Annotated in this window: 47 protein-coding genes, 1 tRNA gene and 2 pseudogenes; 29 read left to right on the plus strand and 21 right to left on the minus strand. The window is 68.1% G+C overall.

Going from position 1 to position 44,736, the window contains the following annotated elements; translation table 11 throughout:
- The 4 genes and pseudogenes from H0U68_RS15790 to H0U68_RS15805 all read left to right on the plus strand — a co-directional run.
- Positions 1-291, plus strand: a pseudogene (locus H0U68_RS15790) (hypothetical protein); the annotation flags it as partial.
- Positions 288-1,430, plus strand: coding sequence for a HupE/UreJ family protein (locus H0U68_RS15795; RefSeq protein ID WP_296357267.1), 1,143 nt, complete (start codon positions 288-290; stop codon positions 1,428-1,430). The pseudogene H0U68_RS15790 and the gene H0U68_RS15795, both read left to right, overlap by 4 nt.
- A gap of 34 nt (positions 1,431-1,464) precedes the next feature.
- The gene (locus H0U68_RS15800; protein WP_296357268.1) at positions 1,465-2,724 is read left to right on the plus strand and encodes an amidohydrolase family protein; all 1,260 of its coding nucleotides are present in this window, start codon (positions 1,465-1,467) and stop codon (positions 2,722-2,724) included.
- Positions 2,712-3,905: an MFS transporter gene (locus H0U68_RS15805; RefSeq protein WP_296357271.1), complete on the plus strand. Its 1,194-nt coding sequence runs from the start codon at positions 2,712-2,714 to the stop codon at positions 3,903-3,905. The genes H0U68_RS15800 and H0U68_RS15805 overlap by 13 nt, the downstream gene beginning before the upstream one ends.
- Before the next feature lie 43 nt (positions 3,906-3,948).
- Here H0U68_RS15805 and H0U68_RS15810 read toward each other — a convergent pair whose 3' ends face one another.
- Positions 3,949-5,541 carry a methyl-accepting chemotaxis protein gene (locus tag H0U68_RS15810; protein ID WP_296357273.1) on the minus strand — a complete coding sequence of 531 codons (1,593 nt, stop codon included), beginning with the start codon at positions 5,539-5,541 and terminating at the stop codon, positions 3,949-3,951.
- Positions 5,542-5,736: 195 nt separating this feature from the next.
- Between H0U68_RS15810 and glgC the strand changes: the two genes are divergently transcribed.
- The gene (glgC, locus tag H0U68_RS15815; protein ID WP_296357341.1) at positions 5,737-6,987 is read left to right on the plus strand and encodes a glucose-1-phosphate adenylyltransferase; all 1,251 of its coding nucleotides are present in this window, start codon (positions 5,737-5,739) and stop codon (positions 6,985-6,987) included.
- Here the strand turns inward: glgC and H0U68_RS15820 are convergent.
- Positions 6,984-7,901 carry a 2-dehydropantoate 2-reductase gene (locus H0U68_RS15820; RefSeq protein WP_296357343.1) on the minus strand — a complete coding sequence of 306 codons (918 nt, stop codon included), beginning with the start codon at positions 7,899-7,901 and terminating at the stop codon, positions 6,984-6,986. The genes glgC and H0U68_RS15820 overlap by 4 nt on opposite strands.
- A 71-nt stretch (positions 7,902-7,972) precedes the next feature.
- Here H0U68_RS15820 and H0U68_RS15825 point away from each other — a divergent pair, with 71 nt between their 5' ends.
- Entirely contained in the window at positions 7,973-8,428 is a 456-nt protein-coding gene (locus H0U68_RS15825; protein ID WP_296357275.1) for an EVE domain-containing protein, read from the plus strand.
- Between the two features lie 14 nt (positions 8,429-8,442).
- Here H0U68_RS15825 and H0U68_RS15830 read toward each other — a convergent pair whose 3' ends face one another.
- Genes H0U68_RS15830 through H0U68_RS15855 form a run of 6 tightly spaced genes read right to left on the minus strand, consistent with a single transcriptional unit; the run spans position 8,443 to position 15,141 of the window.
- Entirely contained in the window at positions 8,443-10,272 is a 1,830-nt protein-coding gene (locus H0U68_RS15830) for an AMP-binding protein (RefSeq protein ID WP_296357277.1), read from the minus strand.
- Positions 10,269-11,063, minus strand: coding sequence for an ABC transporter ATP-binding protein (locus tag H0U68_RS15835; protein WP_296357345.1), 795 nt, complete (start codon positions 11,061-11,063; stop codon positions 10,269-10,271). Before H0U68_RS15835 ends, H0U68_RS15830 begins: the two co-directional genes overlap by 4 nt.
- Positions 11,064-11,121: 58 nt before the next feature.
- Positions 11,122-12,315, minus strand: coding sequence for an ABC transporter substrate-binding protein (locus tag H0U68_RS15840; RefSeq protein ID WP_296357279.1), 1,194 nt, complete (start codon positions 12,313-12,315; stop codon positions 11,122-11,124).
- 13 nt (positions 12,316-12,328) lie between these two features.
- Positions 12,329-13,366, minus strand: coding sequence for a branched-chain amino acid ABC transporter permease (locus tag H0U68_RS15845; RefSeq protein ID WP_296357281.1), 1,038 nt, complete (start codon positions 13,364-13,366; stop codon positions 12,329-12,331).
- Positions 13,367-13,375: 9 nt separating this feature from the next.
- Positions 13,376-14,254, minus strand: a complete 879-nt coding sequence (locus tag H0U68_RS15850) for a branched-chain amino acid ABC transporter permease (protein ID WP_296357282.1) — start codon at positions 14,252-14,254, stop codon at positions 13,376-13,378.
- Positions 14,254-15,141 carry an ABC transporter ATP-binding protein gene (locus H0U68_RS15855; RefSeq protein ID WP_296357284.1) on the minus strand — a complete coding sequence of 296 codons (888 nt, stop codon included), beginning with the start codon at positions 15,139-15,141 and terminating at the stop codon, positions 14,254-14,256. Before H0U68_RS15855 ends, H0U68_RS15850 begins: the two co-directional genes overlap by 1 nt.
- A 133-nt stretch (positions 15,142-15,274) precedes the next feature.
- Here H0U68_RS15855 and H0U68_RS15860 point away from each other — a divergent pair, with 133 nt between their 5' ends.
- Positions 15,275-15,952 carry a TetR/AcrR family transcriptional regulator gene (locus tag H0U68_RS15860; protein WP_296357286.1) on the plus strand — a complete coding sequence of 226 codons (678 nt, stop codon included), beginning with the start codon at positions 15,275-15,277 and terminating at the stop codon, positions 15,950-15,952.
- Here H0U68_RS15860 and H0U68_RS15865 read toward each other — a convergent pair.
- Positions 15,909-16,862 carry a cysteine synthase family protein gene (locus H0U68_RS15865; RefSeq protein ID WP_296357288.1) on the minus strand — a complete coding sequence of 318 codons (954 nt, stop codon included), beginning with the start codon at positions 16,860-16,862 and terminating at the stop codon, positions 15,909-15,911. The genes H0U68_RS15860 and H0U68_RS15865 overlap by 44 nt on opposite strands.
- Positions 16,863-16,929: 67 nt before the next feature.
- Between H0U68_RS15865 and H0U68_RS15870 the strand changes: the two genes are divergently transcribed.
- A complete protein-coding gene (locus tag H0U68_RS15870; RefSeq protein ID WP_296357290.1) occupies positions 16,930-17,619 on the plus strand; it encodes a helix-turn-helix domain-containing protein in 690 nt (229 codons plus the stop codon).
- Positions 17,620-17,651: 32 nt separating this feature from the next.
- Here the strand turns inward: H0U68_RS15870 and clpA are convergent, their stop codons facing one another.
- Positions 17,652-19,997 carry an ATP-dependent Clp protease ATP-binding subunit ClpA gene (clpA, locus tag H0U68_RS15875; RefSeq protein WP_296357292.1) on the minus strand — a complete coding sequence of 782 codons (2,346 nt, stop codon included), beginning with the start codon at positions 19,995-19,997 and terminating at the stop codon, positions 17,652-17,654.
- 59 nt (positions 19,998-20,056) lie between these two features.
- Complete coding sequence (gene clpS, locus H0U68_RS15880) at positions 20,057-20,425, minus strand: ATP-dependent Clp protease adapter ClpS (protein ID WP_296357347.1); 369 nt, start codon at positions 20,423-20,425, stop codon at positions 20,057-20,059.
- Between the two features lie 247 nt (positions 20,426-20,672).
- Between clpS and H0U68_RS15885 the strand changes: the two genes are divergently transcribed.
- Positions 20,673-20,993: a cold-shock protein gene (locus H0U68_RS15885; RefSeq protein ID WP_296357294.1), complete on the plus strand. Its 321-nt coding sequence runs from the start codon at positions 20,673-20,675 to the stop codon at positions 20,991-20,993.
- A gap of 50 nt (positions 20,994-21,043) precedes the next feature.
- Here the strand turns inward: H0U68_RS15885 and H0U68_RS15890 are convergent, their stop codons facing one another.
- Positions 21,044-22,438, minus strand: coding sequence for a GNAT family N-acetyltransferase (locus H0U68_RS15890; protein WP_296357296.1), 1,395 nt, complete (start codon positions 22,436-22,438; stop codon positions 21,044-21,046).
- Positions 22,439-22,514: 76 nt separating this feature from the next.
- On the minus strand, positions 22,515-23,774 hold the full coding sequence (icd, locus tag H0U68_RS15895) for an NADP-dependent isocitrate dehydrogenase (RefSeq protein ID WP_296357349.1): 1,260 nt from the start codon (positions 23,772-23,774) through the stop codon (positions 22,515-22,517).
- Positions 23,775-23,996: 222 nt separating this feature from the next.
- On the opposite strand from icd, the gene H0U68_RS15900 reads away from it, so the two are divergent.
- Together H0U68_RS15900 and H0U68_RS15905 are read left to right on the plus strand one after the other, a co-directional pair.
- Positions 23,997-24,206, plus strand: a complete 210-nt coding sequence (locus tag H0U68_RS15900) for a hypothetical protein (protein WP_296357299.1) — start codon at positions 23,997-23,999, stop codon at positions 24,204-24,206.
- Between the two features lie 114 nt (positions 24,207-24,320).
- Positions 24,321-24,722 carry a DUF192 domain-containing protein gene (locus H0U68_RS15905; protein ID WP_296357350.1) on the plus strand — a complete coding sequence of 134 codons (402 nt, stop codon included), beginning with the start codon at positions 24,321-24,323 and terminating at the stop codon, positions 24,720-24,722.
- 3 nt (positions 24,723-24,725) lie between these two features.
- On the opposite strand, the gene H0U68_RS15910 is transcribed toward H0U68_RS15905, so the two are convergent.
- Positions 24,726-25,307, minus strand: coding sequence for a Fe-Mn family superoxide dismutase (locus H0U68_RS15910; protein ID WP_296357301.1), 582 nt, complete (start codon positions 25,305-25,307; stop codon positions 24,726-24,728).
- A 42-nt stretch (positions 25,308-25,349) separates the two neighbouring features.
- Entirely contained in the window at positions 25,350-26,648 is a 1,299-nt protein-coding gene (xseA, locus tag H0U68_RS15915) for an exodeoxyribonuclease VII large subunit (protein WP_296357303.1), read from the minus strand.
- A 328-nt stretch (positions 26,649-26,976) separates the two neighbouring features.
- Between xseA and H0U68_RS15920 the strand changes: the two genes are divergently transcribed.
- From H0U68_RS15920 to adk, 6 genes are all read left to right on the plus strand, one after another.
- Complete coding sequence (locus tag H0U68_RS15920; protein ID WP_296357305.1) at positions 26,977-27,606, plus strand: MotA/TolQ/ExbB proton channel family protein; 630 nt, start codon at positions 26,977-26,979, stop codon at positions 27,604-27,606.
- A 15-nt stretch (positions 27,607-27,621) separates the two neighbouring features.
- A complete protein-coding gene (locus H0U68_RS15925; RefSeq protein WP_296357306.1) occupies positions 27,622-28,050 on the plus strand; it encodes a biopolymer transporter ExbD in 429 nt (142 codons plus the stop codon).
- Between the two features lie 4 nt (positions 28,051-28,054).
- Positions 28,055-29,047 carry a tetraacyldisaccharide 4'-kinase gene (gene lpxK, locus H0U68_RS15930; protein WP_296357308.1) on the plus strand — a complete coding sequence of 331 codons (993 nt, stop codon included), beginning with the start codon at positions 28,055-28,057 and terminating at the stop codon, positions 29,045-29,047.
- Positions 29,028-29,234, plus strand: a complete 207-nt coding sequence (locus H0U68_RS15935) for a Trm112 family protein (protein ID WP_296357310.1) — start codon at positions 29,028-29,030, stop codon at positions 29,232-29,234. Before lpxK ends, H0U68_RS15935 begins: the two co-directional genes overlap by 20 nt.
- A gap of 13 nt (positions 29,235-29,247) precedes the next feature.
- Complete coding sequence (gene kdsB / locus H0U68_RS15940; protein ID WP_296357312.1) at positions 29,248-30,024, plus strand: 3-deoxy-manno-octulosonate cytidylyltransferase; 777 nt, start codon at positions 29,248-29,250, stop codon at positions 30,022-30,024.
- Positions 30,025-30,132: 108 nt separating this feature from the next.
- Positions 30,133-30,786 carry an adenylate kinase gene (gene adk, locus H0U68_RS15945; RefSeq protein ID WP_296357314.1) on the plus strand — a complete coding sequence of 218 codons (654 nt, stop codon included), beginning with the start codon at positions 30,133-30,135 and terminating at the stop codon, positions 30,784-30,786.
- Positions 30,787-30,804: 18 nt separating this feature from the next.
- Here the strand turns inward: adk and H0U68_RS15950 are convergent, their stop codons facing one another.
- Positions 30,805-31,746: an asparaginase gene (locus tag H0U68_RS15950; protein WP_296357316.1), complete on the minus strand. Its 942-nt coding sequence runs from the start codon at positions 31,744-31,746 to the stop codon at positions 30,805-30,807.
- 75 nt (positions 31,747-31,821) lie between these two features.
- Here H0U68_RS15950 and lexA point away from each other — a divergent pair, with 75 nt between their 5' ends.
- Complete coding sequence (gene lexA / locus H0U68_RS15955; protein WP_296357318.1) at positions 31,822-32,496, plus strand: transcriptional repressor LexA; 675 nt, start codon at positions 31,822-31,824, stop codon at positions 32,494-32,496.
- A 127-nt stretch (positions 32,497-32,623) separates the two neighbouring features.
- Positions 32,624-32,920 (plus strand): hypothetical protein, encoded by a 297-nt coding sequence (locus tag H0U68_RS15960; protein WP_296357320.1) that lies wholly within the window; start codon positions 32,624-32,626, stop codon positions 32,918-32,920.
- Positions 32,921-32,927: 7 nt separating this feature from the next.
- Here H0U68_RS15960 and H0U68_RS15965 read toward each other — a convergent pair whose 3' ends face one another.
- Positions 32,928-33,443: a DUF1993 domain-containing protein gene (locus H0U68_RS15965; protein WP_296357322.1), complete on the minus strand. Its 516-nt coding sequence runs from the start codon at positions 33,441-33,443 to the stop codon at positions 32,928-32,930.
- A 102-nt stretch (positions 33,444-33,545) separates the two neighbouring features.
- Here H0U68_RS15965 and H0U68_RS15970 point away from each other — a divergent pair, with 102 nt between their 5' ends.
- From H0U68_RS15970 to H0U68_RS16000, 8 genes are all read left to right on the plus strand, one after another.
- Positions 33,546-34,553 carry a D-2-hydroxyacid dehydrogenase family protein gene (locus tag H0U68_RS15970; RefSeq protein WP_296357323.1) on the plus strand — a complete coding sequence of 336 codons (1,008 nt, stop codon included), beginning with the start codon at positions 33,546-33,548 and terminating at the stop codon, positions 34,551-34,553.
- A gap of 37 nt (positions 34,554-34,590) precedes the next feature.
- The gene (locus tag H0U68_RS24400) at positions 34,591-35,157 is read left to right on the plus strand and encodes an MFS transporter (protein ID WP_365731870.1); all 567 of its coding nucleotides are present in this window, start codon (positions 34,591-34,593) and stop codon (positions 35,155-35,157) included.
- A gap of 6 nt (positions 35,158-35,163) precedes the next feature.
- Positions 35,164-35,781, plus strand: coding sequence for an MFS transporter (locus tag H0U68_RS24405; protein ID WP_365731872.1), 618 nt, complete (start codon positions 35,164-35,166; stop codon positions 35,779-35,781).
- Positions 35,782-35,788: 7 nt separating this feature from the next.
- Positions 35,789-37,309, plus strand: coding sequence for a 3-hydroxyacyl-CoA dehydrogenase (locus tag H0U68_RS15980; protein WP_296357325.1), 1,521 nt, complete (start codon positions 35,789-35,791; stop codon positions 37,307-37,309).
- A gap of 29 nt (positions 37,310-37,338) precedes the next feature.
- On the plus strand, positions 37,339-38,124 hold the full coding sequence (locus tag H0U68_RS15985) for an oxepin-CoA hydrolase, alternative type (protein WP_296357327.1): 786 nt from the start codon (positions 37,339-37,341) through the stop codon (positions 38,122-38,124).
- 82 nt (positions 38,125-38,206) lie between these two features.
- Positions 38,207-38,926 (plus strand): Crp/Fnr family transcriptional regulator, encoded by a 720-nt coding sequence (locus H0U68_RS15990; protein WP_296357329.1) that lies wholly within the window; start codon positions 38,207-38,209, stop codon positions 38,924-38,926.
- 12 nt (positions 38,927-38,938) lie between these two features.
- Complete coding sequence (locus H0U68_RS15995; RefSeq protein WP_296357330.1) at positions 38,939-40,042, plus strand: phosphotransferase; 1,104 nt, start codon at positions 38,939-38,941, stop codon at positions 40,040-40,042.
- A gap of 53 nt (positions 40,043-40,095) precedes the next feature.
- A complete protein-coding gene (locus tag H0U68_RS16000; protein ID WP_296357332.1) occupies positions 40,096-41,370 on the plus strand; it encodes an acyl-CoA dehydrogenase family protein in 1,275 nt (424 codons plus the stop codon).
- On the opposite strand, the gene H0U68_RS16005 is transcribed toward H0U68_RS16000, so the two are convergent.
- From H0U68_RS16005 to ftrA, 3 genes are all read right to left on the minus strand, one after another.
- Positions 41,354-41,866: a hypothetical protein gene (locus H0U68_RS16005; protein ID WP_296357334.1), complete on the minus strand. Its 513-nt coding sequence runs from the start codon at positions 41,864-41,866 to the stop codon at positions 41,354-41,356. The genes H0U68_RS16000 and H0U68_RS16005 overlap by 17 nt on opposite strands.
- On the minus strand, positions 41,770-42,051 hold the full coding sequence (locus H0U68_RS16010; protein ID WP_296357336.1) for a hypothetical protein: 282 nt from the start codon (positions 42,049-42,051) through the stop codon (positions 41,770-41,772). The genes H0U68_RS16005 and H0U68_RS16010 overlap by 97 nt, the downstream gene beginning before the upstream one ends.
- Before the next feature lie 70 nt (positions 42,052-42,121).
- Positions 42,122-43,087, minus strand: coding sequence for a transcriptional regulator FtrA (gene ftrA / locus H0U68_RS16015; protein WP_296357338.1), 966 nt, complete (start codon positions 43,085-43,087; stop codon positions 42,122-42,124).
- A 106-nt stretch (positions 43,088-43,193) separates the two neighbouring features.
- Between ftrA and H0U68_RS16020 the strand changes: the two genes are divergently transcribed.
- Positions 43,194-44,099, plus strand: coding sequence for a DMT family transporter (locus tag H0U68_RS16020; RefSeq protein WP_296357339.1), 906 nt, complete (start codon positions 43,194-43,196; stop codon positions 44,097-44,099).
- Positions 44,100-44,124: 25 nt separating this feature from the next.
- Here the strand turns inward: H0U68_RS16020 and H0U68_RS16025 are convergent.
- Positions 44,125-44,201, minus strand: a tRNA-Arg gene (locus H0U68_RS16025).
- 125 nt (positions 44,202-44,326) lie between these two features.
- On the opposite strand from H0U68_RS16025, the pseudogene H0U68_RS16030 reads away from it, so the two are divergent.
- A pseudogene (locus H0U68_RS16030) lies at positions 44,327-44,736 on the plus strand (hypothetical protein); the annotation flags it as partial.

Here is a 44,736-nt window from a genome sequence, read left to right on the forward strand (position 1 = left end):
CTGCGCGACCGCTTCGCCGCGGCGGCGCAGCGCGGCGACCGGCTGCACGAGCAGGAGGCAGCACGCTTCGCGCTCGACGTGGAAGGCGACACCGCCAAGGCGCTGGCACTCGCCAAGCGCAACTACGAGGTGCAAAAGGAGCCGCGCGACGCCGAGGTCCTGCTGCGCACCGCGCTGGCGGCCAAGCAGCCCAAGTCCGCGCAGCCCGCGCTGGACTGGCTGCAGGCCAGCCGCTACGAAGACCCGCGGCTCGCGCAGCTGGCGCAGCAGCTGCAGAGAGGCACGCGATGAAACGCCTGTGGACCGGCATCGCCGCCCTCTTCCTGTTTTTCCTGTGCATGGGCTCAGCCTGGGCGCACAAGCCCAGCGACAGCTACCTGAGCCTGCGCGCGCAGCAGGACCACATCGACATCCGCTGGGACATCGCGCTGCGCGACCTGGACTACGTGCTACAGCTGGACCGCGACGGCAACGGCGAGCTCACCTGGGGCGAGGTGCGCCAGCGCAACGACGACATCCTGCGCCTGGCCTTCGCGCACCTGCTGCTGGTGGGCGACGGCCAGACCTGTCCCATGCAGCCGACCGGGCCACTGATGCTGGACAAGCACAGCGACGGCACCTACGCGGTGCTGAGCCTGAAAGCCGGCTGCGCCGCACCACAGACCACGCTGAAAATGCGCTACTCGCTGCTGTTCGACGTGGACCCCACCCACCGCGGCCTGGTGCAATGGGTGCCGCCCGGCGGCACGGCCACGCAGGCGCTGGTGTTCAGCGGCGACAGCGCCGAGCAGAACCTGCAGGTGCGCGCGCCCAGCGCGCTGGAAACGCTGCGCCAGTACGTGGTGGAAGGCATCTGGCACATCTGGATCGGCTTCGACCACATCCTGTTCCTGCTGTCGCTGCTGCTGCCCGCCGTGCTGGTCCGGCGGCAGCGCCACTGGGAGCCGGCGCCCAGCCTGAAGAGCGCCCTGTTCAGCGTGCTGAAGGTGGTGACGGCGTTCACCGTGGCGCATTCGATCACCCTGAGCTTGGCGGTGCTGGGCTTCGTCAGCCTGCCCTCGCGCATCGTCGAATCGATCATCGCCGCGTCGGTGGTGGTCGCGGCGCTGAACAACCTGCGCGGCACCATCGAAAAGCGTCGCTGGGTGATGGCCTTCGTGTTCGGCCTGATCCACGGCTTCGGCTTCGCCTCGGCGCTGGCCGACCTGGGCCTCCCGCAGGGCGCGCTGGCGCTGGCGCTGGTGGGCTTCAACCTGGGCGTGGAGCTCGGGCAGCTGGCCATCGTGGTGGCCTTCGTGCCGGTGGCGTTCTGGCTGCGGCGCACCGTGTTCTACCGGGTGGGCGTGCTGACCTTCGGCTCGATCCTGGTGGCGATCGTGGCGTCGTACTGGTTCATCCAGCGCGCCTTCGATGTCCAGGGACCGTTTTGAGCGCTGATCAACCGTACCGGAAAGGCGAACGCCGATGCTCGACCTCCTCGTCACCAACGCCGCGCTGCCCGACGGCCGCACGAACATGTCCGTCGCCGTGCGAAACGGCAAGATCATCGACGTGGCCGAGGGCCTGCAGGCCGCGGCGCGCGACACCGTCGACGCCCGGGGCTACCTGCTCACCCCGCACTTCTGCGACCCGCATTTCCACATGGATTCGGTGCTGAGCTACGGCATGCCGCGCGTGAACGACAGCGGCACGCTGCTGGAAGGCATCCAGCTGTGGGGCGAACTCAAGCCGACGCTGGTGCAGGACGACATCGTGCGGCGCGCGCTGGCGTACTGCGACTGGGCGATCGCCAAAGGCCTGCTGGCCATCCGCAGCCACGTGGACACCAGCGACCCGCGCCTGCTGGCGGTGGACGCGCTGCTGGAGGTGAAGCGGCGCGTGGCGCCTTTCATCGACCTGCAGCTGGTCGCCTTTCCGCAGGACGGCGTGCTGCGCAGCCCCGGCGGCGTGGAGAACCTGAAGCGCGCCCTCGACAAGGGCGTGGACGTGGTCGGCGGCATTCCGCATTTCGAGCGCACCATGGGCGAAGGCGCGGCCAGCGTGAAGCTGCTGTGCGAAATCGCCGCCGAACGCGGCGCGCTGGTGGACATGCACTGCGACGAAACCGACGACCCGATGAGCCGCCACATCGAGACGCTGGCCTTCGAGGCGCAGCGCCTGGGCCTGCAGGGCCGCGTGGCCGGCAGCCACTGCACCTCCATGCACAGCATGGACAACTACTACGTGAGCAAGCTGCTGCCGCTGATCGCCGAAAGCGGCGTCAGCGTCATCGCCAACCCGCTGATCAACATCACGCTGCAGGGCCGCCACGACACGTATCCCAAGCGCCGCGGCATGACCCGCGTGCCCGAACTCATGGCCGCCGGCGTGACGGTGGCGTTCGGCCACGACTGCGTGATGGACCCCTGGTACGCCATGGGCTCGGGCGACATGCTGGACGTGGCGCACATGGGCCTGCACGTGGCGCAGATGACCAGCCAGAAAGGCATCCGCGCCTGCTTCGACGCGGTGACGGGGAACGCGGCCAAGGTGATGCACCTGGACGGCTACGGCATCGCGCCGGGATGCGACGCCAGCTTCGTGCTGCTGCAGGCGCGCGACCCGATCGAGGCGATCCGGCTGCGGGCGAACCGGCTGAAGGTGTGGAAGAAGGGCGTGGCGCTGGCGGAGACGGCGGAAGTTACCAGCCGCCTCCTTTACAAGCCGGAACATTGCCCGTCCTGACCCGCCTCCTCCTCGCCCGCGCCCTGCGCGGCTTCGGCGACGGCTTCGTCAGCCTCTTGCTCCCGGTGTACCTGCTGCACCTGGGCCTGCGGCCGCTGGAGGTGGGCTTTGTCGCCACCGCCACGCTCGCCGGCTCCGGGCTGCTCACGCTGGGCGTGGGCTTGCGAGGGCAGCGGCTGCAGCGGCGCACGGTGCTGCTGGCGGCGTCGGCGCTGATGGCGTTCACCGGTTTCGCCCTGGCCGCGGTGCACGGCTTCTGGCCGCTGATGCTGGTCGCGCTGGTCGGCACGCTCAACCCCTCGGGCGGCGACATCAGCGTGTTCATGCCGATGGAGCACGCGACATTGGCCGAAGACACGCCGCCCGCCAAGCGCACCGCGGTGTTCGCCCGCTACAGCCTGGCCGGCACCCTGGCGGCCGCCGTCGGCGCGCTGGCCGCGGGCCTGCAGCCGCTGGCCGTCCAGGCCACCGGCCTGGACGAAGGCACCACGCTGGCGGCCTCGTTCGCGCTTTACGGCCTGCTCGGCATCGCCGTCGCCTTCGTCTACCGCGGCCTGCCGCGCCACCAACACACGGCATCGCCAGCGCCCACCGCATCGGCGCTCGGGCCGTCGCGCAAGCGCATCTACGTGCTGGCGGGCCTGTTCAGCATCGACGCGTTCGGCAGTGGCTTCTTCGTGCAGTCGCTGCTGGCGCTGTGGCTGTTCCAGCGCTTCGGCATGTCGGTGGAAGCGGCCGGGTCGCTGTTCTTCTGGACCGGCGTGCTCACCGCGTTTTCGTACCTGGCGGCGGTGCGGCTGGCCGGGTGCATCGGCCTGGTGCAGACCATGGTGTACACGCACCTGCCGTCCAGCCTGTGCCTGATCGTCATCCCGTTCTGTGACAACCTGTCGGTGGTGGTGGCGCTGCTGCTGGCGCGCAGCGCGCTGTCGCAGATGGACGTGCCGACCCGCAGCTCGTACGTGATGGCCATCGTGCAGCCTGAGGAGCGGGCCGCGGCGGCAAGCGTGACCTCGGTGCCGCGCAGCTTCGCATCGGCGGTGAGCCCCGCGCTGGCGGGCTGGATGCTCACCGCATCCAGCTTCGGCTGGCCGCTGGTGGTGGGCGGCGTGCTGAAGGTGGTCTACGACCTGATGCTGCTGGTGATGTTCGAGAAGGTGAAGCCGCCGGAGGAAGGGTGAAGCGCCTCCTTTTCATCTGCAGCCGCCTTGATGCGACCCGCCTTTATCTCGCCGCCTCGCCCAACCTCGCCCACCCTTCCCCACGCCGCAAGGCCGGCGCCCCCTGTGCCTGCTGCGTCTCCTGCGCCGTCTCCCGCCGGTAGATGCCGCAGCCCAGCACCACGTCGTCGACCCGCTCGATGTACACCGACTTGGGTTCCACCTGGCCGGTGCGCGGGTTCACGATGCGGTAGTCGTTCCAGCCGAAGCCGTTGGTGCGGGCCAGCTCCACGTTCTGGCGGACCATGAAGTTGCCGTCGGCGTCACGCCGTTCGCTGTCGTCGTGGCCCACGCGCGACGGGTCGGGCGCGTAGGACAGGCACACGCAGTGCATGTCCACCACGAAGATGTATTCCTCGCCGTTCCAGAAGCCCGATTGCCGGTCCATGAAGTCGCGGCAGGCCGCCTGCAGGCCGCTCTTGCGGATGTGGCGCGCGCCCGCCTTCACCAGCGCCACCACGCGCGCGCGCTCCTCTTCGCGGTCGGTCTTGAAACGGCCGATGGCGCGCACCAGCCGCGCCGATTCGGCGCCGAACGCTTCGGCCGAGCCGGCGGCCTCCTCCACCAGCGCGGCGTTCTGCTGCGTGGCGGAGTCGATCTGCAGAATGGCGCGGTTGATTTCCTCCACGCCCGTGCTCTGCTCGCGCGAGGCCTGGGCGATCTCGCCCAGCACCTGCGTGACCTGCTCCACGCTGGCCACCACCTCGCCGATGGTGCGCTCGGCGGCGGCCACGATCTCGCGGCCCTTCACCACGCTGCCGGTGGATTCGCCGATGATCTGCTTGATCTCCTTGGCCGCCTGCGCGCTGCGCTGCGCCAGGCTGCGCACCTCGGTCGCCACCACGGCGAAGCCGCGGCCCTGGTCGCCGGCGCGCGCCGCCTCCACCGCGGCGTTGAGCGCCAGGATGTTGGTCTGGAAGGCGATGCCTTCCACGCTGCCGAGGATCTCGCCCACACGCCGTGCGTTGTCGTCGATGCGCTTCATGGTCTGCGCCACGTCCTGCATGCGCCGCGTGCCGCCGATGGCGACCTCGCGCGACGACGACGCCAGCTGGTCGGCGCGCGCGCATTTCTCGGCGTTCTGCCGCGCCGAGGCCGCCAGCTGGGCGATGCCCGAGGCCGTTTCCTCCAGCGAGGCGGCCTGCTCCTGCGTGCGCTCGGACAGCTCGGTGTTGCCGCGCGCCATGCCGCGCGCGCCGGCGGCGATGGTCTCGGCGCTGGCCCACACCTGCTTGACGATGCCGCTCAGGCTCTGGTTCATGCGCATGATGGAATCCCACACGCGCCCCAGGTCCGTGCCCAGGTCCTGCATGGAATCGCGCGCCTGGCCGGTCATCAGCTCGCCGCCTGCGATGCGTTCGGTCACGTGGATCAACTGATCGATGCCGTGCGCGATGAAGGCATGCAGTGCCGCCAGCGCGTAGCAGGCCAGCGCGGCCAGCAGCACGACGGGAAGCGCCGCGGACAGGCTGCCCGGCGGTGCCACCGCTGCCGCCAGCACCGGCGCCAGGAACAGGATGCCCGCCAGCGCGAACGCCGTTCTCAGGCTCACCCGCCCCAGCACCCAGAACGCGGGCGTATACAGGGTTGTCACCATCGATGCCTCCTTGTTGCAGCTCATCCATGCTACGGCAAAACATGGCTGAGGCATTCTGGGGACTGCGTCCTACACACCACAGCAGGCGGCTCGCGGACAGTCAAAGTGAGCAAAAACGACCGTTCAGGGACCATGGCCAAGGAACAGACCAACAACGACCAGCATCCTGGCACCGCCATCGACACCGCGCAACGCATGCAGCTCGCGCGCGACCTGCCCCGGCACACGGTCGCGCTGGTGCTGGCCGGCGGGCGCGGCTCGCGCCTGTACGAACTGACCGACCGGCGCGCCAAGCCCTCGGTGTATTTCGGCGGCAAGTTCCGCATCATCGATTTCGCGCTGTCCAATTGCATCAATTCGGGCATCCGCCGCATCGGCGTGCTCACGCAGTACAAGTCGCACTCGCTGTTGCGGCACCTGCAGCGCGGCTGGAACTTCCTGCGCGGCGAGGCCAACGAATTCATCGACCTGCTGCCCGCGCAGCAGCGCGTGAACGAGGCCTACTGGTACCGCGGCACGGCCGACGCCATCTACCAGAACATCGACATCCTGCGCAGCTACCGGCCCGAATACATCCTGGTGCTGGCCGGCGACCACATCTACAAGATGGACTACTCGCTGATGCTGCTGGACCATGTGGAAAGCGGCAGCAAGTGCACGGTGGGCTGCATCGAGGTGCCGCGCATGGAAGCCACGGCGCTGGGCGTGATGGCCATCGACGAGCAGCGGCGCATCACCAACTTCCTGGAAAAGCCGGCCGAGCCGCCCGGCATGCCGGGCAAGCCGGACCGCGCGCTCGGCAGCATGGGCATCTACGTATTCAACGCCGACTACCTCTACCAGCTGCTGGAAGAGGAGATGTCCAACGAGAAGACCGAGCACGATTTCGGCAAGAACGTGATTCCGCGCGTGGTGGCCGAGGGCCGCGCGCTGGCGCATCCGCTCAACATGTCCAGCGTGCCGGCGGCCAGCCGCCACAACCCGTACTGGCGCGACGTCGGCACGGTGGACGCCTTCTGGGCCGCCAACCTGGACCTGGCCTCGCAGCTGCCCGAGCTGAACCTGTACGACAGCGACTGGCCGGTGTGGACCTATCAGGAGCAGCTGCCGCCCGCCAAGTTCGTGCCCGACGAGCACGGCCACCAGGGCGAAACCGCCAACGTGCTGGTGTCGGGCGGCTGCATCGTGTCGGGCTCGGCCATCCGCGAGGCGGTGCTGTTCTCCAGCGTGCGCGTGCATTCCAACTGCACCATCAGCCAGGCCGTGATCCTGCCCAGCTGCGAGATCGGCCGTGGCTGCCGGCTGCGCCGCGTGGTGATCGACCGCGGCTGCAAGATTCCCGAAGGCATGGTGATCGGCGAAGACGAACACCTGGACGCGCGGCGGTTCCACCGCACGTCGTCCGGGGTGGTGCTGGTCACGCAGGACATGCTGGCGAAGCTCTAGCCTGCCGGCTTCGGCTTGCTCTCCAGCAGCTTCACCAGCGCCCACAGCACCCGGTTGGCCGGCGTCGGCACGCCCAGGGCTTCGCCGCGCAGCACCACCAGGCCGTTGAGGTAGTCGATCTCGGTCGGCCTGCCGCGCGCCAGGTCCTGCGCGGTGGACGAGGACTGGGCGGGCATGGTGTCGACGATCCTGCGCAGGCTGGCATCGACGTCGCCGGGCACCTGCACGCCTTCGGCTTTCGCCACGGCCAGGCATTCGTTCACCACGTCGCGCATCACCTCGCGGACGCCGGCGCCCGGCACGGTTTCGCCGTAGGGCCGCTGCGCGATGGCGGAAATCGCGTTGTAGGCGCAGTTGATGACCAGCTTGAACCACAGCGCGCCGCGCACGTTGTCCGACAGCGTGACCTTCACGCCGGCCGCGGCCAGCGCCTGCGCCAGCGCCTGCGCCAGCGCATCGGCCATGGGGGACGGCTCGATCACCAGTTCGCCGCCGCCGTTGTGCCGCACATGTCCCGGGCCCGCCATTTCCGTGGCGACGTAGACCACGGCCGCGGCCACGCGGTGGCGCGGCAGCACGGCACGCAGCCGATCGGCGTTGTCCACGCCGTTCTGCAGGCACAGCACCAGCGCGTCGCTGGCCAGATGCGGCAGCATCTGCGCGCCGGCCGCTTCGGTGTCCATGGACTTCACGCAGAACAGCACCGCCTGCGCGCCGCGCACGCCCGACGCGTCTGTGGCGGCGCCCAGGCGCACCTGTTCGTCCCAGTCCTTGCTCTGCAGCCGAAGGCCGTCGCGTGCGATGGCCTCGGCGTGGTTCGGCCGTGCGACCAGGGTCACGGCATGGCCGGCGCGCGCCAGCATGCCGCCGTAGTAGCAGCCGACCGCGCCGGCGCCCATGACGGCGATGCGCAGCGGGGACGGGAGCGCGGGCGCGGGCGCGAAGGTAGGCAGATCGGGCATCGCGGAATCATAATCAGCGCGCAATGAACCACTGGCTGATGAAATCAGAACCCGCCGACGTGTCGGTGGACGACGCGCTGGCCGCGCCCCAGTCCACCGTTGCCTGGACCGGCGTGCGCAACTACCAGGCGCGCAATTTCATGCGCGACGGCATGCGGGTGGGCGACGGCGTGCTGTTCTACCACTCCAGCTGCGCCGAGCCGGGCATCGTCGGCATCGCGCGGGTGGCGTCCACGGCCTACCCGGACCCGACGCAGTTCGATCCCAAGTCGCCCTATTACGACCCGGCGTCCAAACCCGAGGAGCCGCGCTGGCTGCTGGTGGACGTGCAGGTGCTCCGAAAGATTCCCAACATCACCCTGCCCGTGCTGCGTGCGCGGCCCGAGCTGGCCGAGATGCTGGTGCTGAAAAAAGGCAACCGGCTGTCGATCACGCCGGTGGAGCCGAAGCACTGGAAGGCCATCACCGCCGGCCTCTGAACGGCCGGGCGGCGTCAGGCGTACAGCGCCTCGATCTCCGGGGCATACGTCTTGTAGATGCTGGAACGCCGCACCTTCATGGTGGCCGTGACCTCGCCGTCGTCGTGGTCCAGTTCCTTGGTCAGCAGGTGGAATTTGCGGATCTGCGCCACCTGCGCCAGCCGCTCGTTGCCGCGCCGGATCTCTTCATCCACCAGTGCACGCACGCGCGGGTTGTCCACCAGCGAACGGAAATGCGTGAAGGCCAGGCGCTGCGCCTCGGCCCACTTGCCCACCGTCTCGTAGTCGATCTGCACCAGCGCCGAGACGAAGCGCCGGCCCTCACCGATGACGATGCATTCCTTGATGAAGGGGCTGGCCTTCATCGTGTTCTCGATCTCCGAGGGCGTGAGGTTCTTGCCGCCCGCCGTGATGATGATGTCCTTCAGCCGGTCCACGATGCGCACGTGGCCGTCGGGCGCGAGCTCCACCACGTCGCCGGTGTGCAGCCAGCCATCCTGCAGCGCCGCAGCCGTCGCTTCCGGATTCTTGTAGTAGCCGCTGAACACCATGTCGCCGCGCACCAGCAGCTCGCCCTGTTCTCCCTGGCGCACCTCCACGCCCAGGGTGGGCGGGCCGACGGTGCCGATGCGCACGCCGTCGCCGCGGTGCCCGGTGACCATGCCGGCGGTTTCCGTCAGGCCGTACACCTCCACCAGCGGTACGCCCAGCACACGGAAGAAGCGCACGATGTCCTGCGGGATCGGCGCCGCGCCCGTCATGGCGACGCGGCACGCGCGCAGGCCGATGAAGTTCTGCAGCGCGCGGAACACCAGCCAGTACGACACGGCAAAGCGCAGCCGCTCGCCCAGCGACCACTCCGTGCGCGGCTTCTCCGCCATCGGCGCGCAGGCGGCGTATGCCCGGCGGAACAGCCAGCGCGCGGGAGCGCCCGCCTCCTGCATCTTGATGCTGATGGACGCGTGCAGCTTTTCCCAGATGCGCGGCACGCCGATGAACATGTTGGGCGCCACCTCGCGCAGGTCTTCCTGCACCGTGCGGATGGATTCGCCGAAATTCACCAGCGAGCCCAGGTACAGCGGCACGAAGCAGGTCAGCATCTGTTCGGCCACGTGGCACAGCGGCAGGTACGACAGGTGCGTTGTCTCCGTCGAGAGTTCCAGCCGGTCGACGATGCCGGGCACCACGCCGCGAATGGCGCGCCAGGACAGCATCGCGCCCTTGGGTGCGCCGGTGGAGCCGGACGTGTAGACCATCAGCGCCAGGTCGTCCAGCTGCTGCGCGCCCAGCGCTGCGTCGACGCGCTCGGGGCCTTCCTCGGCCTGCACCGCGGCGCCGGCCTGCTCCAGCTCGGCGAAGCTGAGGATGCGCGCGCGCTCCTCGGGTGCGTAGCTCGCCAGGCCCTTGGTCTCCATCACCACGATGCGTTTCAGGCGCGGCAGCTGCCCGATGCAGGCCAGGATCTTGTCGGCCTGCTCCTGGTCCTCGCAGACGATCACGTCGACGTCGGCATGGCCCACCACATACGCCACCTCGTTGGGCGGGCTGGTCGGATAGACGCCGACCGTCACCGCGCCGATGAGGCTCGCGCCCATCTGCGACAGTACCCACTCGAGCCGGTTCTCCGAGATCACCGCCACATGGCCGCCGCGCGGCACGCCCAGCGCCACGAAACCCAGGGCCACGTGGGTGGCGCGCCGCAGGTAGCCGGCCCAGGTGAGCGGCTGCCAGATGCCAAAGTCCTTCTGGCGGATGGCGATGCGGTCGGGCCGGATGCGCGCCTGCTCACGCAGCATCTGCGGCAGCGTTTTTTCCGGCAGCGGATTGGCGAAAGCCGCGTTCATGACAGCCAGCGCTTGCGGCGCTTGTAGTGCTTGAGCCCGCGGAAGCTCCTGGCCTGGTCGCCGCCGCCCAAGCCCAGGTAGAACTCGCGCACGTCGGGATCGGCCGCCAGCCGTTCGGCACTGCCGTCGATCACGATCTTGCCGTTTTCCATGATGTAGCCGCTGTGCGCCACCGCCAGCGCGATGCTGGCGTTCTGCTCCACCAGCAGCATGGAGACGCCGCGCTCGGCGTTGATGCGCGCGATGATGGTGAAGATCTCCTCCACCAGCTGCGGCGCGAGGCCGAGCGAGGGCTCGTCCAGCAGCATCAGCGTGGGCTCGCCGACCAGCGCGCGGCCGATCGCCAGCATCTGCTGCTCGCCGCCCGACAGGTACCCGGCCAGGCCTTTGCGCCGCTCGTGCAGGCGCGGAAAGTAGCCGTAGACGGCGTCGAAGTCGCGCGGCGCGGCGGCGCGGCCGGCCAGCGCGTAGGTGGCGGCGACCAGGTTCTCCTCCACAGTCAGGTCCTCGAACACGCGCCGGCCCTCCATCACGTGGCCCAGGCCGCGGTGCACCAGCTGCTGCGGCGCGAGCCGCGCGGTGTCCTGCCCATGCAGCCGGATCTCGCCGGCCTGCAGTTCGCCATCTTCCAGCGGCAGCAGGCCCGAAATCGCCTTGAGCGTGGTGGACTTGCCGGCGCCGTTGCTGCCCAGCAGCGCCACGATGCGGCCGCGCGGCACGGCCAGCGACAGGCCGCGCAGCACCTGCACGACCTTGTTGTAGACCACCTCGATGTTGTTGACCTCCAGCACGAGGTCAACCGTGGTTTCCTTTGCCCCCGCCGCAGCCACCGCGCCTGTTTCCACGCGCTTACAGCACGATCCAGTCGGACGCTGGCACCATCTTCTGCGCCTTCATGTCGGCGCGGTAGACACGGCCGACCGGGATGGAGTTGCCCTTGATGGTGACCGGCACGCCGATGATGCCGCCGGTGTCGAAATCCTTGATGGTGTTGAGCGAGGCCTTCAGGTTGGCGCCGGTCAGCGGCTTGCCCGCGTCCAGCGTGCGCCTGGCCGCTTCCACCAGCAGCATGGCGGTGAGAAAGCCCTGCATGTAGGCCGTGCTCTGGTACTCCGGGCGCATGGCGCGGATCTTGTCCAGCATGGGGGACTTGGCCGAGGTGTCGTAGTGGTAGCGGTAGGGCATCACGCCCATGAAACCGTCGCCCGCATCGCCCATTTTCATGACGGTGGAGCTGTCCATGGTCCAGAAGGTGCCCATCCACTTGCTGGTCATGCCCTGCTGCTTGCCCTGGGTGATGAACTCGGGAATGGGCGCCAGGATGTAGCCGTGGAAGATGGTGTAGTCGGGCGCGGCGCGGCGCAGCTTGATGACCTCGGTGGACACGTCCACGTTGCCGGGCGGCGTCATCAGCTTCACGGCCACGTTCAGGCCCATCTTCTTTGCGAGCGCCTCGCTCTCGTCGATGGGGTCGCGGCCGAACTCAGAGTCGGAATACACGAACGCAACCTTGGCGCCCGGCTTCTCCTTGGCGATGTGGCGCAGCAGGATGCCGATCATCTCGGTGTAGTCGGGGCCGACCAGGAACTGGTTGGGGTACTTCTTCGGGTCGTTCAGCTCGGTGGCGAACGAGGCGCCGGCCATCAGGATCTGGCCGTTGCGGTCCAGCTCGGGGTTGATGGTCTTGGCGAAGCCGGTGGAGTCGCCGTAATACAGGTTGACCTTGTTCTGGCTGGTGATCTTCTTGAACGCCGCCACCGATGCGTCGACCTTGTAGCCGGTGTCTTCGGGCACATAGCGCACCTTGCGGCCCTTGATGCCGCCCGCGTCGTTGACGATCTTCACGTAGTCGGCGATGCCGGCATTGATGCCGATGCCCGCGAAGGCGAACACGCCCGTCATCGGGATGGAGCCGCCGATGACGAGGTCTTCGGCGGCCTGCGCACGCACCAGCGACGGCGCGGCCAGCGCGGCGCCGGCGGCCAGCATGACGTCGCGGCGGCGGGGCGAGAAGCCGGAGCGGCGGGAGTGATCGGATGGCATGCTTGTCTCCTTGTCAGTTGCGGAAAGGCCAGAGATGGAAGAACCGGCGGATGCGCCGCCACACTTCGGCGAGCCCGTGCGGCTCGAACACCAGGAAGCCCACGATCAGCAGGCCGAACACCACGGTGCGCACGGGCGAGAGAAACACGGTCTTCTCGTTGCCGCCGGGCAGCAGGTCGAACACCAGCTTGAGCAGCTCCGGCACCATGGTCATGAAGACCGCGCCCAGGATGGCGCCGAGTACCGTGCCCATGCCGCCGACGATGATGGCGGCCAGAAAGAAGATGGACATCAGCAGCGGAAAACTCTCCGGCGTGACCACCCGGAAGAAGTAGGCCCACAGCGCGCCCGCCACGCCCGCGAAGAACGACGACAGGCCAAACGAGAGCAGCTTGTAGCGCAGGAGCGGGATGCCCAGCACGGCGGCGGAGATGTCGCGGTCGCGGATGGCGATGAAGGCGCGGCCCACGCGCGTGCGGAACAGGTTGGCCGTGCCCAGCAGCATCAGGATGGTGATGGGCACGATCAGCCAGTACAGGCGGAACGAGGTGTCCAGCGGCAGGCCGAAGAACATGGCCGGCTGCATCGACATGCCGCGCGTGCCGCCGGTAATGGCGAGGTTGGCGAACAGGTGGTGCGCGATGAACGAGGCCGCGATGGTGGCGATGGCCAGGTACAGGCCTTTCACGCGCAGCGAGGGAATGCCGACCACCAGCCCGCCCAGCATGGCCACCGCGCCGCCTGCGGCGATGTTCAGCAGGAATGGCAGGTTCCAGCGCGCCTGCAGGATGGCCGCCGTGTAGGCGCCCAGGCCCATGAACGCCGCCTGCCCGAGACTCACCAGGCCGGTGTAGCCCGTCAGGATGTTCAGGCCGGTGGCGCTGGCCACGTTGATCGCCACCAGGCAGGCCAGGTACAGCCAGTACTCGTTGGCCACGAACGGGAACAGCACCAGCAGCGCCGCGCCGGCCGCCAGCCACACCTTCTGGGTGGCGGAGTCGAACAGCACCGCGTCGGCGACGTAGCTTTCCTTGAGCGTTCCGATGCGCATGCGGAGTTCCTACAGGCGCTCGATCTCGTGCGTGCCGAACAGGCCGTAGGGCCGCAGCATCAGCACGATCACCAGCGTGACGAAGGTGGCGAGCAGCTTGTACTCGGCACCGAGGAAGGAGCCGGCCAGCGCTTCCACCAGCCCGATGAACAGGCCGCCGACCAGCGCGCCCAGGATGCTGTCGAGGCCGCCCACGATCACCACCACCAGCACCGACAGGCCGAACACGCCCATGCTGGAAGAGATGCCGCCGATGGCGCCGACCACGATGCCCGCCACCGCGGCGATCATGGCGGAGGCCACCCAGGCCAGCGAGAACACCCGCGGCACGTTGATGCCCATCATGTACGCCGCGCCCTGGTCGGAGGCGGTCGCGCGCAGCGCCACGCCGCCGCGCCAGAAGCGAAACAGCAGCAGCACCGCGGCGATCAGCACCACGGCGGTGAGCGCGCCGTAGGCCACTTTGGGCGCGATGAAGGCCTCTCCGATGGTCACGGGCGTGTTCGGCATGAACTCGGGCAGGCGGCGCTGGTCCGCGGTCCAGATGATTTCCACCAAACCGACCAGGATCGAGCCCAGGCCCACGGTCACCATGAACACGGAGATCGGCGGCTCGCCCAGCAGCGGGCGGATCATGGTGCGCTCGATGACCGCGCCCAGCAGGCCGGTGCCCAGCACCGCGCCCGGAATCGCCAGCCACAGCGGCAGCGCCAGCGTGGTGGCGAAGGCGAAGAAGAGATACGCACCCGCCATCAGCATCTCGCCGATGGCGATGTTCACCACGCGCGTGGCCTTGTAGACCAGCACGAAGGACAGCGCCGCCAGCGCATACAGCCCGCCGCCGGCCACGCCGGTGAGCGTGATCTCGAACAGGTAGCCCCAATCCATCAGGCCGCCTCCGCCAGCGGCGCGCTGGCCGACGCATCCGCTCCAGCGCCGCGCAGCCGGCGCCGCAGGTCGCCGACATCGCCTGAGCCGAGATATGCGCGCACCACTTCCGGATCCGCCTGCACCTCGGCCGGCGTGCCCTGCGCGATCACCTGCCCGAAATTGAGCACCACCACGTGGTCGGACAGGTCCATCACCATGCCCATGTCGTGCTCCACCATCAGCACGGTGATGCCCCACTCGCGCCGCACGTCGAGGATGAAGCGCGCCATGTCCTCGGTTTCCTCGCGGTTCATGCCAGCCACGGGCTCGTCGAGCATCAGCACCTTGGGCCGCATGGCCAGCGCGCGCGCCATCTCCACGCGCTTTTGCAGGCCGTACGGCAGCGCCGCCACCGGCGCGTGGCGGATGTGGTCGATTTCCAGAAAGTCGATCACGCGCTCCTCGATCTCGCGGCGCAACTCGGCCTCCTCGCGCCGCGCGCGGCCGGCGTAGAACAGCGCCTCCAGCACGTTGGTCTTCAGGTGCGCGTGGCGGCCCAGCTTGATGTTGTCCAGCACGGTCATGCCTCGGAACAGCGCGATGTTCTGGAAGCTGCGCGCCAGGCCCAGCTTGGCACGCTGCGGCGCGGGCACGCTGGCGATGTCGCGGCCTTCGAACACCACGCGCCCCGAGGCTGGGCGGTAGAAGCCCGAGATGGTGTTGAAGAGGGACGTCTTGCCCGCGCCGTTGGGACCGATGACGGCGGTGATGGTGCCCGGCTGCACCGAGAAGCTCACCTCGGTCAGCGCCTTCACGCCGCCGAAGGCGAGCGTCAACGCTTCCACGCGCAGCACGGGCGCGTCGGCGGCGGCATCGGATGGCGTGGTCGGCGTGGGTGGAGACATCAGGGTTTGCGCTGGCCGATGCGCAGCTTGTTTTCCGTAAACTTACTCACCGGTAACGTGCATCGATCTTCGACAGCTCGGCCGGCCAAGGCATCAGGACTTACCCGAGCGAACCCGCCCACCGAACCCGCAGATGACGACATCGCCGCCGCGCCGCAAGGCCGCTCCCGCCTCGCCCTGGACCAAGCCGGGCGCGCGGGCGCTGCAGCGCGAGAGCAAGCGCCAGGCGGTGCTGCAGACGGCCGCCAAGCTGTTCAACGAGCGCGGCTACCACGCCACCTCGCTGGACGACATCGCCGAGCGGCTGCACGTGACCAAGCCCACGCTCTACTACTACGTGAAGAGCAAGGACGACATCCTGCTCGAGTGCGTGCGCACCGCGCTGGAGATGATGCGCGGCGAAATCGACGCGGTGCGCGCGGCCGGCGGCCGCGCGCTGGACCAGCTGGTGGCCTGCATGCGCAGCTACGCGAACGTGGTGACGCAGGAGTTCGGCAAGTGCGTGATCCGCATCGGCGAGGACCCGCTGCCCGCGCCGCGGCGCAAGGAGCTGCGGCGGCTGAAGGCCGGCATCGACGGGCAGTTCCGCCACCTGCTCGCGCAAGGCATCGCCGAAGGCTCCATCGCGCCCTGCGATCCCAAGCTGGCCGCCTTCCTGCTCGCCGGTGCGCTCAGCTGGGTCGGCCGCTGGTACCGGGAAGACGGCGAGTTCACGCCCGAGCAGATCGCCGACCAGGCGGTGGCGCTGCTGCTGGGCGGCGTGCTGGCTAAGCCAATTCCTGCGAAAAAAGGTCCTGCGAAAAGGTCTTGAGGTATTTCATTCCGGAGTCGCACATCAGCGTGACGATGGTCGCGCCGGGCCCCAGGCGCTCGGCCAGGCGCAGTGCGGCGATGACGTTGCCGCCGGTCGATGTGCCGCAGAACAGGCCCTCTTCGCGCGCCAGCCGCCATGCCATGGCTTTCGCTTCGTCAGTGGACACGCGCTCGATGTGGTCTGCGATTCCGTCCCGCCAGAGCGGCACGATGTAGCCCGCGCCGACGCCGTCGATCTTGTGTGCGCCGGACGGCCCGCCCGACAGCACGGCGGACTCCGCCGGCTCGACCGCGACCATGCGGATGCGCGCATCGCGCTGCCGCAGCGCCTGGGCCGTGCCGCGCAGCGAGGCCGCGGTGCCGACGCTTTGCACGAAGCCGTCGATGCGGCCGCCGGTCTGCTCCCAGAGTTCCGCCGCCAGCTGCGTGTACGCGGCGACCTGGTCGGTGTTGCGCATCTGGTCGGTCAGGTAGGCGCCGGTGGCAGCGGCGATGCGGCCGGCCTCGGCGATCATGTTCTTGGTCAGCGTCTCGGTCATCCGGCCGCCGTCGCTCGGGATCAGCGTCAGCCGCGCGCCGAGCAGCCGCATGTGGTCGAGCTTCTCCCTGGCGAAGGCGTCCGAGCTCACGATATGCAGCGGATGGCGTTTCACGGCGCAGACCAGCGCCAGCGACACGCCGGTGCTGCCGCCGGTGTACTCGATCACCGCGCCGCCGGGCGGCAGCCTGCCATCGGCCTCGGGCGCCGCGATCATCGCCAGCGCCATCCGGTCCTTCATGCTGCCGGTCGGGTTCTCGCTTTCGAGCTTCAGCAGGATGCGGGCGCCGTTCGCCGGCACGACGTGCCGAAGCGGCAGCAGCGTCGTGTTGCCGATCGTCTCGAGGATGGTGGCTGGGGAGTGCGTCATCGGCGCATTCTGGCGGCGTGCGGCATGGCGCGGGGGTACGGAATCCGGACCACCGCACCGTACCGCGATGTGCTACTTTGCCGTGATGCCCGGCTATGGCCAGTTCTGCTCGATCGCGCGCGCCCACGAGGCCATTGGCCGGCGCTGGACCGTACTCGTGCTGCGCGAGCTGCTGTGCGGCAGCCGGCGCTTCAACGACATCCGCCGCGGCATCCCCCGCATCTCCAAGACCATGCTGTCCGAGCGATTGCAGGAGCTGGCGGACGCGGGCGCGGTCGTGCGCGAGCAAGGCGACGCGGGGCCGGAATACGCGCTCACCGAAGCCGGCCGCGAACTGGGCGCCGTCGTCATGGCGCTCGGCACCTGGGGCCAGCGCTGGCTGGCACGGCGGGCGCAGGACGAGGACCTCGACGCCGAACCACTCTTCGTCGACATGCAGCGGCGCGTGCGCCGCGACGCCCTGCCCGCCGCGCCCATCGTGGTGCGCTTCGAGGTGGACGGCGCTCGGCCGCGGTTCCTGCTGCTCAAGGCGTCGGAGGTGGCGTTCTGCCTGGAGAACCCGGGCTTCCCGGACCCGCTGCTGGTGCGCGCGAAGCTGCCCGCGCTGGTGGCCTGGTGGCGCGGCGACGTGAGCTTCCTGGAAGCAAAGCGGATGGGCCTGGAAGTACGCGGTCCCAGGCACCTGGCGGCGGCATTCCCCACCTGGTTCGACCGCTACCTGCTGGCGGACGTCGCCCAAGAAAAAAGCCGCCCGTAGGCGGCTTTCAGGCAAAGGGCGAAGCCCCCGCGTCAATCGCTGCTGGAGACTTCCTCCGGCTCGGGGCGCGACTTGCCTTCCTTCTTCGGCAGCGGCTGGATATCCAGCAGCACGTCGGCCACTTCGGCGCCCTTCTCGTCGGTCTTCAGTTCGATGTCCACCGTGAGGCGGCCACCGTCTGTCAACCGGCCGAACAGCAGTTCGTCAGCCAGCGAGCGGCGGATCGTGTCCTGGATCAGGCGCTGCATCGGCCGCGCGCCCATCAGCGGATCGAAGCCCTTCTTCGCCAGGTGCTTGCGCAACTGGTCGGTGAAGGTGACTTCCACCTTCTTTTCGGCCAGTTGCTGCTCCAGCTGCAGCAGGAACTTGTCGACCACGCGCAGGATGACCTGCTCGTCCAGCGCCTTGAAGCTGACGATGGCGTCCAGGCGGTTACGGAACTCGGGCGTGAACAGCCGCTTGATGTCGGCCATCTCGTCGCCGGCTTCCTTCACGTTCGTGAAGCCCATCACCGCCTTGTTCAGGGACTCGGCGCCCGCGTTGGTGGTCATGATGATGATCACGTTGCGGAAGTCGGCCTTGCGCCCGTTGTTGTCGGTCAGCGTACCGTGGTCCATCACCTGCAGCAGCACGTTGAAGATGTCCGGGTGCGCCTTTTCGATCTCGTCGAGCAGCAGCACGGAGTGCGGCTTCTTGGTGATGGCCTCGGTCAGCAGGCCTCCCTGGTCGAAGCCCACGTAGCCCGGAGGCGCGCCGATCAGGCGCGACACCGCGTGCCGCTCCATGTACTCCGACATGTCGAAGCGCAGCAGCTCGATGCCCATGATGTAGGCCAGCTGCTTGGCCGCTTCCGTCTTGCCGACACCCGTGGGGCCAGAGAACAGGAAGGCGCCGATCGGCTTGTCGGACCGGCCCAGGCCCGAACGCGCCATCTTCACCGACGCGGCGAGCACTTCCAGCGCCTTGTCCTGGCCGAAGACCACGCTCTTCAGGTCGCGCTCCAGCGTGGCCAGCTTGCCGCGGTCGTCATTGGACACCGAGGCCGGCGGAATGCGCGCGATCTTGGCCACGATCTCCTCGACCTCGGCCTTGGAAATCGTCTTCTTGCGCTTGCTCACCGGCAGGATGCGCTGGGCAGCGCCGGCCTCGTCGATCACATCAATGGCCTTGTCCGGCAGGTGCCGGTCATTGATGTACTTGGCCGACAGCTCGGCGGCCGCCTGCAGCGCCCCGGCCGCGTACTTCACGCTGTGGTGCTCCTCGAAGCGCGACTTCAGGCCCTTGAGGATCTCGATCGTCTGCTCCACGCTCGGTTCGACCACGTCGACCTTCTGGAAGCGCCGCGACAGCGCCGCGTCCTTCTCGAAGATGCCGCGGTACTCGGTGAACGTGGTTGCGCCGATGCACTTGAGGTTGCCCGAGGACAGCGCCGGCTTCAGCAGGTTGCTGGCGTCCAGCGTTCCGCCCGAAGCCGCGCCCGCGCCGATGAGCGTGTGGATCTCGTCGATGAACAGGATCGCGTTGGGCTTGTCCTTCAGCGAGCGCAGCACACCCTTCAGGCGCTGCTCGAAGTCACCGCGGTACTTGGTGCCCGCCAGCAGCGCGCCCATGTCCAGCGAGTAGACGCTGGAGTCGGCCAGGATCTCCGGCACTTCCTTTTGCACGATGCGCCAGGCCAGGCCTTCGGCGATGGCCGTCTTGCCCACGCCGGCTTCGCCCACCAGCAGCGGGTTGTTCTTGCGCCGGCGGCATAGGATCTGGATGACGCGCTCGACCTCGTATTCGCGGCCGATCAGCGGATCGATCTTGCCTTCCTTGGCCGCCTGGTTCAGGTTCTGGGTGAACTGCTCCAGCGGCGAGGCCTTCTCGTTCTTTTCGCCACCCGACTCGTCGGCTTCGCCCGAGGAGGCTTCACCGCTCTTGGTGGGCTCCGGCGGGTCGCTCTTCTTGATGCCGTGGGCGATGTAGTTCACCACGTCGAGGCGGGTGACGCCCTGCTGGTGCAGATAGTAGACGGCGTGCGAGTCCTTCTCGCCGAAGATCGCCACCAGCACGTTGGCGCCGGTGACTTCCTTCTTGCCGTTGCCCGTGCTCTGCACGTGCATGATGGCGCGCTGGATCACGCGCTGGAACCCCAGCGTGGGCTGGGTGTCCACGTCGTCGGTGCCGGCGACCTGCGGGGTGTTGTCCTTGATGAAATTGGACAGCGACTTGCGCAGGTCGTCGATGTTCGCGGAACACGCCCGCAGCACCTCGGCCGCGCTGGGATTGTCCAGCAGGGCCAGCAACAAATGCTCCACGGTGATGAATTCGTGGCGCTGCTGCCGCGCTTCCACGAACGCCATATGGAGGCTGACTTCCAGTTCCTGGGCAATCATGAGCTTTCCTTTTGCCTTGCTACGTTCACAACTAACTCTATCCTTCTTTGAGCACCCTGCTAATCCAGGGGTTCGCTCAAACACTGCAGGGGATGTCCCGCATGCCGGGCTGCATCCTGCACCTGCTGTACTTTGGTGGCAGCCACGTCCTTGGAGAACACGCCGCACACGCCTTTTCCGTCTAGATGGATCTTGAGCATGATCTGGGTGGCGGCTTCGCGGTCCTTGCTGAAATACTCCTGTAGGACCACCACCACGAATTCCATCGGTGTGTAGTCGTCGTTAAGCATGACGACCTGGTACATCTGCGGGGGTTTGGTGCGCTGGGTACGCCGCTCCAGCACCACCGACCCGCCATCATCCGGCGGCGGCCGCGTTGTCGGCGCGACCGGCGCTGGTGTGGGTGTCTGACTGGCCATGAAAATCATTCTATCGACGGTGACAACCACCTGCCCCCTGCATGTGAATTGGAGGCGGTCCCGTCACATTCAAGCGACAGCCCCGCAAGATGCCCGGCAGGCATGCCGGATTCTTCCGGACGCCCTCCCTTTTTCGCAGTCTGTAGGAGTGGATACGCGGGAAAAACTTTCATTAAGTGGAAATATTGACACCCTGACCCGAACTGTCGCACACTCGCCCGCAGGTTGAGGGAAGCAAAAAAAGGGGGGCGCGACAATGGCGACCGGCACAGTCAAATGGTTTAACGACGCTAAGGGCTTCGGCTTCATCGAGCCCGATGGTGGTGGCGCCGATGTTTTTGCGCATTTCTCCGCGATCGCGATGGAGGGATTCAAGACGCTCAAGCAGGGCTCACGCGTCACGTTCGAGCTGCAGCAGGGCCCCAAGGGCCAGCTGGCGCAGAACATCCAGGCCGAGCCCGGCATGATCCGCACCCTGGACGGCCCCGACGCCATCGAACGCCCTCCGCGCCAGCCCAAAGTCCGTGCCCCGCAGTTCCACGCGGTGAGCCACGGCGAACAACAAATAGGCAAATAAGGCCGCAGGGCCGAAAGAAAAGCCGCCCGGGGGCGGCTTTTGGTGTTTGGTCAGTGCCTCAGATGTAGCCGAGGCCGTTGGACACCAGCCCGGTGAATCCGATCTGATCCAGGTTGAGCTGGTCGTCCGCCGCCACCATCGCCAATCCGGTCTGCGAATACACGCCTTGCTGCAGCAGCGCAACGAACGAGGCGCGCGTCTCCGCGCCCCGGCACGCTGTCGATGAAGGTGTAGGTGTCGTCACTGAAGGTGATCGTGTAGTCGCTTGCGTTGCCCGCGAACACGGCGACGTCGTTGCCGCTGTCGCCGCGCAGGACATCGTTGCCCGTGCCCCCATTGAGCGTGTCGTCACCTTTGCCACCATGCAAGGTGTCATGGCCGCCAATGCCCATCAGGGAGTCCGGGTCGATGGAGCCGATGATGAAATCGTTGCCCGGCGAGGTCACGCTGGACACCGGAACCAGCTGGCTGGCGCCGAGCGCCTGGTCCGCAAACACGAACCACTCGATGTTGGATGTGACGTCGGTGCCGTCGCGGCCATTCACGAGATCGACCAGCGTGTAGCTGTTGCCGCCGGCGTCGTAGGTGATGCCGTACTCGGCATAGTTGCCGGAGAACACCGCAGTGTCGCTGTCGTTCTGTCCGTCCAGCACGTCGTCTCCGGCGCCGCCGGCGACGCCCACCAGGGTGTCGTCGTCCTTGCCGCCGTACAAGGTGTCGTTGCCACCGAGGCCGAAAATGCCGTTTGCATTGTCGTCGCCGGACAGGCTTTCGCCAGCCGGGGTTCCCGTCTTGTCGCCGCGGCGGCCATCGGCGTCCCGCACGTACCCCTTCAGCACTCCCTCGTGCTCGAACCCGAACTTGCGCGCCACCTTGGCTGCGTGCGGGTTCTCCGCGTAGAAATACGCGGTGAGCCGCTCGACTCCCGCGCGCGCGCCGAGGAACTCGGTTGCGAGGTAGGCGGCCTCCATCTGCGCCAACCCCGGCGCCTGCCGCAGCACGCCGATCAGGAACTCGGCGCGCCGGTGCGCGGGCGAATAGTCCGTCGCGCTCACGAAGCCGATCGGGCCCGTGGGCGCATGAATGGTCCAGTGCAGCGCCTTCGCCTCGGTCAGGATGCCCGCGTGCTCGCGCGCAAGGATGCCTGCCAGCGCCGCGTCGTCGGCCGGCAGCGCACGCGCCGCGCGGTTGAATTTGCGCATGAAGTCGGCATCGGCCCAGCAGGCGCGCACGAGCGCGACGTCGCCAGCGTCGCGCCGGCGCAGCGTCACGCGGCGGCCTGCGATCGGCGCCCACCAGAAGTCCTCGTGCTCGTAAAGCAGCGACTTCAACGACGCCGAGGCCGCGAAACCCGGTTGCGCGCGCAGCAGCGCGCGCGCCTCGGCGAAAGCACCGCGTAGGCGCAACTGGCGCAACTGCTCGGCGAGCGGCGGCTTGTCCCCCATCCTCGTCTCCAAAAAAGAAAAAGCCCCGGCGGCAGAGCCGTCGGGGCCGTTGTGATTCAGGCGCCTTGCGCGCCGCTCACATGTTCTCGATCATCACTTGGCCGAAGCCCGAGCAGCTCACCTGGGTCGCGCCTTCCATCAGGCGGGCGAAGTCGTAGGTGACCTTCTTGGACAGGATGGACTTTTTCATCGAGCTGATGATCAGGTCTGCGGCTTCCTTCCAGCCCATGTGGCGCAGCATCATCTCGGCCGAGAGAATTTCCGAGCCCGGGTTGACGTAGTCCTTGCCGGCGTACTTCGGCGCCGTGCCGTGCGTGGCTTCGAACATGGCAACCGAGTCGCTCAGGTTGGCGCCAGGGGCGATGCCGATGCCGCCCACCTGTGCCGCCAGCGCGTCGGAGATGTAGTCGCCGTTGAGGTTCAGCGTGGCGATCACGCTGTATTCGGCCGGGCGCAGCAGGATCTGCTGCAGGAACGCGTCGGCGATGCTGTCCTTGACGACGATGTCCTTGCCGGTGCGTGGATTCTTGAACTTGCACCACGGGCCGCCGTCGATCAGCTCGGCGCCGAACTCCTTTTGCGCCAGCGCGTACGCCCAGTCGCGGAAGCCGCCTTCGGTGTACTTCATGATGTTGCCCTTGTGCACGATGGTCACGCTGGGCTTGTCGTTGTCGATGGTGTACTGGATCGCCTTGCGCACCAGGCGCTCGGTGCCCTCGCGCGATACCGGCTTCACGCCGATGCCCGAAGTGTTGGGGAAGCGGATCTTCTTGACGCCAAAGTCTTCCTGCAAGATCTTGATCAGCCTCTTGGCCTTCTCGCTCTCGGCTTCGAATTCGATGCCGGCGTAGATGTCCTCGGAGTTCTCGCGGAAGATGACCATGTTGGTCTTGTGCGGCTCCTTCACGGGGGAAGGCACGCCGTCGAAATACTGGATCGGCCGCAGGCAGACGTAGAGGTCCAACTCCTGGCGCAGCGCCACGTTCAGCGAGCGGATGCCGCCGCCCACCGGCGTGGTGAGCGGGCCCTTGATGGACACCACGTAGTCGCGCACAGCGTGCAGCGTTTCGTCGGGCAGCCACACGTCGGGGCCGTACACCTTGGTGGATTTCTCGCCGGCGTAGACCTCCATCCAGTGGATCTTGCGCTTGCCGGCATAGGCCTTGGCCACCGCGGCGTCCACCACCTTGAGCATGACGGGCGTGATGTCCAGGCCAGTGCCGTCGCCTTCGATGTACGGAATGATCGGCTGGTCCGGCACGCTCAGAGACATGTCGGCGTTGACGGTGATCTTTTGGCCCTCGGCGGGCACTTTGATGTGCTGGTACATGAGAATGCGGTTAGGTGAACGGCCGTCTGCAGGCCCTGGGCGCCTTGCGGCAAGCCGCAATTCTAGCGATGAAACCGGCGGAGACTTTTTCAGGGCTGCGCGCCGCGGATCTGGATGACGATCTAAGGGAAATCCCGGTGTCAACCGACCGCCGGCACACGCCGTTACGGATGAGCCCTTCCAGACTCGGAAGGAAATTTTGAAAACCCCTTTCGAAAGGACTCCACCATGAACAAACTCCTCGCTGCCCTGATCGCTTCCCTGTTCGCCGTCTCCACCGCCTTCGCCGCCTCGCACGCCGGCGCCCCGATGGCCGGCGCTTCCGCCGCCAAGCCGGCCGCCTCCGAAGCCAAGCCGGCTGCGAAGGCCGGAAAGAAGGCCCCCAAGAAGAAGGCCAAGGCCAAGGCCAAGATGACGACCGAAGAAAAGAAGTCCTGATCCCAGGGTAGCTTTCGAGAAATGCCCGCCGCAAGGCGGGCATTTCTCATTGGTCGTCCACAATACGAAGCCATGAAACGCACCATCCTCGCCGCCGCCGTGCTCGCCGCCAGCATGGCGGTCCAAGCCCAGGAACCCCAGACGGCGCTGCAGCGGGTGAAGATCGGCGCCGGCCTGCACCAGATCGACGCACAGGTCGCCGTTGCTCCCGATGAGCGCGCCACCGGCCTCATGTGGCGCAAGGAAATGCCTCAGCAAGAAGGCATGCTGTTCGTGTTCGAGATGCCGTCGCAGCAATGCTTCTGGATGAAGAACACGCTGCTTCCCCTGTCCGCAGCCTTCATCGCCGACGACGGCACGGTGGTCAACATCGTGGACATGAAAGCGCAGACGCTGGAGCCGCACTGCTCGGCCAAGCCAGTGCGCTACGTGCTGGAAATGAACCAGGGCTGGTTCGCCAAGCGCGGCGTCAAGCCCGGCTTCAAGCTGGCCGGCGCCCCGTTCGAGCGCCGGTAGCGTTCAACCGAAGTTCTTCTCGGCGAACTGCCAGTTCACCAGCTTGTCGAAGAAGGTTTCGACGAACTTCTGGCGCAGGTTGCGGTAGTCGATGTAATAGGCGTGTTCCCACACGTCCACCGTCAGCAGTGCCTTGTCGGCGGTGGTCAGCGGCGTGCCGGCGGCGCCGGTGTTGACGATGTCCACGCTGCCGTCGGCCTTCTTCACCAGCCAGGTCCAGCCCGAGCCGAAGTTGCCGACCGCCGACTTGACGAAGGCTTCCTTGAAGGCGGCTTGGCTGCCCCACTTCTTGTTGATCGCCTCGGCGAGCGCGCCGGCGGGCTCGCCGCCGCCCTGCGGCTTCATGCAGTTCCAGAAGAAGGTGTGGTTCCAGATCTGCGCGGCGTTGTTGTAGATGCCGCCGGAGGACTTGCGGATGATGTCCTCCAGGGGCATGTTCTCGAACTCGGTGCCCTTCTGCAGATTGTTGAGGTTCACCACATAGGCGTTGTGGTGCTTGCCGTAGTGGTATTCCAGGGTTTCCTTGGAATAGTGCGGAGCCAGCGAGTCGATCGCGTAAGGCAGCGGGGGCAGCGTGTGTTCCATGCTTCTTCTTCCTCGTGATGTGGGGATCCTGAACGCGCGATTCTAGGGACCATTTGGGCGGCGCGACATGACTTGGAGAGCAACCTCGCCATCGGCAAGGACAGCGCGCACGGCCTCGCCCGGATGGGCTTGCCGCACGCTGGTGATGGGGTGGTCCTGGGCATCGGTCAGCAGCGCATAGCCGCGTTGCAGCACCAGTTTCGGGTCCATCAGCTGCAGCCGCAGCTGCAGGCGGTCGAGCTCGCCGCGTGCGCTGTCGAGCCTCTGGCGCACCGCCCCCGCCCAGCTAGAGGCGACGATGTCCATGCGTACGCTTTCGTGCTGCGCCCGAGCGGCCAGGCCGTAGCGCAGGCGCTGCGCGCCATGGCCGATCCGCATGCGCTGCTGCGCCAGCAGCGTGGAAGGACGGCCCAGCCGAGCGCCGGCCTGGTCGATGCGCTGGCCGGCCGCATCGACGCGGCGCCACACCACCGCTTGCAGACGCTCCTGGACCGCGTCCAACCCATCAAGCCAGTCCCGCCGGGAATGCGCGGCCAGCTCGGCCGCGGCGGTCGGCGTCGGCGCGCGTACGTCGGCGCAGAAGTCGGCGATCGTGAAATCGGTTTCGTGGCCGACGCCGCACACCAGCGGCACAGGGCTCTGCGCGATGGTGCGCGCCAGCCGCTCGTCGTTGAAGGCCCACAGGTCCTCCAGCGAGCCGCCGCCGCGCACCAGCAGGATGGCGTCGAGCCGGCCCTCGTCGGCCAACCGGTATAGCGACTGCAATGCGGCCACCAGCTCGCCCGGCGCCTGGCTGCCTTGTACCGAGGCCGGCGCCAGCACCACCGGAATGTGCGGCGCGCGGCGCCGCAGGCAGGTCAGCACGTCATGCAGCGCCGCCGCGCCGGGCGAGGTCACCAGGCCGAGCGCGCGCGGCAGCGCCGGCAGCGGACGCTTTCGGCTCGGGTCGAACAGCCCCTCGGATTCCAGCTTCGCCTTCAGCCGCAGGAACTGCTCGAACAGCGCGCCCTGCCCAGCGCGGCTCAGGCTCTCGACGATCAGTTGCAGGTCGCCGCGCGGCTCGTAGACGGCGAGCCGGCCCAGCACTTCCACCATGTCGCCTTCGCGCGGCAGCACCTCCAGCAGGCTGGCGGCACGGCGGAACATGGCGCAGCGCAACTGGCCCGCGGCGTCCTTCAGCGAAAAATAGCAATGCCCGCTGGATGCGCGCGAGAAGCCCGAAATCTCTCCGCGGACCGCCACGGGATTGAAGCGCGCCTCCAGGGCATCAGCAACGGCGCGGCACAGAGCACCGACTTGCCAGACGCGCGGCGCCAATCCTGGGTTCTCGCGTTCGCCCATCAGCAAAGATGCGGCCTGGCGCGCACTTGCGAACCGAACTTAGTCCACAGAACAGCGCGAGCGGGAGCCATACACTGGGTTTCCCCTTGTAACGACGATTCTTCCGAGCAAGCTCTTGATTTCATTAATCTTTTTTCTGCTCAATTTGTCATCGATCTGTCACCGCGCAGCACTGGCGCGGCTTAGCGCACCGCAGGGGGTAGTTTTTGCACAAAGTTATCCACACAATTTGTGAGTGTCGTCCTACTACCACGGGCGTTTGTCTGACAATGGCACGGCTGCTCCATAATCGGCCGCAATCGCAGTAACCGCAGGCGGAGACCCCTTTTTGTTTTCGATCATACAAGCCGCAGGCTGGCCGATCTGGCCCCTGGTTGCGTGCTCCGTGCTGGCGCTCGCCCTCATCATCGAGCGCTTCGTGAGCCTCAAGACCGCCAAGGTCGCTCCGCCGAATCTCCTGGAGGAGGCGCTGACCGTGTCGCGCACCGCCGTCCCCACGCCCGACGTGGTGCGGCAGCTGGAGCAGAACTCGGCAATGGGCGAGGTGCTGGCCAGTGGCCTGCGCGCGCTCAACGCCGATGCGCGCTGCACCGACGCCGACCTGCGCGCCAGCATGGAGAACACCGGCCGCGCCGTGGCGCACCGGCTGGAGCGCTACTTGAACGCGCTGGCCACCATCGCCTCGGCGGCGCCGCTGCTGGGCCTGCTGGGCACGGTGATCGGCATGATCGAGATCTTCGGCTCGCAGTCGGCTGCGGGCGGCGCCACCGGCGGCAACCCGGCGCAGCTGGCGCACGGCATCTCGGTGGCGCTCTACAACACGGCCTTCGGCCTGATCGTGGCGATTCCCTCCTTGATTTTCTGGCGCTACTTCCGCGGCCGCGTCGACGAATACCTGCTGGCGCTGGAACTCTCGGCGGAGCGCTTCGCGCGCCACCTCACCACGCTGCGCCGCTGAGGCGCAACGCGCTTGATGAACTTCCGCCCCCGCCAAAAGGATGAGCCGGAGATCAACCTGATCCCGTTCATCGACGTGCTGCTGGTGATCCTCATCTTCCTGATGCTCACCACCACCTACAGCAAGTTCACCGAGATGCAGCTGAAGCTGCCGGTGGCCGACGCCGACGCGCAGCGCGACTACCCCAAGGAAGTGATCGTGGCGGTCAGCAACGACGGCCGCTACATGGTCAACCGCAGCCCGGTGGACGGGCGCAGCGTCGACGCGGTGGCCGCCGCGATCGGCGAAGCGGCCAAGGGCGGCAAGGACAGCGTGATCGTCATCAGCGCCGACGCTGCGGCCACGCATCAGTCGGTCATCATCGTGATGGAAGCGGCGCGCCGCGCCGGCCTGTCGCAGATCACCTTCGCCACGCAGTCTTCGGCCCAGGCCGGGACGCGCTGAGCCCATGCGCGAGGCGCTGCAGCGCGCCTGGCTGGACCGCGGCGCCCTGGCTTGGCTGCTGCGCCCGATCTCCCTGGTGTTCGGTGCCTTGGCAGCTGCCCGGCGCGGGCTGTACCGGGCGGGCGCACTGCGCAGCACCCGGCTGCCGATTCCAGTGATCGTGGTCGGCAACGTGCTGGCTGGCGGCGCCGGCAAGACACCGGTGGTGATCGCCCTTCTTGAACACCTGCAGGCCCAGGGCCTGCGCGCGGGCCTGGTGTCGCGCGGCTATGGGCGTGCCGGGGATGATTGCCGCGAGGTGGCGGCCGATGGCGATCCGCATGCCGTGGGCGACGAGCCGCTGCTGGTGAAACAGCGCACCGGCGCGCCGGTGTTCGTGGCGCCGCGCCGCGCCGAGGCCGCACTGGCGTTGCTGCGTGCCTATCCGGCCACCCAGGTGATCGTCAGCGACGACGGCCTGCAGCACTACGCCCTGGCGCGCGACATCGAGATCTGCGTGTTCGACGAGCGCGGCGCCGGCAACGGCTGGCTGCTGCCTGCCGGGCCGCTGCGCGAGCCCTGGCCGCGGCCGGTCGACCTGGTGCTGCGGCCGCAGCAGGCCACCGGCATCCAGGGCTTTACCGTGCGCAGGACACTGTCCGACTACGCCTTGCGGGCCGACGGCACACGCACCCCACTCTCCGCGCTGCGCACGCAGCCGCTGCGTGCGGTGGCCGGCATCGCGCGTCCGGCGGCCTTCTTCGCCATGCTGCGCGAGCGGGGCCTGCACCCCAGCAGTTGTACCGCCCTGCCCGACCACGCCGAATTTGACGCGGGCGATTTTGCCGATGCCACGCCGCTGGTCTGCACCCAGAAGGATGCCGTCAAGCTGTGGCGACTGCGCTCGGACGCCTGGGCCGTGCCGCTGCAGCTGGACATCGAGCCCGCGTTTTGGGATGCGCTGGATCGGCTGCTGCACGCAAAGTTATCATCGCGCCATGGATCCCAAACTGCTTGAGCTGCTGGTCTGCCCCGTCACCAAAGGACCGCTGGACCACGACCGCCGCAAGCAGGAACTCATCTCGCGCAGCGCCCGGCTGGCCTATCCCATCCGCGACGGCATTCCCATCCTGCTGGAAGAAGAAGCGCGCACCCTGAGCGACGAAGAGCTGGAGCAGCTGCCGCGCCGCACGCCGCTGGTCTAGCCACCGGCCGGCCATGCGCTACACCGTCCTGATTCCCGCCCGGCTGGCCTCGACGCGGCTGCCCGATAAGCCACTGGCCGACATTGCCGGCAAGCCGATGGTGGTGCGTGTCGCCGAGCGCGCGCGCCGCTCGGGTGCGCACCAGGTGATCGTCGCCACCGACAGCGCCGCCATCCGCGACGCCTGCGCCACGCATGGCGTGCAGGCCGTCATGACGCGTGCCGACCATCCGTCGGGTAGCGATCGCCTGGCCGAAGCCTGTGAGCAGCTCGGACTGCAGGACGACGACGTCGTAGTCAACGTGCAGGGCGACGAGCCGCTGATCGACCCGGCGCTGATCGACGCGGTCGCACAACTTTTGCTGCAACGCACCGAAGCCGCCATGAGTACGGCCGCGCACCCGATCGCCGACATGGCCGAGCTGCGCAATCCCAACGTCGTGAAAGCCGTGCTGGATGCGAACGGCATGGCGCTCTACTTCAGCCGCGCACCGATCCCCTGGTGGCGCGACGGCTTCGCGCAAGGCGTGGAGAAGCTGCCGGAACCGGCGCCGCTGCGCCACATCGGCATCTACGGCTACCGCGCCGGTTTCCTACGCGCTTTCCCGCGGCTGCCGCAGGCGCCGATCGAGGTCACCGAGGCGCTGGAACAACTGCGCGCGCTGTGGCATGGGCACCGCATCGCCGTGCACGTGAGCACCATCGCCCCAGGCCCCGGCGTGGACACGCCGGAAGACCTCGAGCGCGTGCGCCGGCACTTTGCGGCCCTGCCTCCTGACGGCCCAGCGTAAGGTCCGCGAAACACCCCATGCTATCCTTTGCGTCAATGAAGGCGCAGGGCCGGCCAGAGGAGAAACGGCACCGCGGCGCCGCCGGTTTCCAGACTTCCGAGGACATCCATGAGACTGATCTTGTTGGGCGCGCCGGGCGCAGGCAAAGGCACGCAGGCCGCGTTCCTTTGCCAGAAATACGGCATCCCGCAGATTTCCACCGGCGACATGCTGCGTGCCGCCGTCAAGGCCGGCACGCCGCTCGGGCTTGAAGCCAAGAAGGTGATGGATTCCGGCGCGCTGGTCAGCGACGACATCATCATCGGCCTGGTCAAGGAACGCCTCGCGCAGCAGGATTGCGCGAACGGCTTCCTGTTCGACGGCTTCCCGCGCACCATTCCGCAGGCCGAGGCCATGAAGGCCGCCGGCGTGAAGCTGGATTACGTGCTGGAGATCGACGTGCCGTTCGAGGCCATCGTCGAGCGCATGAGCGGGCGCCGCTCGCATCCGGGGTCGGGCCGCACCTACCACCTGAAGTTCAATCCGCCCAAGGCCGAAGGCAAGGACGACGTCACCGGCGAGCCGCTGATGCAACGCGACGACGACAAGGAAGACACCGTCAAGAAGCGGCTGGAGGTCTATGCCGCGCAGACCCGTCCGCTGGTGGAGTACTACTCCAACTGGGCCAAGGCGGAACCGGCCGACTCGCCCCAGTACCGCCGCATCGACGGCATGGGCACGGTGGACGAGATCACTGCCCGTGCCCTGCAGGCACTGGCCTGACGCGGGCGGCCGGCGCGATCACCGGCCTGCCAGCAGCGACAGCAGAAGATCGATGCGCGCCTTCACCGGCGACTGCGTCGAGTGCGGCAGGCGGTCGGCGGCGTGGCCCAGCACCACACCTTCGGCACAGCGCGTGCAGCGAACAACCTTGACGCCGCGCGCCTGCGCATCGAGCAGCGCGGCCTCCAGCCCCTGGCTGAGCGAGCCGTTGCCGGTGGCCGCGACGACGATCCCATCGATGCCCTGCGCCACCAGCGCCTGCACGACCGCACCGTCCGCGCCGGCGTGGTTCAGCACCACTTCCACCCGCGGCCATGCGGCCTCGCCGGCCATCGTGTCCACCGGCGGCTTCGCCCCGTCCGAAAGCGCTGCAGGCCAGTTGCGCTTCAGGCGGATGCGCCCTTCCTCCACGTAGCCGATCGGCCCCGCCTCGCCCGAGCCGAACGCGTCGAGCCGGTAGGTGTGCACCTTGCGCACGTCCACCGGGTCGTGAATCTCGCCTGAAAAGACCACCACCACGCCGCTGGCGCTGGCGGCGCGCGCCACGCACACCGCATCGGCCAGGTTGCGTGGCCCGTCTGCGTAGGGCGAAGTGGCGGGGCGCATCGCGCCGGTCAGGACGACGGGCTTGCGCGGCGCGAGCAGCGCCTGCAGGAAGTACGCCGTCTCCTCCATGGTGTCGGTCCCGTGCGTGACGACGATGCCGGCAACGTCGTCTTGCTGCAGCCAACGGGCGCAGCGCAAGGCCAGCCTGCGCCACGTGGCGCAGTCCATGTCCTTGCTGTCGACCTGCGCGACCTGCTCGCTCGCGATCGCCTGGCCGCCTAGCCCCGGCACGTCGCGCAGCAGGTCCTCCACGGAGACCTCCGCGGCCCGGTAGCCGAGCGCGTCGTATGCGGCCTGCGCCCGTCCCGCAATGGTTCCGCCGGTTCCCAGAACCACGATTTTTTTGTCCTTCACTTGCACTTCCCGGAAAACTGTTTAAAAATACAGGTACTGGATATCAAAACAGCCCCTGCGCAGGAGCCCTTTGCCATGATGGATTCGCCCAAGCTCACCGCCCGACAACAGCAAATCCTGGAATTGATCCAGAGCGCCATTGCGCGCACCGGCGCCCCCCCCACACGCGCCGAGATCGCGGCCGAGTTGGGCTTCAAGTCCGCCAACGCGGCCGAAGAACACCTGCAGGCCCTGGCACGCAAAGGCGTCATCGAACTGGTGAGCGGCACCTCCCGCGGCATCCGCCTGCAGAGCGAGACGCTTCGCTCCATCAACGAATCGCGCATCAAGCAATTCTCCCTGCCCCTGCAAAGCCTGGCGCAGCTGGCGCTACCGCTGGTGGGCCGGGTTGCGGCGGGTTCACCCATTCTCGCGCAGGAGCACGTGGACCAGACCTACTACGTGGAAAGCAGCCTGTTCCAACGCCGGCCCGACTACTTGTTGAAGGTGCGCGGCATGTCCATGCGCGATGCCGGCATCATGGATGGCGATCTGCTGGCCGTACAGTCCAGCAAGGACGCGAAGAACGGCCAGATCGTCGTGGCACGCCTGGGCGAGGAAGTCACCGTCAAGCGTTTCCGCCGCAACAAGCACCTGATCGAGCTGCACCCGGAGAACCCCGACTACCCCACCATCGTGGTGGAGCCGGGCGAGCCGTTCGAGATCGAAGGCATCGCGGTCGGCCTGATCCGCAACACCATGCTCATGTAAGCGCAGCGCGCTTTTTCATTCCGGCCTGGCGCAGGTGGCAGGCGTATGGCAACAGTGCCATCACCCTGCGGCAGTCCGTTCAAGCAATCCTGCCTGTGTTCAACCTCTGTTGTTCAAGGAGTGTCACATGGCGATCGCATTGTTCACCTTCGACGGGCTGTTTGCCCGCCTGCAAACCTTGCTGCGCGCATTCGCGGCGCGCCACGCACGGCAGCAAGCACGGGAAACCGCGTCAGGCTGCCAGCAGCCGCGCGCAATGCCTGCCGTCCCGGCCGCCGTGCCGCGCGCTCGCCCGTTGCGCGTGGTGCGCGTGTTCGAAGGGCCGCAGCCCCGCGCCGCAGCCGGGCGCATGGTGATCTCCGGCCGACTCGCCGACGTGTGCGCCGAGCTGGACCGAATGGCGGCAGTGGAAGCAGCCAGCTAAAGCGGGCTCAGGCCTGCGAGCCCCTTAGATAGTCGCTCTTGCCCAGTTCCACGCCGTTGTGGCGCAGGATGTCGTAGGCAGTGACGACGTGGAAGAAGACGTTGGGCAGCATCCAGTGCCGCAGGTAGTCCTCGGCCTTCATGGTCCGCGTCTTGTCGCGGCTGATCGGGAAGGTGATGTCCTTGTCCTCGGTGCCGTTCATCGCCTCGGGCGTCACGGTGGCCAGGAAGTCCAAGGTCTTTTGCACGCGCGCCTTCAGGTCGGCAAAGCTCACTTCGGTGTCGTCGAACTTCGGCGCCTCGATGCCGGCGATGCGCGCCACACCCAGCTTGGCGCCGTCGCAGGCAATCAGGATCTGCCGCGTGAAGGGCAGCATGTCCGGTGCCAGGCGGAATTGCGTGAGCGCTGCGGGGTCGATCTTGCGGGCCTGCGCATGCGCCTCGCCCTTGTCGAGGACGTGCATCAGGCTGCGCAGAATGTGCTGCACGGTAGGAATGCTGGCCGAATACATGGTAATTGCCACGAAAGTCTCCTCGGTGTGTGATTGAGCGGCGGAAAGCGCGATCCTAGCGCCGCGTGGCCTGCTCTGCAGGGAGAGGGGCGATGCGCAAGGCACAATCCGGGCATGAACATCGTGATCCTCGACGACTACCAGGACGCGGTCCGCAAGCTGCAGTGCGCCACCAAGCTGGAGCCGTACCCGGCCAAGGTTTTTACCAACACCGTCAAAGGCATCGGCCAGCTGTCCGTGCGGCTGCGCGACGCCGACGTCCTCGTGCTGATCCGCGAACGGTCCCACTTCAGCCGCCAGCTCCTCGAGAAGCTGCCGCGGCTCAAGCTGATTTCGCAAACCGGCCGGGTCGGCGCCCACATCGACATCGAAGCCTGCACCGAGCGCGGCATTGCCGTGGCCGAAGGCGTGGGCTCGCCAGTAGCACCGGCCGAGCTGACCTGGGCACTCATCATGACGGCGATGCGGCGGCTGCCGCAGTACATCGCCAACCTCAAGCACGGCGCCTGGCAGCAGTCGGGTATGAAGGCCGGATCGATGCCGCCCAATTTCGGGCTCGGCATGGTGCTGCGCGGCAAGACGCTGGGCATCTGGGGCTATGGCAAGGTCGGCCAACTGGTGGCCGGCTACGGCAAGGCCTTCGGCATGCGCGTGCAGGTCTGGGGCAGCCAGGAGTCGCGCCAGAAGGCGGTGAGCGACGGTTTCCAGGCGGCGCCCAGCCGCGAGGCGCTGTTCACCGAGAGCGACGTGCTGAGCCTGCACCTGCGGCTGAACGAGGAAACCTTCGGCATCGTCCGCCTGGACGACCTGAACCTGATGAAGCCGACCTCGATGCTGGTCAACACCTCGCGCGCCGAGCTGATCGAGCCCGACGCGCTGATCGCCGGCTTGAACCGCGGGCGCCCCGGCTTCGCCGCCATCGACGTGTTCGAGAGCGAACCCATCCTGCAGGGCCATGCCCTGCTGCGGCTGGAGAACTGCATCTGCACGCCGCACATCGGCTATGTGGAGCAGGAAAGCTATGAGCTGTACTTCGGCGCGGCTTTCGACAATGTGATCAACTTCATCCGCGGCACCCCGACCAACATCGTGAATCCGGGCGCCCTGCAGGTTCGCCGCTGATTCTCGCGGCGGGCCGCCCCCGCCGAGAACCACCACCTTGTCACTGACCACCACCGCTTCATCCGCGGCGCGCCCGGCCTTGCCGGCCGTGCTGTGGCCGCTTCTCTTCGGCAACTTCGTCATCGGCAGCGGCGTCATGGCCGTGCCCGGCACGCTCAATGAAATCGCCGCCTCGCTGCAGGTGTCGGTGGCCGCCGCCGGCCAGCTGATCTCCGCCGCCGCGCTGGTGATGTGCCTGGGCGCGCCGACGCTGGCTGCCCTGGTCGCCGGCTGGGACCGGCGTCGCCTGCTCGCCATGTGCCTGCTCTGGTACGGCGTGCTGCACTTTGCCTGCGCTGGCGCGCCGAGCTTGGCCTGGCTGATGCCGTTGCGCGTGCTGTGCGTCATCGCGCCGGCCATCTTCACACCGCAGACGGCTGCCTGCGTGGGCCTGCTGGTGCCGCCCGAGCAGCGCGGCCGTGCCATCACCTTCGTGTTCCTCGGCTGGTCGGTCGCTTCGGTGCTCGGCATGCCGATGGCCGCCTTCATCGGCGGCAACCTGGGCTGGCGCGCCGCCTTCGTCATGGTGGGGCTGATGTCGCTGGGCAGCGCCTGGTGGGTGTAGCGCTCCATGCCCGACGGCGTGAAGCCGTCCGCGCTGTCGCGCGCCGCCTGGGCCGAGACATTCCGCTCGCGCCCGCTCATGCTGTGCGTGCTGGTGACGGTGCTGTACGCGGCCGGCCAGTTCGTTCTGTTCTCCTACATGGCGCCCTACTTCAAGTACAAGCTGGCCGTCACACCGACGCAGCTGAGCCTGATGTTCATGTGGTTCGGCGCGTTCGGCTTCCTCGGAAACATGCTGATGGCGCGCCACATCGACCGCATCGGCGTGCACCGCGCGACGATCCTGGGCATCGCGCCGATCGCGTTCAGCATGCTGCTGATGCCGTTGGGCACCAGCATCGCGCTGGCTGCGCTGGTGGTGGTGCCGTGGGCACTGGGCTGCTTCTCGTCCAACTCGGCACAGCAGGCACGGCTAGTCAGCTTGGCGCCGCAGCTCGCCGCGGCATCGATCGCGCTCAATACCTCGGCCATGTACGCCGGCCAGGCCATGGGCGCCGCCAGCGGCGGCTGGCTCATCGCGCGCGGCGGCATGGATGACCTGCACTGGGCGGGCTTCGCCGTGCTGCTGCTGGCCATGGCCGCGAGCGCGTTCGCGACGCGGAGCGCGATGGCCCTTCGCCGATAATCGGCGCATGCAAATCCGCTACAAGACCGTCGGCATCGTCGGTGCCGGTGCCATGGGCCGCGGCATCGCGCAGATCGCGGCGCAGGCTGGCAGCACCGTCCGGCTGTACGACACCCAGGCCGCGGCCGTCGCCGTCGCGCGCGACGACCTCTTTTCCCAATGGGGCCGCCTGCAGGACAAGGGCCGCATGGACGCCAATGCGGTCGAAGCCTGCAAGGCCCGCCTGCTGCCCGCCGCCAGCCTGCAGGAGCTCGCCGACTGCGACCTGGTGGTCGAAGCCATTGTCGAGCGGCTGGACGTGAAGAAGTCGCTGTTCGCCGAACTCGAAGCCATCGTGCGCGACGACGCAGTCCTGGCCAGCAACACCTCGTCGCTGTCGATCACCGCCATCGCCGCCGGCATGATGCATGCCCAGCGCCTGGCCGGCTACCACTTCTTCAACCCGGTGCCGCTGATGAAGGTGGTGGAAGTCATCGCCGGCCTGAAGACCGACGCTACCGTGTGCGATGGCCTGGCGGAATACGCGCGCCAGATGGGCCACACCCCGGTTCAGGCCCAGGACACGCCCGGCTTCATCGTCAACCACGCCGGCCGCGGCTACGGCACCGAGGCGCTGCGCATCGTCGGCGAAGGCATCGCCGATTTCGCCACCATCGACCGCATCCTGCGCGACCAGGCCGGCTTCAAGCTCGGCCCGTTCGAGCTGATGGACCTGACCGCGCTGGACGTTTCGCATCCGGTGATGGAGTCCATCTACCACCAGTATTACGACGAGCCGCGCTACCGTCCGAGCGTCATCACCGCGCAGCGCCTGGCCGGCGGCGTGGTGGGCCGCAAGGTGGGCGAAGGCTTCTACCGCTACGTGGACGGCAAGGCGCAGGTTCCTGCCGAGCCGCCGGTGCCGCAGGTGGACGAGATGCCGCCGGTGTGGGTTTCCACCCGCGCCGCGCGCCGCGCCGAGCTGCACCAGTTGCTCAAGGACCTGGGTGCGACGGTCGAGACCGGCCAGTCGCCCTCGCTGCACGCGCTCACGCTGGTCGCGCCGCTGGGCTTCGACGTGACCACCGTCGCCATCGTGGAGCGGCTGGATCCGGCCCGCACGGTGGGTATCGACATGCTGATCGACGACGCGGCCACCAGGCGGCGCGTGCTCGCCACCAATCCCGCCACCCGCACCGACATGCGCGACGCGGCCCACGCCCTGTTCGCACGCGACGGCAAGCCGGTCAGCGTGATCCGCGACTCCGGCGGCTTCGTCACGCAGCGCGTGGTGGCCGCCATCGTCAACATCGCGGCCGATATCTGCCAGCAGCGCATCTGCAGCCCCAAGGATCTGGAAACCGCGGTGACGCTGGGCCTGGGCTATCCCCTGGGGCCGCTGGCCATGGGCGACCGCTGGGGCCCGTCCAACATGCTGGAAGTGCTGTTCAACATGCAGACCGTGTACGGCGACCCGCGCTACCGTCCCAGCCCATGGCTGCGCCGGCGCGGCGCCATCGGCCTGTCGCTGCTGCACGAAGAAGCCTGAACCTTGTCGCCACAGCAGGAACCCTCCGCATGACCACACCCGCCGAACTGAAAAGCGCCAGCCACGGCAGCACCCTGGTGCTGACCCTGAGCAACCCGGACCACCGCAACGCGCTCGGCCCGGAACTCTATGCGGCGGGCGTGGAAGCGCTGAACGCCGCCGACCGCAGCGCCGACGTGCGCAGCGTCATCATCGTCGGCGAAGGCAATACCTTCTCGGCCGGCGGCAACCTGCAGCGCCTGCTGGACAACCGACAGCGCGACCCGCAGGTGCAGGCCGACAGCATCGACGGCCTGCACAGCTGGATCGAGGCGATCCGCACCTTTCCGAAGCCGGTGATCGCCGCCGTTGAAGGCGCGGCCGCGGGCGCCGGCTTCTCGCTGGCGCTGGCCTGCGACTTCATCGTGGCCGCCGACAACGCGGTGTTCGTCATGGCCTACAGCAACGTCGCGCTCTCGCCCGACGGCGGCGGCAGCTGGAGCCTGAGCCGGTCGCTGCCGCGCCAGATGGTGAGCGAGCTGCTGATGTGCGCCGAGCGCGTCGAGGCGCGGCGCCTGCAGCAGCTGGGCGTGGTGAACCGCATCACGCCGGTGGGCGGCGCGCTCACCGAGGCGCTGGCGCTGGCCGACAAGCTCAACGAGCGCGCGCCCAACACGCTGGCCAGCATCAAGGACCTGATGAACGACGCGGCCGGCAGCACGCTGGAAAAGCACCTCGCCGCCGAGCGCCTGCACTTCGTGAAGAACCTGCACCACGCCAATGCCGGGATCGGCATCGCCGCCTTCCTGGCCAAGCAGCCGCCGCGCTACTCCTGAGGCGCCACTCCTGAGCTTGCCGCGGCGCGCGCAGACGCGCAGGCGACAATGAACGGGTTCGCAGTCACCCAAAAGACAGCCCATGGACGATCCCATTCTTACGATTGAAGAACGCGCAGCCATCAACGCGGGGCGATGGTTCTCATCGCTGTCGCCTTCGCTGCGCCACGACATTCTTCGATGCTCCTACGTCAAACGCTTCAAGGACGGCGACCTCATCGCCGCGCGCGGCGATCCGCCGGAGGAGTGGATCGCCTGCGCCAAGGGCGCGGTGCGGGTGAGTTCGACCTCCATCACGGGCAAGCAGGTCACGCTGACCTACGTGGAGCCGGGCATCTGGTTCGGCGACGTGGCGATCTTCGACGGCGACCGGCGCACGCACGATGCCTATGCGCATGGGGACACCACCATTCTCTGCGTGGCGCGCGGCGACCTGCGCAAGATCCTGGCGCAGCACGTGGAGCTGTACGAAGCCATGCTGCGGCTGCACGCGCGGCGCATCCGCCAGCTGTTCGGCCTGGTGGAAGACTTGAACACCCTGCCTCTGCGCGCGCGCTTGGCCAAGCAGCTGATGCACCTGATCCGCAGCTACGGCGTGCCCTCGCTGTCCGACGGGCGCGAGGTGCGCATCGGCCTGCAGCTGGCGCAGGAGGAACTGGCGCAGCTGCTGGGCGCCTCGCGCCAGCGCGTGAACCAGGAACTCAAGGCGATGGAGCGGGAAGAAGTGATCCGCATCGAGCCGGGCGGGCTGGTGGTGCGCAACCGCGACGCGCTGATGCGCATCGTCGAAGCCAACGACTGAGGAACGATTGACATGGGCGGCTACGACGACTACATCGGTACCCGCCCCGTGGCGGACACGCACGCCGTGGACACGCAGGTGCTGTCGGCCTGGCTGGCGGCCAACCTCGGGGGCTTCCGCGGCCCACTGACGGTGGAGATGTTCAAGGGCGGCCAGTCCAATCCCACGTACAAGCTCAACACGCCCGAGCGCAGCTACGTGATGCGCGCCAAGCCCGGCCCCGTGGCCAAGCTGCTGCCCTCGGCGCACGCCGTCGAGCGCGAATTCGCCGTCATGCGCGGCCTGGCCGGCACCGAGGTGCCGGTGCCCCGCATGCACTGCCTGTGCGAGGACGAATCCGTCATCGGCCGCGCCTTCTACGTCATGGAGTTCGTGGCCGGCCGCGTGCTGTGGGACCAGGCCCTGCCCGGCATCGACCCTGCCGAGAGCGCGGCGATCTACGACGAGATGAACCGCGTGATCGCGGCGCTGCACACGGTGAAGTTCGCCGAGCGCGGCCTTGCCGGCTACGGCAAGCCGGGCAACTATTTCGAGCGGCAGATCGGCCGCTGGAGCAAGCAGTACAAGGCGTCGGCCGACGGTGCCGGCCCCATGAGCCAGCCCATTCCCGAAATGGAGCGGCTGGTCGATTGGCTGCCGGCGCACATTCCGGCATCGGCGCGCGACGACAGCAAGGTCTCCGTCGTGCACGGCGACTACCGCCTGGACAACCTCGTATTCCACCCGAGCGAGCCGCGCATCGTCGCCGTGCTCGACTGGGAGCTGTCCACGCTCGGCCATCCGCTGGCGGACTTCAGCTACCACTGCATGGCCTGGCACATCCCGCACGGCAGCTTCCGCGGCATCGGCGGGCTGGACCACCAAGCCCTGGGCATCCCCGGCGAGGACGCGTATATCCGCCGCTACTGCGACCGCACCGGCCTCACCACGGTCGACGCGCTGAAAGCCGACTGGAATTTCTACATGGCCTACAACATGTTCCGCATCGCGGCCATCCTGCAAGGCATCGCCAAGCGCATCGAGGCCGGAACGGCCTCCAGCGCGCAGGCCACCGCATCGGCCGCCAGCGCGCGGCCGATGGCCACCCTCGCCTGGGGTTTCGCCCAACAGGCCTGACCCGCACGAGCACATTCCCCCCAGGCACATCGTTTTACCGGAGAGCACCACCCATGGATTTCGACTACTCGGCCAAGACCAAGGAACTTCAGGCGCGGCTGATGAAGTTCATGGACGACAACGTCTACCCGGCCGAGAAGGCCTATGCCGAAGAAATGGCCGCCAACACGGCGGCCGGCAAGCGCTGGAGCACGCTGCAGACGGTGGAGAACCTCAAGGCCAAGGCGCAGGCCGCCGGCCTGTGGAACCTGTTCCTGCCCAAGGACACGGCGCAGGCATCGGGCTATGAAGGCGCCGGCCTCACCAACCAGGAATACGCGCCGCTGGCCGAGATCATGGGCCGCATTCCGTGGGCCAGCGAGGTGTTCAACTGCTCGGCGCCCGACACCGGCAACATGGAGACCATCGCGCGCTACGGCTCCGAGGAGATCAAGGCCACCTGGCTCAAGCCGCTGCTGGAAGGCCGCATCCGCTCCGCCTTCGCCATGACCGAGCCGGAGGTGGCTTCGTCGGACGCCACCAATATCTGCACGCGCATCGAACGCCAGGGCGACCACTACGTCGTCAACGGCCACAAGTGGTGGATCTCCGGCGCGGCCGACCCGCGCTGCAAGGTCTTCATCACCATGGGCAAGACCGATCCCGACGCGCCGCGGCATTCGCAGCAGAGCATGATCGTGATTCCGGCGGATGCGCCCGGCATCCGCATCGTGCGCCCGCTCAACGTGTTCGGCTACGACGACGCGCCGCACGGCCACGTGGAGATGTACTTCGAGAACGTCAAGGTGCCGGCATCCGGCATCCTGCTGGGCGAAGGCCGCGGCTTCGAAATCGCGCAGGGGCGCCTGGGCCCCGGCCGCATCCACCACTGCATGCGCCTGATCGGCCTGGCCGAGCGCGCGCTGGAGCTGATGTGCCGCCGCTCGCTGTCGCGGGTGGCCTTCGGCAAGGCGGTGGCGCAGCAGGGCGTCACGCAGGAACGCATCGCCGAGGCGCGCTGCAAGATCGACATGGCGCGCCTGCTCACGCTCAAGGCCGCCTGGATCATGGACGTGGCGGGCAACAAGGTCGCCAAGACCGAGATCGCGATGATCAAGGTGGTGGCACCTACCATGGCCTGCCAGGTGATCGACTGGGCCATGCAGGCGCACGGCGGCGGCGGCGTGAGCGACGATTTCCCGCTGGCCTACGCCTATGCCGGCGCGCGCACACTGCGCTTCGCCGACGGCCCGGACGAGGTGCACCGCAACGCCATCGCCAAGTGGGAGCTGGGCAAGTACGGCAGCTACGGCCGCGATGCGGGCGTCCCCGTCACGCGCGGGAGCTGAACGCCTTCAACGCGGACTCGCAGGCGGTGGTGAACACCTGCAGCGCATGCTGCAGCGTGCCCATGTCCGGCGGTGAGCGCTCCATGCGCAGGTAGGCCTTGCCGCGCGTCAGCAGCAGCAGGAACGGCACCTCGGCCGAGGGCGCCGGGGCGGGCCAGGCGTCCAGTGCCGCGGCAAGCGCGGGATCGACCCAGGCCATGGCGTCCTCGCGCGAATCGCCGACCACGGCATAGCGGCCCCAGAACGCCTCGGGCAACTGCGACCAGCCCATCTCCTCGTACGTCGCGAGCCAGCGCATCTCCTCGGGCAGGTCGGGAGTGGAAGTGGTGCGCAGCGTGTCGGTGATCACGCTGTAGGCCTTGCGCTCCAGCGCGCTCTTGAGCGGGCGGTTGATCACCATCAGCGAGGGCTCGCGCGCCAGGCGCAGGTCGGCGCGCGCGCGCAGCTCCTCGCCGCGGATGTAGTTGCGCGTGGGGGGCCCGCTTCCAGGCGCCACTGCCGGCCGCCGCCCACCTTGCCTTCCAGCGCCACGGTCTGGCCGTCGCCTTGCAGCGACACGGCGAAGCCCTGGGTGCCGGCCCACTCCGACATGGGCCCGTGCGCCAGCTGCGAGGGCGTCGCGGCATCGCCTTCGTCCTTCACCGCGCGGGAAGAAAAAGTCTTTTTGATCCGGTCGAACATGGCGCCGCCTTCCCCGTCAGGGTTTCCGGGATTATCTGTTCAATCGCTGAGCTGCAGAAAGCCGGGACCGTCAGCGCTGGGCGAACATCGCGCGAAAGCGCGACGGCGGCGCGCCGGCCACGGCGCGGAAGGCCTGGCGCATCGCCTCGGCCGAACTGAAGCCCACGCGTTCGGCCACGCTCTCCAGCCCGCGGCCGCTGCGCTCCAGCAGGTCCTGCGCCGCCAGCACGCGCTGGCGGCGCAGCCATTCGTTGGGCCGCATGCCGGCTTGCTGCGTGAAATGCCGCAGGAAGCTGCGCTCGCTCATGCCAGCCTTGCGCGCCAGGTCCTCGATGCGCATCGGCCGGGCCAGGTGCGCGCGCGCCCAGTCCATCACCGGCGCCAGGGCCTGCGCCTCCTCGCGCGGCACCGGCCGCGGCACGAACTGCGCCTGCGTGCCTTCGCGCTGCGGCGGCGTCACCATGGTGCGCGCCACCAGGTTGGCGGCTTCGGCGCCGTGGTCCTTGCGCACCACGTGCAGGCAGGCGTCGATGCCCGCGGCGCTGCCGGCCGACGTGATCACGTCGCCGTGGTCCACGTACAGCACGTCCGGGTGCAGCAGCACGCGCGGATACATGGCGTGGAAGCGCTCGGCGTAGCGCCAGTGCGTGGTGGCGGCGCGGCCGTCCAGCAGCCCGGTGGCGGCGAGCACGAAGGCGCCGGAGCAGATCGACACCAGCCGCGCGCCGCGGCGGTGCGCGCGCACGAGCGCGTCGACCATGGCCTGGGGCGGCGGCTCGGCCACGTCGCGCCAGCCCGGAATGATGATGGTGTGGGCGCGCTGCAGCAACGCCAGGCGGCCCTGCGCCTGCACGCGCAGTCCGCCCCTCGTGCGCAGCATGCCGGGTTCGGCCTGCACCATGCGAAAGCGGTAGAGTGGCCGCGCGAATTCGGGCCGCTCCAGGGCGAACACCTCGGTGGCGATGCCGGCTTCGAACAGCGCCAGCCTGTCGTAGGCCAGACAGGCGACCAGCGGCGGCGGGGTGTCGGGTTTCATCAATGGCTCGGCTGTGGCTGAATTTCTTGGAAGACTGGCATTTTCGCCACTTTCCTGGCACGCAGCCTGCGGCGATCATTGGGTCAACGAAGAAAAGGTTTTGGCAATGGATTCAGCAGTGGCAACAGCACGGCGCGTGCGCGATCCCGCCATGCTGGGCGCGGTCCTGGTGTTCCTCTCCGCCGCGGCGTTCGGCAGCATGGTGGTGTTCGGCCGCTGGGCCCTCGAGGACGGCGTCCCGCCCATCAGCCTGCTGTTCCTGCGCTTCGCCATCGCGGCGCCGGTGTTGGCCTTGCTGGCCCGCTCCCAGAATGCGGCCCGCCCGCGTGGGAGGGCGGCGCTGATCGCCGTCATCATGGGCGCCGCCTACGTCGGCAATTCGCTCTCGTATTTCGTCGCACTGGGCCGCATTCCGGCCGCAACGGTGGTGGCGCTGTTCTTCACCTACCCGGTGTTCGTGATGGTCGCGGCGCGCTTCTTCGATGCCGAACGCATCGGCGCTGCCGGCCTGGTGGCATTGGCGCTGGCCGTGGCGGGCGCCGTGCTCAGCGTCGGCGGCGCCGGCCTGCAACTGGACAGCGGCGTGCTGCTGCCGCTGCTGGCGGGCGGCTTCTACACAGGCTACGTGGTGCTGGCGCGCAGGACCGCTTCGGTCCATCCGTTCGCCAGCGGGGCGCTGATCACCGGTGTGGCGGCCATCGTCTTCGGCGTGCTCGCGCTGCGGCAGGGTCTGCAGCTGCCGCACTCGTTCAAGGGTTGGTTCGCCATCCTCGCACTAGCGCTGCTGTCGTCGGTGTTCGCCATGGCGGCGTTCCTGGCGGGTGCCGCGCGGCTGGGCGCCACGCGCTCGGCGATCATTTCAGCGGCGGAGCCGGTGGTCGCGGCGCTGCTGGCAGCGCTGGTGCTCGGCGAGCCCGTGCACGCGGGCGCCGTGCTGGGCCTTGTGCTGATCACGGTGTCGACGGTGCTGGTGGTCTCCTCGCGCGCGGCATCGGCGGAGGCGACAGACTGAAATGAGAGCCGTGTTCCGGGGGGACTGGCCTGCCCGGAGGGACTCGAACCCCCGACCTGCTGCTTAGAAGGCAGCTGCTCTATCCGGTTGAGCTACGGGCAGAAAGAGCGCCGGGGGACGAGAAGAAACGAGTCCGCCGGCGCGCGCCATTCTCGCATTTTTGCGTGAGGGCGCTCCGCCGGCGGAGGCCGGGCCGCAAGGCCCGGGGAGAGGAACGGACAGCTTAGTTGCGGTCCGAACGGGCGGCACGGGTGCGCTTGCTGCGGCTGCCGCTCATGGCGGTCGTCGAGCCGCTGCCCGAAGCGCCCATGGTGGAGCCGCTGGTGCTGCCCGAACCGCTGGAGGCGCTGGTGTCGGTGGAGGAGCCGCTGGTGCCCATGGAGCCCGAGCCCGCGGTCGTGTTGCCCGACATGCCCGACGAACCCGAGCCAGTGGTGGTGGACCCCATGGTGCTGCCGGACGAACCCTTGCCGGTGGTCGCCCCCATGGTGCTGCCCGAACCACCCGTGCCCGTCGTCGAGCTGCTGGTGCCCGCGCCCACGGTGTTGCCGGAGCCGCCGGTACCCGAGCCGGTCGTGCCGCTGCCCATGCTGCTGGCGCCGCCGGAGTTGCTGCCGGTCGAGCCGCCGCTGGAGCC

Source organism: Ramlibacter sp. (assembly GCF_013697775.1).
Classification (GTDB): Bacteria; Pseudomonadota; Gammaproteobacteria; order Burkholderiales; family Burkholderiaceae_C; genus Ramlibacter.

Excerpts from the sequence above, each read along its gene's own strand:
- H0U68_RS15795 (WP_296357267.1), top strand. The coding sequence starts at position 288 with ATGAAACGCCTGTGGACCGGCATCGCCGCCCTCTTCCTGTTTTTCCTG.
- H0U68_RS15800 (WP_296357268.1), top strand. The coding sequence starts at position 1,465 with ATGCTCGACCTCCTCGTCACCAACGCCGCGCTGCCCGACGGCCGCACG.
- H0U68_RS15810 (WP_296357273.1), bottom strand. The coding sequence starts at position 5,541 with ATGGTGACAACCCTGTATACGCCCGCGTTCTGGGTGCTGGGGCGGGTG.
- glgC (WP_296357341.1), top strand. The coding sequence starts at position 5,737 with ATGCAGCTCGCGCGCGACCTGCCCCGGCACACGGTCGCGCTGGTGCTG.
- H0U68_RS15825 (WP_296357275.1), top strand. The coding sequence starts at position 7,973 with ATGAACCACTGGCTGATGAAATCAGAACCCGCCGACGTGTCGGTGGAC.
- H0U68_RS15830 (WP_296357277.1), bottom strand. The coding sequence starts at position 10,272 with ATGAACGCGGCTTTCGCCAATCCGCTGCCGGAAAAAACGCTGCCGCAG.
- H0U68_RS15840 (WP_296357279.1), bottom strand. The coding sequence starts at position 12,315 with ATGCCATCCGATCACTCCCGCCGCTCCGGCTTCTCGCCCCGCCGCCGC.
- H0U68_RS15845 (WP_296357281.1), bottom strand. The coding sequence starts at position 13,366 with ATGCGCATCGGAACGCTCAAGGAAAGCTACGTCGCCGACGCGGTGCTG.
- H0U68_RS15850 (WP_296357282.1), bottom strand. The coding sequence starts at position 14,254 with ATGGATTGGGGCTACCTGTTCGAGATCACGCTCACCGGCGTGGCCGGC.
- H0U68_RS15855 (WP_296357284.1), bottom strand. The coding sequence starts at position 15,141 with ATGTCTCCACCCACGCCGACCACGCCATCCGATGCCGCCGCCGACGCG.
- H0U68_RS15860 (WP_296357286.1), top strand. The coding sequence starts at position 15,275 with ATGACGACATCGCCGCCGCGCCGCAAGGCCGCTCCCGCCTCGCCCTGG.
- H0U68_RS15865 (WP_296357288.1), bottom strand. The coding sequence starts at position 16,862 with ATGACGCACTCCCCAGCCACCATCCTCGAGACGATCGGCAACACGACG.
- H0U68_RS15870 (WP_296357290.1), top strand. The coding sequence starts at position 16,930 with ATGTGCTACTTTGCCGTGATGCCCGGCTATGGCCAGTTCTGCTCGATC.
- clpA (WP_296357292.1), bottom strand. The coding sequence starts at position 19,997 with ATGATTGCCCAGGAACTGGAAGTCAGCCTCCATATGGCGTTCGTGGAA.
- clpS (WP_296357347.1), bottom strand. The coding sequence starts at position 20,425 with ATGATTTTCATGGCCAGTCAGACACCCACACCAGCGCCGGTCGCGCCG.
- H0U68_RS15885 (WP_296357294.1), top strand. The coding sequence starts at position 20,673 with ATGGCGACCGGCACAGTCAAATGGTTTAACGACGCTAAGGGCTTCGGC.
- H0U68_RS15890 (WP_296357296.1), bottom strand. The coding sequence starts at position 22,438 with ATGGGGGACAAGCCGCCGCTCGCCGAGCAGTTGCGCCAGTTGCGCCTA.
- H0U68_RS15900 (WP_296357299.1), top strand. The coding sequence starts at position 23,997 with ATGAACAAACTCCTCGCTGCCCTGATCGCTTCCCTGTTCGCCGTCTCC.
- H0U68_RS15905 (WP_296357350.1), top strand. The coding sequence starts at position 24,321 with ATGGCGGTCCAAGCCCAGGAACCCCAGACGGCGCTGCAGCGGGTGAAG.
- H0U68_RS15910 (WP_296357301.1), bottom strand. The coding sequence starts at position 25,307 with ATGGAACACACGCTGCCCCCGCTGCCTTACGCGATCGACTCGCTGGCT.
- xseA (WP_296357303.1), bottom strand. The coding sequence starts at position 26,648 with ATGGGCGAACGCGAGAACCCAGGATTGGCGCCGCGCGTCTGGCAAGTC.
- H0U68_RS15925 (WP_296357306.1), top strand. The coding sequence starts at position 27,622 with ATGAACTTCCGCCCCCGCCAAAAGGATGAGCCGGAGATCAACCTGATC.
- lpxK (WP_296357308.1), top strand. The coding sequence starts at position 28,055 with ATGCGCGAGGCGCTGCAGCGCGCCTGGCTGGACCGCGGCGCCCTGGCT.
- H0U68_RS15935 (WP_296357310.1), top strand. The coding sequence starts at position 29,028 with ATGGATCCCAAACTGCTTGAGCTGCTGGTCTGCCCCGTCACCAAAGGA.
- kdsB (WP_296357312.1), top strand. The coding sequence starts at position 29,248 with ATGCGCTACACCGTCCTGATTCCCGCCCGGCTGGCCTCGACGCGGCTG.
- adk (WP_296357314.1), top strand. The coding sequence starts at position 30,133 with ATGAGACTGATCTTGTTGGGCGCGCCGGGCGCAGGCAAAGGCACGCAG.
- lexA (WP_296357318.1), top strand. The coding sequence starts at position 31,822 with ATGATGGATTCGCCCAAGCTCACCGCCCGACAACAGCAAATCCTGGAA.
- H0U68_RS15960 (WP_296357320.1), top strand. The coding sequence starts at position 32,624 with ATGGCGATCGCATTGTTCACCTTCGACGGGCTGTTTGCCCGCCTGCAA.
- H0U68_RS15970 (WP_296357323.1), top strand. The coding sequence starts at position 33,546 with ATGAACATCGTGATCCTCGACGACTACCAGGACGCGGTCCGCAAGCTG.
- H0U68_RS24405 (WP_365731872.1), top strand. The coding sequence starts at position 35,164 with ATGCCCGACGGCGTGAAGCCGTCCGCGCTGTCGCGCGCCGCCTGGGCC.
- H0U68_RS15980 (WP_296357325.1), top strand. The coding sequence starts at position 35,789 with ATGCAAATCCGCTACAAGACCGTCGGCATCGTCGGTGCCGGTGCCATG.
- H0U68_RS15985 (WP_296357327.1), top strand. The coding sequence starts at position 37,339 with ATGACCACACCCGCCGAACTGAAAAGCGCCAGCCACGGCAGCACCCTG.
- H0U68_RS15990 (WP_296357329.1), top strand. The coding sequence starts at position 38,207 with ATGGACGATCCCATTCTTACGATTGAAGAACGCGCAGCCATCAACGCG.
- H0U68_RS15995 (WP_296357330.1), top strand. The coding sequence starts at position 38,939 with ATGGGCGGCTACGACGACTACATCGGTACCCGCCCCGTGGCGGACACG.
- H0U68_RS16000 (WP_296357332.1), top strand. The coding sequence starts at position 40,096 with ATGGATTTCGACTACTCGGCCAAGACCAAGGAACTTCAGGCGCGGCTG.
- H0U68_RS16010 (WP_296357336.1), bottom strand. The coding sequence starts at position 42,051 with ATGTTCGACCGGATCAAAAAGACTTTTTCTTCCCGCGCGGTGAAGGAC.
- ftrA (WP_296357338.1), bottom strand. The coding sequence starts at position 43,087 with ATGAAACCCGACACCCCGCCGCCGCTGGTCGCCTGTCTGGCCTACGAC.
- H0U68_RS16020 (WP_296357339.1), top strand. The coding sequence starts at position 43,194 with ATGGATTCAGCAGTGGCAACAGCACGGCGCGTGCGCGATCCCGCCATG.